We start from the raw sequence: 46,336 nt of genomic DNA, 5'->3' as shown, positions 1-46,336 counted from the left end.
GCGAATTAACCAAACGGCACACTTGCGGTTGAGCTGTGTCGTCGTTATTAGTATCAGTATAGTGTCGATCATTCGTCAATTGACCATACGATTCTGATTAAAAAGGAACTGTCCGTGGCAGAACTGCACCCTGACCTGAGAGAGAACGTCCGCCTGCTGGGCGAGTTGCTGGGCGATAACATCCGCAACTATCCCGGCGAGGAAATCTACGATCTGATCGAGGAAATCCGCGCCGCCGCCAAGGCCGACCGGCTTCAGGAAAGCGGTTCCGGGCAGCGCCTGGTGAGCCTGCTCAGCAACCTGCGGGACGACCAGCTGCTGCCGGTGACCCGGGCCTTCAACCAGTTCCTGAACCTGGCCAATCTGGCGGAACAATACCACGGCATCCGTCGCAAGCGTGGCCACGAGTCCGACCTGATGGTGGAATCCCTGGAGGAAGTCTTCGACCGTCTGAAGGCGGGCGGGGTGGATGCTGACACCCTGCATCGGAAGGTTTCGGATATGCGCCTGGAGTTCGTGCTCACCGCCCACCCCACAGAGGTGGCCCGGCGCACACTGATCATGAAGTATGACGAAATGTCCGGTTGCCTGGCAGCGCTGGACCACGATGACCTGCTGCCCACGGAGCGGGATGAAATCCTGGACCGCCTGCGGCTGCTGGTGGCTGAAGCCTGGCATACCGACGAGATCCGCCATGAGCGACCCACGGCGGTGGACGAGGCCAAGTGGGGCTTTGCGGTCATCGAGAACAGTCTGTGGGAGGCGCTGCCGAAGTTCCTGCGCAGCCTGGATCTGTCCCTGGAGGACGCCACCGGCAAGGGGTTGCCCCTGGACGCCACCCCCATCCGCATCGCGTCCTGGATGGGCGGTGACCGGGACGGCAACCCCAATGTCACCCACGAGGTCACCCGTACCGTGTTCCTGCTCGGTCGCTGGATGGCCGCGGACCTGTACCTGCGGGACATCCAGCAACTCCGGGCCGAGCTGTCCATGTGGCAGGCCAGCGACGAGCTGCGGGAACAGGCGGGGGACTGTCGCGAACCCTACCGGGAAATTCTCGGCCGTCTGCGGGAGCGGCTGATCCGTACCCGGGACTGGGCCGAGGCCAGGGTCAACGGCGAACCGGCGGACGACACCGACATCCTGTTCGAGAACGAGGACCTGACCGCGCCGCTGGAACTGTGCTACCGCTCGCTCATGGAATGTGGCCTGGACACCATCGCCAACGGCCCGTTGCTGGATACCCTGCGCCGGGCCCATACCTTCGGGTTGCCCCTGATCCGCCTGGATATCCGCCAGGAATCCACCCGTCATGCCGAGGCGGTGGCGGAAATGGTGGAGTACCTGGGCATGGGCAATTACCTGGAGTGGAGCGAAGAGGAGCGCCAGCAGTTCCTGGTGCGGGAACTCCAGGGCCGCCGCCCGCTGGTGCCCCGCAACTGGGAACCCTCGGACCCGGTCAGGGAGGTTCTGGACACCTGCGCGGTGGTGGCCGGCCAGACACCGGAGGCCCTGGGCTCCTACGTGATCTCCATGGCCAGCCAACCCTCGGATGTGCTTAGCGTCATCCTGCTGCTGCGGGAGGCAGGCATGAAGTTCCCCATGCGCATCGTGCCCCTGTTTGAGACCCTGGATGACCTGCGGGGCGCCCCGGCGGCCATGGAGGCACTCTATTCCGTGGACTGGTACCGGGAGTACTGCCACGGCGCCCAGGAAGTGATGATCGGCTATTCCGATTCCTCCAAGGATGCCGGCCAGATGATGGCCGCCTGGGCCCAGTACCAGGCCCAGGAGCAACTGACCGAGGTGGCCAACCGCTTCGACATGCACCTGACCCTGTTCCATGGTCGCGGCGGCACCGTGGGGCGGGGCGGCGGTCCCGCCAACCGGGCGATCCTGTCCCAGCCGCCGGGATCGGTGAATGGCAGCTTCCGCATCACCGAGCAGGGGGAGATGATCCGCTTCAAGTTCGGCCTTCCCCGGCTGGCGGAACAGAGCCTGACCCTGTACACCACGGCAGTGGTGGAGGCCACCCTGGCACCACCCCGGGCGCCGGAGCCGGAATGGCGGAAGGCCATGGACTGGCTCACGGAGCGCTCCCTGGAATCCTACCGTGCCGTGGTGCGGGAGAATCCGGATTTCGTGCCCTATTTCCGCCAAGCGACACCGGAACAGGCCCTGGGCAAGCTGGCCCTGGGCAGTCGCCCGGCCAAGCGCAAACCCAGTGGTGGCGTGGAGAGCCTCCGGGCGATCCCATGGATTTTCGCCTGGACCCAGATGCGGCTGATGCTGCCAAGCTGGCTGGGTAGCGACGTGGCCCTGAAGGAGGCCGAGAAGGCGGGCAAGATGCCGCTGCTGCAGGAGATGCGGCAACAGTGGCCGTTCTTCCGCACCTACATCGACATGCTGGAAATGGTGCTGGCCAAGTCGGACCTGCAGATTGCCAGCTACTACGACCAGACGCTGGTGGAAGCCGACCTGCGCCCGCTGGGGCAGGAGCTGCGTGAGCGACTGGCAGGCTGCATCGAGGAGGTCAAGGCCCTGAAGAACCAGCAGGTGCTGCTGGAGGAGGAGCCGGTCTTCGCCCACTCCATGAAGGTGCGCAGCCCCTATACCGACCCGCTCCACTACCTGCAGGCAGAACTGCTGCGGCGTAACCGGGAGGCCGAACAGAATGTGGCCGCCGAAGGTGCCGATGCCGAGGTGCAGCCCATGCCGCAACTGGTGGAACAGGCCCTCAAGGTGACCATGGCGGGCATCGCTGCCGGTATGCGGAACACCGGCTGACGGAGGCCATGATGACAGGGAGTATGATACTCTTTGTCGCCGGTTTATCGTGAACACCGGTTTATAGTGAACTTAAGGAGACGTCAGTGGCAGCGGCCGCCAGAGTCGAGCAGTTTCTCAATCGCAAGGGCCTGGCCTTTGAGTTGGTAACGGTGTCGGAAGATCCCCGTGGCGGGCTGGAGGCGGCCGTGCTCGGGGACGGCATCGACCGGCGCCAGGTGATCCGCAGTACGGCGCTGATCGACGTCAACGGTGTGCTGCTGGTGGTGCATCCCCTGGACAGCTCGCCGGACCTGGATGCCATTGCAGAGCGCACCGGTCGTCGCCTGCAACCACTGACCGTTACCCAGGCGGGCCGGCTGTTCAGCGATTGCGCGCCGGGCTTCGTGCCGCCCTTCGGGTCTGCCTACAACATTCCGGTGCTGGTGGAAGAATCCCTGTACCAGGCGGATCGCGTGGTCATGGCCTGCGGTTCCTCATCGCGTCTGATGATCATGGCAGGACGGGAGTTTCGACTCGCCATGGCCGGTTCGGAAAAGGGGCATGTCACCATCCGCCACAGCGGCCAGACCGCCAACAGCATCACCCTGGAAGAGGTCGCCGAGAAGCTGCAGAAACTGTACCGGCTGCCGCCCATGCCGGCCCTGGCCCTGAAGATCCTCAACCTCACCAGCAACCCGGAGGCCTCGGCCCGGGAACTGGCGGAGGTCATCGAGTACGACCCCAGTGTGACCGCCCAGATTATCCGCTACGCCCGCTCGGCCCTGTTCAACTACCCGGGCCAGATTGATTCAGTGCAGGAGGCCGTCACCCGGGTGCTGGGTTTCGAACGGGTTGCCCATATCGCCCTGGGCATCGCTTCGGTCCGCGCCTTCGACATTCCCCGCCAGGGCCCCCTGGGCATGGACCAGTTCTGGCGCCATTCTCTCTACTGCGCCTTCGTCAGCCAGCGCCTGGCGCCCCAATGCGGGGTGGATACGTCGCTGGCCTACCTGTGCGGCCTGCTCCACAACTTTGGCCTGTTGCTGGTGGGGCACCTGTTCCCCACCGAATTCGAGGAACTCAACCGGCTCCGGGCAGCCAACCCTGAGGTCAGCATGCGGGCCCTGGAGCAGCAGGTCTTTGGCGACTCCGACGAACAGCAGATGCTGACGGTGGGACACGGGGTGATCGGGGGCATCCTGCACAAGCTGTGGCAGATGCCGGAACCGGTGATCAAGGCCGCCGGTGTCCATCAGCAGATGGACTACCAGGGGGACCACAAGACCTATGTCACCATGGTGCAACTGGCCAACGCACTGCTCAAGGAGAAGGGCGTGGGGGACGAGTTCAACCCTGATGATGTCGGCTACCTGGCGGAACAGCTCGGGCTCGATACCGGCAACCTGGACCGCCTGCGGGAGGATGTGGAGCAGGTGGCCGATGATCTGGACAGTCTGGCTCACTCTCTGTCATCCTGACCAACCTTTGTCCGGTCGCCGTTCGTGCCGGCTGGGATGGACTGCGACGGACGTCGACTTTCTCTCACGGTCCCGACTTCGTATAATGCCCGCTTTTCGTGCGCCTGTGGCGGCTGCGAGAGGCTGTTGCCAAGCCTTGTGGCGATTGGGGAGAGTGTTGTAACCCTGGGTTTGGCAACCGCTTTTCAACGATTCAAGACTACACAATTAACCAGGAAATGGGAGCATAACGTATGCGTATTATCATGTTGGGGGCGCCGGGAGCCGGCAAGGGGACCCAGGCACAGTTCATTACGGAACGGTTCGACATTCCCCAGATCTCCACAGGTGACATGCTCCGTGCCGCCGTCAAATCCGGTTCCGAGCTGGGCAAAAAGGTCCAGGCGGTCATGGATTCCGGCTCGCTGGTCTCCGACGACATCATTATCGAGCTGATCGAGGAACGGGTCCAGCAGGATGACTGCCGCAACGGCTTCCTGCTGGATGGCTTCCCGCGTACCATTCCCCAGGCGGAAGCGCTGAAGACCCAGGGCATCAGCATTGACTATGTGGTGGAAATCGCCGTCGACGACGAGGAAATCGTCCAGCGTCTGGCGGGCCGCCGTGTGCACCCGGCCAGTGGTCGCATCTACCACGTCAAGTATGATCCGCCCAAGGTGGACGGCAAGGACGACCAGACCGGCGAACCTCTGGTGCAGCGCGAGGACGACCAGGAAGACACCGTCCGCAGGCGTCTCGAGGTCTACCATGAGCAGACTGAACCTCTTGTGGGCTACTACCAGGACTGGGCCGCCAGCGAGCCGGAACAGGCTCCGAAGTACGTGCGTGTTGAAGGTGTGGGTTCCCTCGACGATATCCGCGAGCAGATCCTCTCCAAACTGGGCTAGTTCACGACCTTGAACCTTCTTGCCATAGATACCTCCACCGATGCCTGCTCCGTGGCCCTGCTTTGTGGCGGGGAACTGAGCGGGCATTGTCGCGTTGAGCCCCGGGGCCATACCCGCCTGATCATGCCCATGGTCCGTCAGTTGCTGGCGGAACAGGGCGTGGCCATGGCTAACCTGGACGCGCTGGCATTCGCCGCCGGGCCTGGCTCGTTCACCGGACTGCGGATTGCCACCGGGGTGATCCAGGGTCTTGCCTGGGGGCTGGATATACCGGTAGTGCCGGTCTCCTCCCTGCAGGCAGTGGCGCTGGAACTGGCGGAGAGCCACGAAGCCGGCGAGGGCGACGGCATGGCGGTGGCCTTCGATGCCCGCATGGATGAGGTCTACTGGGGCTGTTTCCAACTGGTGGATGGCCTGCCGGAGCTACTGACACCTGAGCGGGTCTGCCCCCCGGAACAGGTCAGCCTGCCGGAGGGTTGCAGCCGCTGGTTGGCAGGAGGCAGTGGTTGGCGCTATGCTGACCGCATACCCGAAAGTGTCACGGGTTCGGTGAATCCACCGGATCCGACGCTTACCCCGGATGCCCGCTTCGTCGCCCGACTGGCGGTGGTGGCCTGGCAGCAGGGGAAAGCGGTACCGGCGGCCCGGGCGCAACCGGTGTATCTGCGGGATGAAGTCACCTGGAAGAAACTTCCGGGGCGTTAGGTGGTCTGGTTAGGTTCAGACTCCGTTTAAAGGTACGTGCGGATCAGTGGCCATGATTGGTGGTATCAACTCCAACAACCCCTACGTCGGTAACAACGGCATTGCCCGTGAGCGCAACGATGCGGCCCGCGCTCCCGCTGCACGCCCGGAGGTCCTGACCGATGATCGCCAGGACGCCCGCCCGTCACCGGCCGGTGGCGATGCCCCCGGTACCGGCATGGTGCCCGCCGAGGATAACCAGGGCTACCTGCGCCGGATCCAGGCCCGTTCCGCCGCCGAGGACAGTCGTCTCGAACCCTTCCGGGCGGACGATATTCCCATGGCCAATGCCCGCGCACTGGAGGCCTTTGCTGCTGTCGCCAGCCAGCGTGAGGGCATGGACGGGTACGACGCTGAACTCGCAGGCATCGACATCCGCGTCTGAGCCCCTTTCCCATGCCAACATCTCCGTTTACCGATCACGATGCCGATCACATGGGTATTCCGCCGGTGGCCTGTGACGTTGCCGACCGATACTCCGCTGCCGAAGCCCTGGCCACCCGGCTGGGCGCCAACTTCCTGGGCATCCGATCCGCCAGGGATATCGGGGATAGCCCACTGGTGCTGTTGCTGGACGAGCGTGGCCTTTCACTGCAGGCCACGGGGCGTAAGGCTCCGGGTCCGGTACGGGCGGAGTTTGTCTCCGGCAAGGCCGGCTACCGGCTGGCCCACGGCGGCGGCACCGGCCAGCTTATCGCCAAGGCCATCGGCCTCAAGCGCACCAACGACACCCTGCATATCCTGGATGCCACTGCTGGCCTGGGGCAGGATGCGTTCGTGCTGGCGGGCCTGGGGCACCAGGTCACCCTGCTGGAACGCTCGCCGGTGATCCACGCGCTCCTGGAGGATGGCCTGGCGCGGGCGGCGGCAAACGACAGTACGGCGGCGGTGGTGTCCCGCATGTCCCTGGTACTGGCGGACAGCATCACGTGGCTGAAGGCGCGGGCGGGGGGGCCGGTTGCGGACGTGATCTACCTGGACCCCATGTTCCCGCACCGGGACAAGTCGGCCCTGGTGAAGAAGGAGATGCAGCTGTTCCGGCCGGTGGTGGGGGATGACCCGGATGCCGCCACGCTGCTGGAGGCGGCCCTGGCCTGCGCCCGGTACCGGGTGGTGGTGAAGCGCTCACGCCGGGCACCGGCCATTGAGGGGGCATCGCCGGGCCTCACGCTGGAGGGCAAGAGCAGCCGTTACGATGTCTACCCCCTCAAGGCCCTGCCATCCAACTGATCAGAGCGCGCCGAGCCGGGTCACCTGGGCGATGGCCTGGCGTTTCTCCACATTCAGCACCAGGCGGGCATCCTCCGACACTTCTTCCAGCTCCCGGGTATAGCCCAGTCGCTCGTTGTCGCCAGCAATGATGACGTCGTTCCGGCGCAGGTTGTCGATAAAGTTCCGGAACAGGGCCTTGTCGAAGAATTCCGGGGCATTGAGGCCAAACAGGATCGACATCCGTTCCGCCATCAGCACGCTTTCCTCTTCCAGCTCCCTGGCGGTGAGCATCCCCGGGCCATGCTTGCGCAGGGTGGCGATAACAATGTAATAGCGCTCCAGGGTCTGGATGATAAACCGTGACAGGGTATGGAGCTGCAGGCGCTGGTCGGTGCCCTCGTCCGGGCCCATGACGCGGTCACCGTCGGTGCGCAGGATACCGTGTTCCACCAGGGTGTCGATCCAGCGGTCCACTTCGACCCCCACGGTGTCGGCGTCGTAACGCAGGAACAGCTCCGACTGCAGATAAGGGTAGATGGCGCTGGCCAGGAAGATCACCCGGTCCCGGGCCAGGGACGTACAGTTCTCGAACAGGCAGGCAATCAGCGCCGGCAGCGCGAACAGGTGCTGGATGTTGTTGCGGTAATAGGTCATCAGGGTGGCATTGACCCCGTCCAGGCCGATGATGTCCCCCAGCTTCTGGGGATGTCGGCCTACCATGCCCATCTTTTCGCAGTAGCGGATCCACTCGCGGCCATCGCCTTCGGGAAAGGTCACGGTGTCCGCATAGGGGTGGGACTTGAGGATTGCCAGGTACTGGTCCATCAGCCGTGCCAGTTGCCGCTCGTCCATGGCCATGCGCTCGGTGGCCAGGAGTACCGTCGCCACCAGGGTCACCGGGTTGACGGCCACCGCCGCGTTGATGCCGGTGGCCACCTGCAGGGCCAGGTGATTCACGGCATCGTTCAGCCAGGGCGGCCTGGCCTCCCGTCCGACGGCTTCGTTCTGCCAGCCGGGCCGGGCCTGTTCAAGGGCCGTGGCCAGGTCAATGCCGGTGCCGAAATTGACCGACACCTTGCCGAAGGAGTTGCGCAGTTTGCGGGCCGATTTCGCCAGCCCCACCACGCTTTCCTGTTTCTTCTTCTTGCCCCGCAGTTCGCCCAGGTAGGAACGGCCCTCCATGACCTTCTCATAGCCGATGTAGACGGGCACCAGCACGATGGGCTTCTGGTGGTCCCGCAGGAAACTCCGTACCGTCATGGAAAGCATGCCCGGCCGCGGTTGCAGGGTGCGTCCGGTGCGGCTGCGGCCCCCTTCCACGAAGTATTCCACCGAGTAGCCCCGGGTGAACATGACATGCATGTACTCGTTGAACACCGTGGCGTAGAGGGGGTTGTCGCGGAAACTGCGACGCATGAAGAAGGCACCGCCACGGCGGAGGATGGGGCCCACCACCGGCATGTTCAGGTTGATGCCGGCGGCAATATGGGGCGGCATCAGCCCGTTGCGGTAAAGCACATAGGACAGCAACAGGTAGTCGATATGGGAACGGTGACAGGGCACATAGACCACCGCGTTCTTTTCCGCCAGTTCCTGCACCTCGCGGATGTTGTTGATGCGAACGCCGTTGTAGATCCGGTTCCACAGCCACCCCAGGATGATCTCCAGGATGCGGATGGTGGCGATGGACATACTGGAGGCGATTTCGTTGGCATAGCCCCAGGCCCGGTTGCGGACCTTGTCCGGGTGGACTTCCTCCCGGCGGGAGGTCTCGCGGATGGCGTCCCGCACCGCGGGGGTGCGGATCAGGTCCGCCACCAGGGTGCGACGGTGTGACAGATCCGGCCCCAGCACCGCCTGGCGTACCCGACGGAAGTGGGTGCGCAGCAGCCGGGCGGTCTTGCGGCTGGCCCTGGCCTTGCTGCGATGGTGTTCCCGGACCATGTCGGCCAGGGACATGGGCTCGCCGAAGCGGACCAGGGTATTGCGACCGTGCACCAGGATGATCAGCAGTTTCTGGAAGCGGCCAGCCACCGACCAGGTATCCGACAGCAACAGCTTGAGGAACGACTTCTCCTTGTCCGGCGACCGTCCCCAGAACAGCGAGACCGGCACCAACTGGATGTCCAGGGTGGGGTCTTCCACGGACATGGCCACCAGGTGTTCCATGCGCTGGGTCATCACTGGTGTCGGTCGGGGGCTGAAGGTGCCGCGGGCCCGGCGGTAGAGGAAGCAGAAGGAGTGGCGGGGCCCGTTATGGATCTTCATGGGGCTACGAGCCGGGGGCAGGCCGGCCCTTTCCACCTCCTGCTCCAACACCAGCCGGGCCGACAGGGAACTGTATTGTATGACGTAACAGACCGGGCGCTTGGGATCGAGGTTCAGTTCCTGCTTGCCGGCGCCGAGGACATCCGTGCGCACCCAAAGGAACAGGATCTTTCTCAGCAGGGTGGTCAGAGCGCCGGAAATGGCAGGCAGTAATCGCATTCAGTCAGACTCCGGACAGAGAGGAGCCACAAGTGTACTTTGTCGCCGGTTCCGGACAAAGTGGTGAGTGCGTTCCCCTTTAACAGATATGATACATTTCAGCCTTTGTAACCTGGTGGAGTAGTTGATGGAGAACTGGAGTGCAGGCTGGTCCCGCAAGGCGCCCGCCGCCGACGACCTGGTCGTGGCCATGAATGGCCCGGAAATCTGGTGTCCCGAGGATGGCTGGACCCATCGCTGGGCAGCGGTGGACGGTGCCCTGGATGAGGGGACGGACCCCGTCTACGTGGGTGACCTGGATGGTCGGGCGGTCTACGTGGCCAGCGTCGACCCGGGCATGCTGCTCTACGCCACCCGGCCGATTCACCTGCGGGAGGCACTGCTCACCATGCCGGATGCGCCCGCTGAGATGCTGGGCACCGCCTCCCAGGTGCAGCAGTGGTTCCTGGACCATCGCTTCTGTGGCCGTTGCGGGGGTGAGACCGGGTTCCACCCCGCCGAACGGGCCCGTTGGTGCGGCCGGTGCGATATTCCCTTCTATCCCCGGCTGGCCCCCTGCGTGATCGTGGTGATCCGCCGGGGGGGCCGCTTCCTGCTGGCTCGTTCCTCACGGGCTCGCAGCCATTTCTTCAGCCTGATCGCCGGCTTCGTGGAGCCCGGGGAAAGCGCGGAAGAGGCGGTGGCCCGGGAAACGCTGGAGGAAACCGGCCTGACGGTGACCAACGTGCGTTACTGGACATCCCAGCCCTGGCCGTTCCCTCACCAGCTGATGCTGGGCTTCTTTGCCGACTATGAGTCCGGCGACCTGGTGTTGCAGGAGGACGAACTGGCCGAGGCGGACTGGTTTACCCCGGATGATCATCCCCCCGTGCCCCCGGAAACCACCATTGCCGGTCGCCTGATCCGGCAACTGAAGCGGGAGATGGCCGGGTGAGCACGGCACGACCTGACCGGGTGCCGGAAATCCTGGTGTTCGATTCCGGCGTGGGCGGGCTGAGCATTGCCGCCTGTATTCACCAGCATATCCCGGCGGCCCGCCTGACCCACCTGGCGGACAATGCCGGGTTTCCCTATGGCGACCAGCCGGAGGGAGTCGTGGTGGACCGTACCGTCGGCCTGGTACAGGATCAGCTTCGCCAGCGCCCATTCGATGTGGTGGTGGTGGCCTGTAACACCGCCAGCACCGTGGCGCTGCCGGCGCTACGCTCGGCGGTGAGTGTTCCGGTGGTGGGGGTCGTGCCGGCCATCAAGCCCGCCGCCGCCCTGTCGGAAAACCGTCGTATTGGCCTGCTGGCGACCCCCGCCACGGTACGGCGTCCCTACCTGGAACAACTGGTCCGTGACTTTGCTCCGGATTGTCTGCTGGAACGGGTAGGGCACCCGGAGCTGGTCACCTGGATCGAGGACTGGGCCCGTGGCCGGCCATTACCGGAACCGGCCCTGTCGGTGGCCCTGCAGCCATTCCGCGAGGCGCGGGTCGATACACTGGTACTGGGCTGTACCCATTACCCGCTGATCCGTGACGTGCTCCAGCGCCTGCTGCCGGACGTGCGCCACTGGGTGGATTCCGGTGACGCCATTGCCCGCCGCACCGGGGCCCTGCTGGAAGAAGCGGGATTTTCCCCCCGGGACCTCGTGCGCTACCAGTCCTCCGGTCATCGCTGCCTGTTTTCCGCACCGGCGACGGCGGACATTGATCCCTTCCTGGCCCGGCTCGGATATCGCCGGGACATCGTCCAGGCCTGACCCAGGGCCTGTTCAGAGGCTCTCCAGAAGCGGGAACGGGCTGCGGTCGAGCACCTTGCGCACCTCCGGACCGGGCTGCGGGCGACCGAACAGGAAACCCTGGACATGGTCGCAGTTGCTGGCGGTCAGGTACTCAAGCTGATCCTGGTTCTCCACCCCCTCGGCGACAATTTCCAGCTTCAGCCCCCGAGCCATGGCGATGATGGCATTAACGATACAGGCCCCGTCGTTGCCGGCACGAATTCCCTGGATAAAACTGCGGTCCACCTTGAGGATGTGTATCGGCAGGTGGTGCAGGTAGCTCAGGGACGAATAGCCGGTGCCGAAATCATCGATGGCAATGCGGATGCCCTGATCGGCCAGCTCCCGCAGCGTCTGGCTCACTTTCTCCAGGTCGTTCATGATCACATTCTCGGTGATCTCGATCTCCAGGTTGCCCGGGGGGAAGCCCACCTGGCGCAGTTGCGCCATCAGGCGCTCGGTGAACATGGGATGCTCCACCTGGACCGGCGACAGGTTGACTGCCAGTCGCAGGTCGGGGTGTCCCGAGGCGATCCACTGGCCCACTTCGCGGCAGGCGTTGGCCAGCACCTGATGGCTGACGTCGGCAATCAGGTTGGTTTCCGACGCCAGGGGCAGGAACTCCGATGGCGGTAACAGGCCGCGGTGTGGGTGTCGCCAGCGAACCAGCGCCTCCAGCCCGGCCACCTTGCCGGTGCGCAGGCAGACCTGGGGCTGGTAGTGGACTTCCAGTTCGCCACCTGTGATGGCCCGCCGCAGGTCCCGTTCCAGGGTCAGGCGCTGGCTGGAGTCCACGGTCATGCTGCTGTCAAAGAAGCAGTAGTTGTCCTTGCCCCGGGATTTGACGTGGTACATGGCCAGGTCGGCATTGCGTATCAGTTGTTCGATGCGCTTGCCCGCTTCCGGGTACATGGCGATCCCGATACTGACCCCCACAAAGATATCCTGGTTGTCGAGCCGGAACGGTGCCTTGAGGGCATCGATCAGCTTGCGCGCGATCACGGCGGCGTGATCCCGGTCCGGAACCATCGGCAGCAGCAGAGTGAATTCGTCGCCACCGAATCGTGACAGGGTATCGCCCTTGCGCAGGCATTTTTCCAGGCGCTGGGTTACCGCCTGCAGCAACCGGTCACCCATGGAATGGCCCAGGGTGTCGTTGATGATCTTGAAACGGTCCAGGTCCAGGAACATCACCGCCAGCGGATGACGGTGCCGGTTGGCCTGGTTGATCGCCATGTTGAGCCGGTCCCGGAACAGGGCCCGGTTGGGCAGGCGGGTCAGCAGATCGTGATAGGCCTGGAAACTGATGAAGGCCTCGGCCTCCTTGCGCTCGGTGATATCCCGGGCGATGCCATAGTAGCGTGCGCGTTCGTTGAGCTCGCGCTCGTCGGGATTCCCCGCGCTGCTCCAGCTACCCGGGGCGATGGGGAACGCGGTGATCTCGAAATGCCGGGTTGCCTGGAGGCGGCCCTCGGCCTTCAGGCGAACCTCGAAGGTGGCGGGCCGGTCCGTGCTGATGCCCGGGTCATTGAGAGAGGGGGCGCTCAGTGAGGCGTCCTCGTCATGCAGCAGCAAGCGGAAGTGCTGGCCGATCAGATCGGAGGGCTGGTAGCCGAGCAGGTTGGACACCTTGGGGTTGAGGAAGCAGAAGCGCCCCTGGTCGTCGAGCATGAAGACGATGTCGGGGGAGTTGTTGACGATATAGCGGTGCAGGGACTCGGACTTCTCCAGCCGTTGCTGGACGTCCTCGTGGGCGCGCAGCAGTGACTGCCTGCCGAGCACGTTTTCCAGGGTCGCCAGTACCTCCTCCGGGTCGAAGGGCTTGCGGATATAGTCGCTGGCCCCCCGCCGCAGGGCGCGACTGACCGACAGGAAGGAGGTTTCGCCGCTGACCACCACCAGTGCGCACCGGGGTTGCAGGCGACAGGCTTCCTCCATCACCTGGAAACCGTCGCGCCCGGGCATGTTGAGGTCCAGGAAGGCGAGGGTGAACGGGTGTTGCTGCAACAGGCGGCAGGCTTCATTGCCGTCGGCGGCCATGGAAACCTGGTAGCCATGGTCACAGAGCAGGTCCGACAGGCTTTTCAGCAGGCGCGGATTGTCATCGGCCACCAGTATTCGCTGGCGTTCCCGGTAAGGTTCTGGATCTGATTCGGCTTTATGGATCATCACACGCTACTCGTCGACCTTTGCCGGTTTTCAGCGAGTTCCCTTGCCGCAGTTGCCCCGGGACGATAGCCTCCGGGCCCTGCTGTGCTGTTACCGGTCTTCGGTACTGGTCCCCGCGGGGAATAGCAGCCGGAACAGGGTTCCCGAAGGGCTGCTCTGGCAACTGATGATGGCGTCCATGTCATCCATTAACTGTTTGACGATACTCAGGCCCAGGCCACTGTGGGCCCCGCCCTTGCCGGTGGTGACCGGTTCGAACAGGTGTTGGCTGACGGTATCCGGCAGGCCGGGGCCGTCATCCTCCACGGTCAGTTCCACCCATTGCCGGTTCTGTTGCCAGACCGGAGCCATGGACCGAATGACAATCCGTACCGGGCCATCCGGCCGGCTTTCCGCGGCATTGCGAAGCAGGTTAAGCACCACCTGCCGGACCTGGGCTGCGGGGGCCGCAATGGCGGAACTCGTATCACAGAGTTCCAGCGCACAGGTGACCTGCAACTCCTGGAACAGGCCATCCGCCAACAGGTCCCGCAGTGTGCGGACCTCATGGTTGAGGATGGCCTGGCCTTCGGTTTCCCGCTGTCCCGCCGCCCCGTCAGCGTTGTTGCTGGCCAGTTCCCCAAGCAATTCGCTGGCCCGGGCAAGCTCTTCCTCGATGATATCGATGTCCCCCTCGCTGCCGGTTTCCGCCAGGCGCTTGCGCAACTGGTAGAGGTACTGCCGGACCACCGTGAGGGGGTTGTTGATCTCGTGGACCTGCCGGCGTATCTGGTCCGCCGATACCGGTGGGGCCGACTGTTCCATCAGGTCCCGGGCCAGCAGTTCCCGGACGGCGGCGATGGTCAGTCGCCGCGTGGCCTGGTCGCCGTCGTAGTGGACAAAGGCGGGTACGCCCATTTCCCGGGCCAGGTCCCCGGTTTCCAGCCGGATACGGCGCAGGATTTCCGCCGTCAGTTCATCCTCCAGCCCGAACAGTGCCTTTGCCATGGTCAGGCCATGGCCCTCCCGGACAACCAGTTGCACCGCCACCGCAGTGATGCGGGCCAGATGACCGGTGGTGCCGAGGGCGCCGGTATCATCCTGCTGGTGGGCCAGGGCCTCGAGAATCGCCGGGTCCAGTTGCCAGTGGCGGGCTAGGGTGGTGCTCAGTACCACGTAGCCGGTTTCCGGCGGCCGATGGGGGGCGTCGAGTTCCTGTCGTAGCAGGAGCAGTCTGCCGGCATTGTGCAGCATGCCGGTGAGAAAGGCGGTGTCCGTGGCCGGGTAGCGGGTCAGGCGGGCCAGCGCCCGGGCCATCAGGGCAACGGACAGGGCGTCATGCCAGAAACCGTGGAGCTGCTGCCAGTGTCCTTTACCCAGGTCAAACAGCAGTTGTTGCAGGGCCGCGGTCAGTACCAGGTTCTGCACCCGGTTGGTCCCCAGGCGCAGCAGGGCCTGCTCCAGGCTGTCCATCGGTTGGCTGGGGTGCGAGCCGGCGGCGTTGGCCAGGGCAAGGATGCGCGCAGACAGCGCCGTGTCGAGCTGTATGATATCGGTAATTCGCCGGTAGCTTCGCTGCTGTCGACAGGCTTCCAGGGCCCGTAAATGGGGCTCCGGAAGGGTGGGGAGCTGCTCAGTGGCCGACGGCGGTGTCATTGTCTTTGTGTAACGGTCCGTAACGTAATGTTAATGAACAATACGTTAGGATAGTCATTGGAGAATACATATCAAGAGATTTTGTTGAGAAATTGACCGATCGTTCTTTCCATTCCCGGAATGGCCTGAATCAGGGTATCATTCAGGTTTGTTTATTCGCCTGATGATGTTATGGCCGGCTGACGGATAGCGACCATTAGTACAGGGTTATGGATGTGAGCGATTCCCAGAATGACGGGGCACAGGGCAGTGGTGGTGTGCCTGACCGAATGGCGCGCCCCGATATTGTCGCCCTGACGGGCGGCAAGGGCGGCGTCGGCAAGACCTCGGTGGCCGTTAACCTGGCCCTGACCCTGGCGCGTAGGGGCAGGCGCGTGCTGCTACTGGATGCGGACACCGACCTTGCCAATGTCAGTATCCTCCTCGGCCTCTATCCCACACGGACCCTCGAACACGCCATGGCGGGCGAGTGCCGGCTTGCCGATGTCATCCAGGAAGGGCCTTTCGGTCTGCATATCATTGCCGGCGCCTCCGGTGTGCAGCGGTGCATGGATCTGGACATCGGCGATGCCGAGGGCGTCCTCCGCGAACTGGCGGGCATGGAGCGGGCCTACGACGCCATCCTTATCGATACCGCCTCCGGGCTGCGGCCGGCGGCGCTGCACATGATCGCCGCGTCGTCCCTGGCCTGCGTGGTGATCACGCCGGAGCCAGCCTCTCTCACCGATGCCTTCTCCCTGCTCCGGGTGTTGCAGCGTCGGGGCTATCGTCGCACACCGGGGGTCGTGGTCAACATGGCGTCTGGGGCCTCCCAGGCGCGGGCGGTCTACCGTCGTTTTGCCGGTGCCACCCGGCGTCACCTGGGCATGGACGTGGACTACATCGGCGCCATCTGGCGGGATGAATCCATACGCCAGTCGGTGGAGCTGCAGCGACCGGTGGCCACTCTGTCGGAGTCAGACCCGTCAAGCCGGCAGTTTATTACCCTGTCCGACCAGTTGCTGGGGCATCTGTCACGGCTGCCTGCCCGGAAGGTGGGGCTGGCGGCCTATTGGTATCACCGCAGCCGACGGCAACAGGAAGCGTCCGACCAGGCACTGCCGGCACCAGCCTCTGGATCTGCCGTTGCTCGGCCTGATGGCAATGTACCCACAGGCCATGGTGCGCCGGTGGCACAGGACGCGCGCCCTGACGCCCGTTGCCGGGCACTGTTTGCCGACCTGGAGCAGTTGCTGTCGGAACAGTCCGGGGATGCCCGGCTCAGGCAGGAAGCATTGCGCGGTGTCTCTGCGTTGTTATCTCGGATGGCGTCGTCGGAACCGGAGGTGTCGTCACCTCCCCCGGGTGCAGGTTACAGCCGGGCCGATTTTGGTTCCCAGGATGCTCTGCTGGCTCGTTTGAGATCCCAGCCGGATTCCGTGCGTGTCGATGGATTCCTCGCAGCCCTCTCCAATACCGCTGACCAGTAACGGAACACACCCGGATCCCTCTCCTCTCCGCGCCCCTGAGCCTTGTTATCGGGTGGTCCGGATATGGTATGACGCCTCAAAATCGCCCGTCGCAGGTTTGTCATGCACCTCATTGAGGCGGCCCGGGCCGAATAGGGAGAACTGACGATTGTCGTCAGGCTCCCCCTGGTGAACAATTGAAAACCTCTTGAACACCTTTTGTTATTGAAAACAGTGACGTGATTTTCGTCATGGGCGTCATAAGGTTACGTTCAGGAAATAGGCAGTTTAATTTCCGTGATTTGTCTCTATATTGTCACGATGCCATGCCAGACTCACGGCGTCTCAACTTGAGGGAACGCAGGCTGGCGCGATTTCTGCAAATTCCCCGACAAGGTAGTGCATAGACAGTCGTGACACTGATGTCCAGACGCACATCGGGTATGGCTGAGGCGATGCTTTCCCGGCGAGCCGACAGGTTCAGGGACAACCGGGTTTGACCACCAGGGACGCCATTGGGGTCCGGAACCAACCCCCACTCCGGATCCGCGATATTAACGAGAAGGAGTTCAACTGAAATGACCCATCTGTTTCCGGATATCGACGACACAAGCTCCTCTGTGCGCCGCGCCCTGGAGGGCAAGCATATCCTGATCACCGGCACCACCGGTTTCCTTGGCAAGGCCGTGCTGGAGAAGCTGATACGTACGGTGCCCGAGATCGGCAGCATTCACCTGCTGGTCCGTGGCAATGCCCGCCACCCGGATGCCCGTGAACGCTTCTACAGTGAGATCGCCAGCGCCAGCGTATTCGAACTCCTGCGCAGTGAGGACCAGGAAGGCTTCGAGGCCTTCCTGGAGGATAAGGTGCATTGCGTAAAGGGCGAACTTACCCGCCCCCGTTTCGGCCTGTCCGATGCCGAGTATGAACGCCTGACCTCGCGCATTGACCTGGTGATCAACTCCGCGGCCAGCGTCAACTTCCGTGAGGAGCTGGACAAGGCCCTCACCATCAACACCCTGTGCCTGGATAACGTGGCCCACTTTGCCCGCCACGGTGGTGGCATCCCGGTGGTGCAGGTGTCCACCTGCTACGTGAATGGCATGAACAGCGGCCAGGTGGCCGAAGACGTTATCAAGCCTGCCGGTGCGCCCATTCCCCAGAGTGAGGATGGCTATTTCCAGACCGATGCGCTGGTGCGGCTGCTCCATGACAAGATCACCGATGTGCGGTCCCGGTACTCCGGCAAGCAACTGGAGAAAAAGCTGGTGGAGCTGGGCATCCGCGAGGCCAACCACTATGGCTGGAGTGATACCTATACCTTCACCAAGTGGCTGGGCGAACAGCGGCTGATGGAGGCGCTGGCGGACCAGAGCCTGACCATCGTGCGGCCCTCCATTATCGAGAGCGCCCTCAAGGAGCCCATGCCGGGCTGGATAGAGGGGGTCAAGGTGGCCGACGCCATTATCCTGGCCTACGCCCGTGAGAAGGTGACCCTGTTCCCGGGCGACCGCGAGGGCGTGATTGACGTCATCCCGGTGGACCTGGTGGCCAACAGTATCCTGCTGGCCGGTGCGGAGGCGGTAAACGCCGAACAGGGCCGCCGTATCTACCAGTGCTGCAGTGGTTCCATGAACCCCATCTCCCTGGGGGAATTCATCGACCACCTGATGGACGAGGCGCGGGAAAACCACGAGGCCTACGACAAGCTGTTCAGCCGCCAGCCCACCAAACCCTTCATGGCGGTCAACCGCACCCTGTTTGACGCCGCCGTCACCGGCATCCGGGTGCCCCTGTCCCTGGCCAGCAAGGCCATGAAGATGGCGGGCCATAGCCGAGAGCTGAAGCTGTTGCGCAACCTGGACACCACCCGTGCCCTGGCGACCATCTTCGGCTTCTACACCGCGCCGGATTACGTGTTCCATAACGAGAAGCTGATGGATCTGGCCGAACGCATGGGGGATACCGACCGTGAGCTGTTCTCGGTGGATCCGCGCCGTATTGGCTGGGAAACCTACCTCCGCAAGACCCACCTGGGCGGTCTCAACCGCTACGCCCTGGCCGAGCGCCGGGTGTACAGCCTGAGAGCCCGCCGCGAGCGTCGCGCTGCCGCCGCTGCCTGATATCGACAACCGTCGTCCTCTCCCCGGGGCTGCTTTTCAGCCGCCCCGGGGAGAACTATCCTTCCTGTATACGACACTTACCCTGACACCGTCAGAACACTTTGGTAGTACGTTGGTCTAATTCAATGGTCAGGTCTGACATGGTCAGATAGGGCAATCCACTTATCAGGGATCCGATAGGTCGACCGACTGACGGCCACGATCCCTGTCCGCTGCCTGAAAACCGACTGCCTGGCAGGGGCTGACAAGTTCTGTTCCAACAATTCCGACAACTCAGCAACAGACTCTGAAAAAGGGGGAGATAATGACCGACAAGAAGCTATACCCGGTACCCGACAGCTTCGCGAAACGAGCCATCGTCAATCGCGAGCAGTACGAACAGATGTACAAACAGTCCATCGAGGACCCGGAGACCTTCTGGGGTGAGCACGGCAAGCGCCTGGACTGGATCAAGCCCTACAGCAAGGTCAAGAATTCCACCTACGACTACGACAACCTCTCCATCAAGTGGTTTGAGGACGGCGTTCTCAATGCCTCCGCCAACTGCCTCGACCGGCACCTGGAAACGCGGGGCGACAAGACTGCAATCATCTTCGAGGGGGACGACCCGGCCGATTCCCGCCATGTGACCTACCGCGAGCTGCACGCCGAGACCGCCAAGTTCGCCAACGTGCTCAAGACCCTGGGCGTGAAGAAGGGCGACGTGGTCACCATCTACATGCCCATGATCGTGGAAACCGCCGTCGCCATGCTGGCCTGTGCCCGCATCGGTGCCATCCACTCCGTGGTATTCGGCGGCTTCTCGCCGGAAGCATTGGGTGCCCGCATCGAGAACGGTAAGTCCCGGTTCGTGGTGACGGCGGATGAGGGTGTGCGCGGCGGCCGCAAGATTCCGTTGAAGAAGAACGTGGACGCCGCCCTCAAGGGCAAGAACGTGCCGGACGTCGAGAAGGTGGTGGTGGTCAGGCGCACCGGCGGGGATGTGCCCTGGGACGCCAGCCGCGATGTACACTACGAGGACCTGATGAAGGACGCCTCAGCCGAGTGCCCGCCGGAGCCCATGGGCGCGGAGGACCCACTGTTCATGCTGTATACCTCCGGCTCCACCGGCGCCCCCAAGGGTGTACTGCACACCACCGGTGGCTACCTGACATACGTGTCCATGACCCACGAGTATGTCTTTGACTACCAGGAGGGTGATGTCTACTGGTGCACCGCCGACTTCGGTTGGGTGACCGGCCACAGCTATATTCTTTATGGCCCGCTGGCCAATGGCGCGATCACCGTGCTGTTCGAAGGAGTGCCCAACTACCCGGATACTTCCCGCATGGGGCAGGTGGTGGACAAGCACAAGGTCAACGTGCTGTACACCGCGCCCACCGCTATTCGCGCCCTGATGGCCGAAGGCGAGGACTGCATGAAGGGCACCACCCGGGAGAGTCTGCACCTGCTGGGTTCCGTGGGTGAGCCCATCAACCCGGAAGCCTGGGAGTGGTATCACCGGGTGATCGGCAACAGCCAGTGCCCGATTGTGGACACCTGGTGGCAGACCGAGACCGGCGGCATCCTGATTTCCCCGCTGCCCGGGGCCGTGGACCTGAAGCCAGGTTCCGCCACTCTGCCGTTCTTCGGCGTCAAGCCGGCTCTGGTGGACAACGATGGCAATATCCTGGACGGCAAGGCCGAGGGTAACCTGGTGATCCTCGACAGCTGGCCCGGGCAGATGCGCACCATCTACGGGGATCATGAGCGGTTCAAGCAGACCTACTTCAGCACCTATGCCGGCATGTACTTCACCGGTGACGGCGCCCGCCGTGACGAGGACGGCTACTACTGGATCACCGGTCGCGTGGACGACGTGCTGAACGTGTCCGGCCATCGCCTGGGCACCGCCGAGGTGGAAAGCGCCCTGGTGGCCCACGACAAGGTGGCCGAAGCCGCTGTGGTGGGTTATCCCCACGACATCAAGGGGCAGGGCATCTACGTGTATGTCACCGTGGTGCACGGCGTGGAGCCCACCGAGGAGCTGCGCAAGGAGCTGGTCCAGTGGGTGCGCAAGGAGATCGGCCCGATCGCCTCGCCGGATGTTATCCAGTGGGCGCCGGGGCTGCCGAAGACCCGCTCTGGCAAGATCATGCGCCGCATCCTGCGTAAGATCGCCGCCAACGAGCACGACCAGTTGGGGGATACCTCCACCCTGGCGGATCCGAGCGTGGTGGACGAACTTATCAGCGAGCGCGCTTTCAAGTAGACTCCCGACCATAACGACGGAAGACGATGCCCGCAGGGATCATGCCCTGCGGGCATCGTTGTGTTTGGGGTAGAATAACCCTGTTTCCCTCTCGGGTTTTTCGCTGATCGAACGGGTCAGCGTTGAGAGATAGCCCGCTGCTAGGGCACAAACACCGGTTTAACAAGAGGATGTCCGTGGATGGCCCAACACATAATCATCGCCGATGACCACCCGCTGTTCCGCGCCGCACTGCGCCAGGCGGTCAGCCAGGCCGTGCCCGATGCGGAGGTGGCCGAGGTTGAGAGCATCAAGGCCCTGCAGGCGGAGGTGGAGCGGAAGCCGGATGCGGACCTGGTGCTGCTGGATCTGAACATGCCGGGGGCCCACGGCTTCTCGGGCCTGGTGTTCATGCGGGGCCAGTACCCGGGCCTGCCGGTGGTGGTGGTGTCCGGTTCCGAAGACCTGCAGGTGATGCGCCGTTCCATCGACTATGGCGCCTCGGGCTTCATTCCCAAATCCGCCCCCCTGCCGGAAATCACCGAGGCCATCCAGGCAGTGCTGGAAGGGGATATGTGGCTGCCGGAAGGCGTCGCGGAAAAGCTGGAACAGATGCAGGCGGAGAGCACAGACTTCTCGGATCGCCTGGCCTCCCTCACACCGCAACAGTTCCGGGTACTCGGGATGCTGGCGGAAGGCATGCTCAACAAGCAGATCGCCTATGACCTGGACGTCTCAGAAGCCACCATCAAGGCCCACATCACCGCGGTCTTCCGCAAACTGGGCGTGCGCAACCGCACCCAGGCAGTAATCGCCATCCAGCAGATGGAGCTGGATCCGTCCGATACCTCCTTGTCAGGCGACTAGTAAAGCAGGACTAAAGCCGACGCCGGCCACCAACGCTTGCGCCTTGATCTCCCTCTCCCCTTGCGGGAGAGGGTCTAATGCCGACCTCTGCCACCATCGCTCGCGCCTTGGTCCCCCTCTCCCCTGGAGGAAGAGGGGGAGAGCGGCCCGGCTGCGGTGTTGATATCTCCACCCTCTCCCCAGCCCCTCTCCCGTCAAGGGAGAGGGGCTAAGGCTGGCGCCCGCCACCATTGCTCGCGCCCTGGACCCCCTCTCCCCTGGAGGGAGAGGGTCGGGGAGAGGGGGAGGCGCGCAGCGCCCGATAAATCTCTTCCAGAACCACGTCAGTTTGCCCAAGGATATCGTGGTTCCAGAATCTCAGAACGCGAAATCCTTTCCGGGTCAGCCAGTCGTCCCGTTCAGAGTCATTGTCGCACCCGTTATGCTGACCACCATCCGCTTCCACAATTATTTGGTGCTTCAGCTCAACGAAGTCAACCACATAGGGGCCAATAGGATGTTGCCTTCTGAACTTGGCACCTTCGATCCTTTTGGCACGTAAGTGACGCCAGAGCAGGTGCTCCGCATCAGTCATGTTGCTACGCAGGTTTTTGGCGAACTTCCTTTGTTCCATCTATTGCCTTCCTTGATCGGAGGTGGAGTCTCCACCCTCTCCCCAACCCCTCTCCCGTCGAGGGAGAGGGGCTAAAGCCGGCGCCCGCACCAACGCTCGCTCCTTGGTCTCCCTCTCCCCTTGGGGGAGAGGGCCGGGGAGAGGGAGAGGGGGAGGGCGGTCCGGCTGCGGAGTCGGCATTTCCAGCCTCTCCCCATGCGGGAGTGGGGCTATCAGCGCTTCACGAATTCCAGCCTGCCCGGCGCCACGCGAAGGTCCATATCCGTCATCCCCATCACCCGGGCGCCAAGGCTGGTGTCATCCAGCCGGTACACGGGCACGGTCTCCAGCAGTTGGGCCACCACCCGCATAACGTTCTCGGTGACCGGGGCCAGTTCGCCGCTGCTGAAGTAGGGCGTATCCACGCTGCTTTCCAGTAGCTTCAGACGGCGGATGTAGATGGCCTGTTCCTCGCTGTCGTACACCGGCGAACCTTCCACCTTGAGGGCGATATCCGCGGGTATCTTCGCCATCAGGGCGTTCAGGGCCACCTGGCCGGACAGGTCGATCACCGCCACATCGCGACCATCGGGCCCCAGAGTGATGTCCGCGTTGTCCAGTGACAGGCTCAGGGGCGAGCCGGCCTGGAGTTGCTGCCGGTCATAATTGCTTACGGCATCCTGCAGGTGTCGCTCCAGGGTGGATTCGCTGATGGTCAGGGGGGAGAAGCCGGCGCAGCCAGTGATCAGTACACTGGTGAGAATCAGGGCCAGTACAGCACGAACAGTCATGACATTTCCTGTGGACAGTGATAGGTGTTCATAGGGTCTCCGAGGCGGGTTCCGGAGGCAAGCGGAGATGCCGCCAAAAGCGTTACACCTTAGTCATTCTCCGGGGTCGCGGTGAGGTGCAGCTCTTCGCCTTCATCGAACCATGCGTGGATCAGGATCGGCTGGCAGCAGACCTGGCAGTCCTCCACGTATTCCTGGTCCCGGACACTCGGGTCCACGAAGACTTCCAACTGTTCCCAGCAATAGGGACATTGCAGGGCGGCAGGTTCCAGCATAATGCTCGGTCACCCTGCCGTGGGCTGCTGTGTGTCAGCCCACGGCGCTGTCAGTGATGTATCAGAACTGCTGTTTGGCCATCCATGGGATAATGCGGTCGAAGGCCTCCTCCAGCTTCTCACAGGTGGTGGAGAAGCTCAGACGCAGGGCATTCTGGGTGTGTTCGCCGAAGGCATCGCCGGGCACCGTACACACGCCGGTTTCCTTGAGCATCCGCAGGGCCAGGTCCGACCCGTCCACGTGGGGGGGCAGGTTGGGGAAGGCGAAGAAGGCCCCGCCGGGCTTGTAGCCGGTCAGGTGTGGTGTCTGGTCGATCAGCTCGACGATCTTGTCACGGCGCTCCCGGTAGATGCCCACCATATCCCGGATGCATTGCTGGTCACCGGTCAGGGCCGCAACCCCGGCAAACTGGGCCGGCGTGTTGGCCACCGATGTGGTGAACATGTGATACCGGCGCAGGCTCTTGATAGTGGCCTGGCTGGATATCACCCAGCCTACCCGCAGCCCCGCCATGCTGTAGGTCTTGGAGAAGCTGCTGATGCACATGATGTTGTCCAGGTCTACTGCGCAGTTGAGGACGCTGGCGTAATCATCGTCGTCGAAGATCAGGTGGTCGTAGACCTCATCGGAAAAGATCTGGATCCCCCGATAGGCGCATTCCTCCACGATAGTCTCGATGGTGGAGCGCGGGTAGACCGCCCCGGTGGGGTTGTTGGGGGAGTTCAGGACCAGGGCGAAGGTGCGGGACCCCATGGCCCGGATCACCTCGTCCGGGTCGAGCTGGTGGTCATTCTCCGCCCGGGTAGGAATGTACTTCACCTCGCCGCCGTTCATGCGGATCAGCGGCGCGTACAGCAGGAAGGTGGGGTCGGTGATAATGAACTGCCGCCCCGGCTGGGCCGTGGAGGTGATGGCCAGGTACATGGCCTCAGTGGCACCGCTGGTGATCAGGATATTGTCCCGGGTCAGCTTGCGACCGTAGCGCTTGCCGTAATAGTCCCGCAGGGCTACCAGCAGTTCCGGCAGGCCGGCGTCCATGGTGTAGCCGGTCTGGCCCGCGTTGAGGGCATCCACGTAGGCATCGATCACGTGCTTGGGGGTTGGCAGGTCCGGCTGCCCGATGGACAGGTGGATGACGTCCTTCATGGTGGCCGCCATATTCACCATCCGACGGATACCAGGCACCGGAATCGCCTGCATGGCGGGGTTCCAGGACGCTTTCGCCTTGCGATACTTCACCTTGCGCGGCTGGGTTTGCCCGGTATCTCTTGCAGCCTCTGCCATAAGCACCTCTCACTGCCATGGGTTGTATTGCGGCAAGGCCCTGGGCCGGGCCCGCCAGCGAATCTGTAGCGCCTTTCTTTCTTCTGGCAGAGTAGTCCACGACACAATCCGGGTACAAGAGGCATCAGACCTTTTTCTGATCATTGTCTGACGATCCCTCAGACAGGTTTGACCCCGCATGGTCCAGCGGCCAAACTCATTTCAGGTTATACCCCGTCGTCAGGAGGATCCGACACCCATGAGCCAAAAGCAGAAGCCGATCATCACCGTACTCACCGCCCCGGGTGAAGACGCCCCCCCGGGCATCGACGCCGTGAAGGCCCGGGGCGAGGTTCGCTTCGCGTGGGATGAGGCGACATTGCGGGAGGCCCTGCCGGGCAGCCAGGTGATGATGGTGACGGACTTCCGCACGGAAGCCCTGGAGGCCGCATGGCCCTGTGCCGATAAGCTGGAGTGGATCCACGCCACCAGCGCGGGGGTGGATGCACTGATGTTCCCGGCGCTGATCGACAGCGACGTGACCGTCACCAATGCCCGTGGCATCTTCGACCGCAGTATCGCCGAGTATGTCCTGTGCACCATGCTGATGTTCGCCAAGGACTTTCCCCGATCCATGCGGCTACAGGCCGGCCACAAGTGGAAGCACCGGGATACCGAGCGGGCAGAGGGGAGTGAGGTGCTGGTGGTGGGGGCCGGTTCCATCGGCCGTCAGATCGCACGCCTGGCCCGGGGCATCGGCATGAACCCCCACGGCATTGCCCGCCGGGCCCGGGGCGACGACGAGGATTTCATCGCGGTGCACGCCAACGAACAACTCTTCGACCAGCTGGCAGTGGCGGATTTCGTGGTGATCGCCGCGCCCCTGACGCCGCAGACGGAGGGCCTGTTCGACCAGAAAGCCTTCAAGGCCATGAAGAGCAGCGCCCGACTGATCAACATCGGCCGCGGGCCTATCGTCAACACCAAAGACCTGATCGACGCCCTCAACAAGGGGGATATCGCCGGCGCTGCCCTGGACGTGTTCGAGGAGGAGCCCCTGCCGGAAGGCCATCCCCTCTGGGAAATGGGCAACGTCATCCTCACACCCCATATGTCAGGCGACTTCATCGGCTGGCGCCGCGCCCTGACGGACCAGTTCCTGGAGAACTTTGATCGCTGGCATCAGGGAGGGGAGTTGTTCAATAACGTGGACAAGAAGTTGGGGTACGCGGGGAGTTAAACTCCCCTCAGGCCACTCCCAACCAAACATACCACCCAGCCAGAATCTCATCCCCAAACCACAACGCCAGCAAACCAGCCGCCGCCAGGTAAGGCCCAAAGGGAATGGGCACGTCCCGACCATGACGATGGAACACCATCAGGCTGATACCGACCATGGCCCCCACCAGGGAGGACAGCAGGATCACCGCCGGCAGCAGTTGCCACCCGAGCCAGGCCCCAATGGCGGCCAGCAACTTGAAATCGCCATGGCCCATGCCTTCCTTGCCGGTCACCAGCTTGAACAGCCAGTACACGGACCACAGCGACAGGTAGCCAGCCACAGCGCCCCAGAAGGCACTGGTGAAGTCCGTCAGGTAACCAAAATAGTTCAGCACCAGCCCCAGCCACATCAGGGGCAGGGTGATGTTGTCCGGCAGCAGTTGGGTGTCAAAGTCGATCATGGTCAGGGCAATCAGCGCCCAGACCAGCACCAGCGCCCATAGCGTGCCCACGGAAGGTCCCAGCAGCCATACCGTCAGCAGAGAGAAAATGGCCGTAACGGCCTCGATCAGCGGGTAGCGAACCGAAATGCCGGCACTACAGTTGCTGCACTTGCCCCTCAGGAACAGGTAGCTGACCACCGGAATATTCTCCCAGGGCCGTATCCGGTGCCCGCAGGAAGGGCAGGTGGACGCCGGGCGGGAGAGGGTGATGGCCTCCTCGGGCTTACGGTCGCCTTCCGGGACCGACAGAAACTCCTCACACTGGCAGCGCCAATCCTGGTGCATCATCTTCGGCAGACGGAGGATGACGACGTTGAGGAAGCTGCCGATGCAGAGGGAGACAAAAAGAACAACCAGTGACAGAAGCCACTGGTTGCTGAGTAGGGTATCGAGAAACTGCTGTAGGATCATTTAGCCGACGACCTGGCCCATCTGGAAGATCGGCAGGTACATGGCTACGATCAGGCCGCCTACCAGAACGCCGAGGACCGACATGATCATCGGTTCCATCAGTGCGGTCAGGTTATCCACCATGTCATCGACCACGGATTCATAGTGGTCGGCCACCTTGGCCAGCATTTCGTCAAGGTTACCGGATTCTTCACCGATCGCAGTTAACTGGACTGCCATCACGGGGAATACGTCGGTCTGGCGCATGGCGGCCTGGAGCTGGACGCCCGATGATACCTCGTTTTTGATGCGCATGATGGCATCTCGATATACGGCGTTGCCCGTGGCTCCGGCAACAGAATCCAACGCATCAACCAGCGGGACACCAGAGGCAAACGTCGTTGAGAGTACGCGGCCAAACTTGGCGACGGCGGACTTATCAATGATCTCTCCCACCACGGGTAGTTTCAGAACGTACTTATCTACCAAGTCGGAAAACTTACGGGATCGTCGTTTGGCCTGACCAAAACCTACGATAAACGCCACAATCCCCAGCAGCACCACAAACCACCATGTCTGCATCCACTCCGACAGGTTGATAACCATTTGTGTAAAGACAGGCAGGTCGGCGCCGAATCCCTGGAACAGGGACTCGAACTGAGGAACAACCTTTACCAGCAAGATCGCCGTTACAATAATTGCGACCACAATAACCGCAATAGGGTATGTCATCGCTTTTTTTACTTTTTTCTTGAGAAGTTCCGTCTTCTCAAGGTATGTGGCAATCCGGTCCAGCATCTGCTCCAGCGCACCTGCTTTTTCACCGGAGTCCACCAGGTTGCAATAAAGGTCATCAAAATGCTTTGGGTGGCGGCGCAGGGCCCCGGCAAAACTGGTGCCTGAGGCAACATCATTGCGAATAGCCACCACCAGGTCCTGCAACCCCTTATGGTCCAGGCCATCCGCAACAATGTCGAAGCTTTGTACCAGTGGTACGCCTGCCTTCATCATTGTCGCGAGCTGTCGGGTAAACATTGCGACATCGAATGCCGTGACTTTCTTGCTGCCACCAAACAGTGGTTTGGGCTTGCGCTTGACTTTACTGGGCATGATGCCCTGCTTGCGTAGCTGCGCCTTCACCAATGCCAGGTTAGTACCGGAAACCTCGCCCTTGGTCTTGTTGCCCTTGCGGTCTTTACCTTCCCAGACGTACGCCTGAAGTTTTTCTGCCTTTTGTGCCTGTGCCATGCTTAATCCTTCGTTACGCGGTTGGCTTCCTCAAGACTGGTCACGCCTTCGATCACCTTGCGAAGGGCCGCTTGACGCAGGTTGCGGAAACCCTCTTTCTGTGCCTCGCGGGCAATAGCCAGTGAGCTGGCCTCCTCCATGATCATGTTTGCCAGAGGGTCAGTAATTTTCACGACCTCATAGATCCCTACGCGGCCCTTATAACCTCCATTGCATTTATCACAGCCCTTGGGTGTGTACAACGTAAAGCCAGTTTCGATTTGTTCTTCTGTGAACCCTTCCTTCAAAAGGGTTTCCTTCGGCACGTCCAGTGGTTGTTTGCAACTGCTACAGAGGCGTCGGCCCAGTCGCTGGGCAATGATCAGGCTGACTGAAGTGGCGATATTGAACGAGGGAACGCCCATGTTCATCATCCGGGTGAGGGTTTCCGCCGCGCTATTGGTATGCAGGGTGGAGAGTACCAGGTGACCGGTCTGTGCGGCCTTGATGGCGATGTTGGCGGTCTCAAGATCCCGGATCTCGCCCACCATGATCACGTCCGGATCCTGCCGCAGGAACGCACGTAATGCTTCCGCAAAGCCAAGCCCGACCTTGTTGTTGACATTGACCTGGTTGATGCCCTCCAGGTTGATTTCCGCCGGGTCTTCGGCCGTGGAGATGTTGATCTCCGGTGTGTTAAGGATATTAAGGCCCGTATAAAGCGAAACGGTCTTACCCGAGCCGGTCGGGCCAGTTACCAGTATCATGCCCTGAGGCTGCTTCAGGGCCTCCATGTAGAGCTCTTTCTGATCCTCTTCATACCCCAGAACATCGATCCCCATCTGTGCCTGACTGGGATCGAGTATCCGTAATACGATCTTTTCACCCCAAAGCGTAGGCAGGGTGTTAACCCGGAAATCGATGGCCTTGGTTTTGGAAAGCTTCATCTTGATCCGGCCATCTTGAGGAACACGTCGTTCGGAGATATCCAACTGGGCCATGATCTTTACGCGGGCAGAGATCTTCGGGGCGAGTTTGATGGAGGGCTTTGAGATCTCCTTGAGCATGCCGTCGGTCCGATACCTCACTCGGTAGGCCTTTTCATAGGGCTCGAAGTGGATGTCGGAAGCACCGCCCCGGATAGCATCAAGCAGAACCTTGTTGACATACTTTACGATTGGGGCGTCATCGACATCGGTGGTGGAAACTGCTCCGTCATCCTCGTCGTGATCTCCGCCCTCGGTTTCTACGCCCTCCAGGTCGGCATCTTCCAGGTCGCCCATAGAGTCGTCCTGGGACTCCAGGTACTTGTCTATAGCCGCTCTCAGCGCTGCGTCGTCTACCAGGATGGCATCGGTACTGAGCCCTGTGTTGAACTTGATCTCATCCAGGGCCTGTATATTGGTGGGGTCCGAAACTGCGATAAAGAGGCGGTTTCCCCTCTTGTAGAGCGGTAGGGCGCTATGCTTGCGAACCAGTTTTTCGTCCACCAGCTTTTCCGGCAGCATTTCCGGTAAAAAGCTGCTCAGGTCCAGAACGCTGACGCCAAACTCCATCGCAGCGGCAAAGGCCAGCTTGCGGCTATCCGCCAGTTGGTTCTGCACCAGGTAAGTGATCAGAGGGATGCGGTTATTGGCTGCCTGTAGGTAGGCATCTTTGGCGACAGCTTCTTCCAGGAGGCCGTCCTCCACGAATCGCCGGGCGAGGCCAGTGAGCGTTACGTTACTCTTGTCGGTTGCCATAGATCCTGAGCTTTTGTCGGTAAGGCACTGACAGATCAGTCAACTGCCTGTAGTCATCAGATGACAGAGAGTTTAGATGGCTCAAGTATGATTGGAAAGGCCACTGGATGACCATTTGTGTCACTCAGGCGTGTGAGGCTCTTCTCAGTATGACGCAACACGTCACTCATCGACGGAGTAGGGCATATCGTGTCATCGGCAATCATATAAGCTTGGACAAGAAGTTTTCTTTGCAGGCCTATGAAAAATATGAATTTTAGTGTTTTGTGTCTGTGTTGGCACGGCACATGCTCTCCTTCAGGCAGGCTCACACCGGTTCGGGGGCAAAGCTCCGCCGGCCCCGGGGCCATTGTAAGGAAAACGTAAAACTCAGAGGCTTTACATATGAAAAACGTTCAAATGAATCATGGTCAAAAGGGTTTCACCCTGATCGAACTGATGATCGTTGTGGCGATCATCGGCATCCTGGCCGCTGTGGCCATTCCCCAGTACCAGAACTACATCGGTAGCTCCCAGGTTAGCCGTGTAATGGGTGAGACCGGTGCCATCCGTACTGCCATTGAGAACTGCATGATGAATGGCGTTGACGAAGCGGATTGTGAACTGGGCTGGTCTGAAAGCAACCTGCTGGGTGACGGCGGCGTAGATGTGAACGATCAGGAAGGTCTGTCTGTTACTTATGACAATTCTGATGGCACCGCTGAAATTGAAGCCACTTTCGGTGCTAACGCTTCATCTGCTATCCAGGAAGACACGCTGACTTGGACTCGTGCTGGTAACGATGATGAAGAAAATGCACCTGGTTCCTGGTCTTGTGAGACCACCGTTGAGCAGAAGTATGCTCCTGCTGGCTGTGAAGTAGCTGAAGGTGGTGAAGCCTAATTAGGTTTACCCTGAAGCATCGTTGTTAGCTTGGTGGGTAATAGATCCATTATTGCTGATGACTGAAGAACCCCGGAACCTTTGGAACCGGGGTTCTTTCTATTTGGGAGAAGGTATTTGTGAGCTCCACCAGACTTCTTTCGAGAATCCGCGACGGTCTAGTTGTTTTGGTACTGGTTGGTATGGTCGCTGGGGCAGCGCATTTTGTCATCACCAATCCGTTAGGCCCTTCCCGGATCCTATACCAAATAGAGGCACCCATAATCGCCTGGAACACCCATTGCAGTGATGACGCTCCCCACTGGATGAACGATCTGCAGCGGTACGCAACCCGGCAACAGGGTGCCCCCGCCAGCCAGTTGGCTTACATCGAAACGGATGGCAGCCTGTATCATTGTGAAACCGGCTGGAAGGATGGTGTATGGGGCGATCAGCCGCTTCAGGCCGATACGCGTTTCCGGTTCGCCAGCGTGACCAAAACCGTGACGGCGGCGACGGTGGTGGATCTTGTTAACCAGGGGAAGCTGTCACTGAACGATCGCCTGGTGGACGTGATTGGTCTGGAGGTTGAGTTGAAGGACCCCAGGGTCGCCGACATCACGATCGAACACCTTCTGTCCCACCGGGGCGGCTGGGACCGAGAGGCAACCCAGGATGCCATGTTCCTTCGTGGCGTGAAGCCTTGGTGCCCGGAGCAATATCAGGAACTGGCCGGAACGACATTGCAATATCCTCCGGGGAAGCACTACTCCTATTCCAACCTGGGCTATTGTCTGTTAGGGGTGGTGATTGAGAAGGTGTCAGGGCAATCCTACCGTGAGCATGTTGGCGAACGGTTCGGCTTCAATCAAAGCACGTTGAGGTTTGTGGATGGCCCCTATCGACCGGATGAGGTGGTCTACGACACCCGCCATGAGAATTTTTACGACGAGACGTATTACAAGTACTTCGACTTCCAGGCGATAGCCTCTTCTGCCGGGCTCTCCGGTAGCGCCTCCGACCTGGCGCGGCTGGTTCGTCGTCAGATTCAGTCCGAAGACTTGTCCATTACGGATGCTAGCGATAGCAATGCGATCTGCAACCCTGCCGAGTACCGGTCGTGCTATGGGTACGGTCTTTACCGATACCAGCCAGGGCCTGAAGCAGGGCATGTACATTTGCATGGCGGCAAGTTTCCAGGCAATACCTCGGTAGTCATGGTGGACGACCAGGGGGCCGTTCTCGTGTGGGTGGGAGCCGGTTCGAAACCCGGGGCAGGCCGCACGGAAGTATTCTATGACCAGCTCTATCAGTCCATGGTCGGCCACGGTTCCAGATGACGGGAGAAGGAAGTGTCTATAACGGTAAGGTCAATCTCTGCTCCCGACTGCCCGGATCAAGTCGCCTGTAATGATGTTGTGGGGATGAAATATATCCCTGAACTGGACGGCATCCGGGCGCTGTCTGCCCTCCTGATCGTGCTTTTCCATTCGAAGGTTCCGGGCATGACCGGTGGTTTCTTCGCCGTGGATATTTTCTTCGTGCTATCGGGTTTTCTGGTGACTCAGCTGTTATGCAACCGCTATGCGCGGAGCGGGCGTATCGGCTGGGGCAGCTTCATGCGGCGCAGATTGTCGCGCCTGATGCCTGCTCTTGCGGTCATGCTTGTGGCTTATCTGGGCATGGCACCGCTGATGTGGGGCGATGCGGTTCCACTGGAAAAGCACTACCGGGACGCGTTACTGACCATTACATATTCCGTCAATTGGTTACGGTCCTGGGGGGAGCAGGTGGCAGTGCTGGGCCATGTGTGGAGTCTGGCCATTGAGATGCAGTTCTACCTGCTATGGCCGTTGCTGATGTTTCTGGTGCTGAGGCGGAATCGCGTCCATGGGATTGTCATTCTTTGCGTGCTCTATGTCTCAATGACCCTATGGCGGGGTATCGGGGCCATGGGGTTGGACGCCGTCTGGGATGTGTACCCGCGCACGGATATGCACGCCACCGGTCTGATCCTGGGTGCCATCCTGGCATTGCTGCCTCCAAAGCGACTCGGCTATCTGACGGTTCCCGGCATACTGGTTCTTGCTTTCTGCTTTACGTTTTTCAGCACCCACTGGGAGCCAACGGTACGTTACGGGTTTACACTGGCTGAACTGGGGGCCGCCCTACTGATACTGGGCCGCCCTGCCTGGCTTGGCCACCCGGCTCTGGGCTGGTTGGGTCAAGTGTCCTACGGGGTCTACCTCTGGCATTTTCCCATCATGCTGTATATGCGGACGGAAGATCTGCCATGGCAGCAGGTTTTCCTATACGGCCTGTCCTTGGCACTTCTGTTTGCTTCCCTTAGCTATTACCTGGTGGAACTGAGATTCCACAGGCCAATACGAAAAAGGCGCCTGGAATCAAGTGCTGGTTGAGTACGTCCAATAGCACAAATGCATGATTGGCCCCTGGTTTGCACAGCAGGCACTGTAAATAAAAATCCAAGGCAATAAAGGGAGTGCCACATGCGCCGGGGTAGTAACGGCTTTACGCTGATTGAGTTAATGATTGTCGTCGCCATCATTGGTATTTTGGCGGCCGTGTCTATTCCCTTGTATCAGGGATATGTTGCTAAAACGCACGTATCACGGGCCGTTGGTGAGCTCAGTCACTACCGGGCATCCATTGAAGAAGCCCTGGGATCCAATGAACCGGTTACAAACGCGGCGATTGAATATACCCCTTCCAATGTCACAACCGGCGACCTGGCTACCGATATCGCAACGTTTAACCCTGACGGTTCTGGTCACCTGCAGGTGACCCTGGGGGGCAATGCCCACCCCAATGTGACAGGTGTGGTTATCCAGTTCCAGAGAACAACATCCGGTCAGTGGACATGCGTCATCGATAATTCAGCCAACCCATCCGGCTGGAGCGACATGTACCTGCCTTCAGGCTGCACACTTTGATCTCATGGTATCGAGGAAGCTCGATTGTCGAGTGAGTGTATTTTCCGAAGCTGATAGACTTCGGCAGTAACCTTTATAGTCCTTGCTGCAAGCCTATCAGATAGACCCACTCGCAATCAGGAATCCCGATGAACGACGCCTCACTACTGGACAACCTCCTCCAAATCGCCGACACCGCCAGCGAAAAGGTCATGGCAATCTACCAGACCGATTTCGAGGTGAACACCAAGGAAGACGACAGCCCCATCACCGCCGCCGACATCGCCAGCCATCACGTTATCGTGGATGGCCTGAAGGCGCTGACCCCGGATATCCCCATCCTCTCGGAAGAATCCGCCAACGCCCCCTGGGACGAGCGCAAGCACTGGACCCGTTTCTGGCTGGTGGATCCGATTGACGGCACCAAGGATTTCACCAATCGTACCGGGGAGTTCACCGTCAACATTGCGTTGATCGAGGATGGCGAGCCGGTGATGGGCGTGGTCACCGCCCCGGCCCTGAATGAAGCCTACTGGGGCATCAAGGGGCAGGGCGCCTGGAAACGAGAGGCGGATGGCAGTACCCGTAAACTGCAGGTGGTGGAGCCACCGGAAGCGGTGCGTACCGTCGCCAGCAAGAACCACCTGAACCAGGAAACCCGTGACTTCATTGAGCAGTTGGGTAAGCATGAACTGGTCCAGGCCGGCAGCAGCCTGAAGTTCTGCCGTATCGCCGAGGGCAAGGCCGATATCTATCCGCGCCTTGGGCCAACCTGCGAATGGGATACCGGGGCGGCCCATGCGGTGCTGGCCGCCGCCGGTGGAAAGGTCAACAAGCTGGATGGGACGCCGTTGCTCTATGGCAAGGAAGACGTGCTGAATCCATACTTCGTAGCCTCCGGTGCCTGGTACTGATTCCATAGGGGGCTTTGTAACCAGAAATTTCCCACTATTACAGTGCGTTACAATGCCAAAAAACCGACGAAAACAGCGCTCGCAAACGGCAACCGGGTAACAGTATCAAACGGCCAAGGGCCCTAGGATAACACCTCGACGTTTCTCCGGAGGTGCCCCATGGTTGTCGCCCGACTCACTGCCGCTTTACTGATCGCCACCCTTTCACTGTTGCTGGGTGCCTGTGGAGGCGGTGGTAGTGGTGCCGGGAGTTCTTCCTCGGGCACCTCGGCTTCATCCAACACCCCGGAGCCGGAGGAAGACCGCTCCGTGACGATATCCGGCTACGCCGTCAAGGGCGTTATTTCGGAGGGTATTGTCACTGCCTGGGTACTGGATTCCGAAGGCGCCTTCGTCCGGGTAGGGGAGCCGGTTCGCAGCGATGAACGCGGGTATTATGACCTGGCCGTCCCGGCTGGCCAAGATCTTATCAAGCTTGAACTGACCAGCGACGGCAACACCCGCATGCGCTGTGATGCTGTCGACGGCTGCCAGGGGTATGGCGGCTCAGGCGCGGCCGCCTTCGGTGAAGACTTCTGGCCCGGCCCTAACCTTCAACTGGAAACCATCGTCGCCATTGATGACAGTGAAGGTCCCACCAGTGGGCACCTGACACCCCTCACTACCCTTAGCACCACCCTGTTCGAGGTAACCGGTGCCGGCAATGGATGGCAGGGAGTCGAGCAGGCGCAACGCCGGGTAGAGGCCTGGTTCGGCCTGCAGGCAGGCGCTGTGGCGGTCACCCCCGTGGACATCACCCGAGAGCTGCCCGCTGACCTTGCCGTAACCGATCTGGAAGCCGCGCTGGTTAACTCCGCCTTCCTGGGGCTGGCTGAGGAATTTCCGGTCGAAGGGGTGCAGGGGGTGATCGATGCTTTTCGACACCAGCTTATGAGCACCGGCGAGATTGCCCCTGATGACGCAGACGGACAACCAGGCAGCGACCGCATCAGGGCGCGTGCGGCAATTCACGCCTACACCCTGGCAGACGGCGAAACCAATACCGATACTCTGTTGTCAGCGGCGGAACGCCTGGTCGGAACCATGGACGATCCGGTTAACGCAGGCACACAACCGGACGATCATCCGGCATCCGGCGACGAAGATGCAACAACCGAAGGCGAGCCCGAAACCGCACCGGAATCCGAGCAGGACCTGGTCCAGCAGCCCGCGCCGGAGCCCACGCCAGAACCTGCACCGGAAACCGCCGTGGCCAGACTCTCCTGGCAGGCGCCACTGACCCGTGAAAACGGCAACGCCCTGTCCATGGGCGAAATCGACCGGTACATCGTCCGCTATGGTACCCAGCCCGACGTGGACCAGATGACCAACGAAGTCATCGTGGAAGACGGTCAGGCGATGGAATATGAGGTCACCGATCTGCAACAAGGCACTTGGTACTTCGCCATGCGCACCGTTGACCAGAATGGGTTGGAGAGTGCCTGGTCAGAAGTTGCCAGCAAGACAGTGGTCCGGTAAACCCGGAAACTGAAGCAGTCGCCGTTGCATGAAATTGTCTCGGGCGAAGCGGAGATTCATCCAACGGGTGAAGTCCTTGTTTCACAAATCCCCAAGCCGAACTCTGACCTCCTGCTGCTTCTGCATAAACGAAATCAACACAATGGCCCGCTCCTCGCCATCATAGGCCTGGAAGATCCCCTCCACGCCCCGGAAGGGCCCGTCCTGGATCTGAACCTTCTCTCCCTTCTTCAGGCCGCCTTGTTCCTCAACCGCTGTCAGGCCATCGTGGATATACTCGATCACCTCATCCGGCACCGGTATGGGCCTGCCACCAAAGCCCACCACCCGCAGTACACCGCGGGTCGAGCGCAGCTTGCCCCACAACGGGTCCGACTCATCTATATTGATAAACAGGTATCCGGGGAACAGGGGCTCCAGCCGGGTAGTGCGCTTGCCGGCACGGATGCGTTCCACGGTAACCTTGGGGTGGAAGCACCGGGCATCCTGATTCTGCAGGTTCTCCAGCGCCCGGTCCCCCTGGGCGGGTTTGTGTTGGATGGCATACCAGGGCATGGAACCTTCCTTGTGCTTAAAACGTCAGGGTAAACGGTGCGACTCAATCAGTGAAGCCGTCGGCTTGTCGAGGGGGCGCAAGGGTACCCGGCATGGCCGGAAAAATAAATGCAAAGCGGAACCTTTGACAGGGCTTAACCAAAAGACACGTCAAAACTCCGGGTTTCGACCAAGGTGCTCTTGTTGTTTCTGTTCCGTGACGTAGAATTGCATCACATTTTTCGGGCCCCGTAGCCGGGGGTGAAATAACAATCAATGCTATTGCCAGAACGCACTGTGAACGGGTCGGTGGGGCGGTAGCGTGGGTACAAGCCAATTCAGGAAGACGGATGAATCAGACAGACCAATACCCCCAGCGATACGACGACGAAATCAGCCTGGTTGACCTGGCCACCACCTTTATCCGTCGCCGGAGGGTGTTCTATGCGGTGTTTGGCGGCGTGGTTCTGTTGGCCTTGCTTTATGTATTTTTCCTGGCAACTGAGGTGCGGGAGTACTCAACGCTGGTGCAACTGGGTGAGGATAATGGCAAGGCTCTGGAAGCTCCCGAATCAGTCATCGCCAGTATCGAAAGCCACTGGTACCCGGAACTGTTGGGCGAATACCGGGCAAAGCACGACGAAAAGCTGCCCTTCGAGATCAAGGCCGTTAACCCCGAGAATACAACCCTGATAAAACTGTCTTCGGAAGCCTCCCCAGAACAGGAAAGCGAGGTTAAATCCCATCATCAGATGCTGGTCGACAGCATTACTGAGCGCCAGTCCGACCTGCTCAACCGGCAAAAGCAGGAGCTTGAGCAAAGGGTTAGCTCATTGCGCGAATATCTTGAGGAGCTGTCGGGAATGGAAGCCACCGGCGAGGCTCAGGCACAGTTGATTCAACAACGTGCCAGCATGTTGTCGGAAATCGAGTCGATGACCACCAGGATTGACAAGCTCGAACCTTCTGAAACGTTAGTGGTAGCCCGTGAGGGCCTGGATAACAAGGGTACATCCAAGGCGCTTATCCTTTCTTTGGCTATTGCCCTGGGGGGCATGGTGGGCATCTTCGCTGCTTTCATGGCGGAGTTTATCAGCCAGGTGCGGAAGGTCATGGCTGACGAGAACACGTGAACGAACTGCATCAGAAAGAGGATGGACCAACCCAAAATCCAATAAAAACATCATAGCGCCTGAACTGGCGTCACAGAAAACTTCCACCACTTGATTTGGCTCGCAGTGCCATGTGCAAGATCAAAGTATCATTACCAGCTATAAGGGTAGCGGAGGAGCATAGTGTATTTGTTTTCGGATGACCAAGCTGAAGATGCTCTAGAGTTAGATATACATTACTACGACTTTCGAAATGACTATTTGGCGTTGAACTGTTAATAACATGAATCCCACGCCAATACAGGGGCTACTGTCAATGATATTGCCTATGCAGATCAGCAGGGGGGGGGCAGAGTGAGAATAAAGCAAAGACTAAAGGATATTTGGCAAGAATTAGAGCGAGCTAATGACTAGAAAAATATGGATTAGTATCGTCGCGAATGCGACCGAAAATAGTCAACGCTGATACTCAGATCATGTAATATTCTGTAAATCCCAATAGGAAACGCGCTGATTTGAACTTTGCGTATAAATGAAACCATAGTGCAAATATTAGGAAGTTTTAAGATTCGTCTAATTATACAAAGGTATTGGAGCGTAGTACGTTCAGGTGTAGCATCGATTCTTAGGAAAGATAAAAAATTAACAAGAGATGTGGTTTCGACGTTTATATGTCGGGCGATTACGGCATTTTCATCGGTAATACTAGTCGTATTGTTGGGGCGTCGATATGGGTTGGATGCCGTTGGTTTTTTTGCAACGGTTCAAAGCTTGTATCTTGGTTTTTCGGTTTTAACTCGTTTTGGTGTTAATAACTCTTTAATATACTATGTTGGTAGAAACAAGAACTCTAAAAACATAAGTTACTATTTATTTTTGTCAGTTGTCACCGCGTGCATCTTTAGTCTGGTTCTATCTGGAATTATTTTTAGCTTCGGCGAGCTATTGGTCGAAAAAATACTTGTTTTTGCAGATCTTGAGCTTGCACTAAATTTAGCACTATTTGCGCCATTATTTACAATGACATTTGTGTTGTCTGGCTTTCTTAAAGCGGTGCGCAAGCCGGTATCCGCGGTGTTTCTTGAAAACGGTGGCATTGCCATTGTTATGATAATTTTTACACTTGCGAATCTTGAGTTAGGCTTGTTGCTCGAAATCGAGTGGTTGTATGCTTTAAGTGTGTTACTGATTTTTATGGTGGGGATGGTCCAAGTTGGGCTTTATCTGAGGACTGAAAAGTTTGAAAAAGCTACTACTGATGAAGCCAAGTCTGGGGTCGGCGCGTATCTAAGAACATCGAGTTCATATTTTGTGATAAGCTTGGCCAACTTTTGTCAAAATTCAGCGGTTTTCATTATTGCCGCATATCTTTTGTCTGAATCTGAAGTTGGTTTATTTAAGGTTGCCCATCAAATTGCGTTAACTCTGAGTTTTATCTTGGTGGTGACCAATGCCGTGTTTCCTCCCAAATTCGCTGAGCTTTTCAGGAAAGGGGACTTTGGTAACTTAATTAGTTTGGCCAAGATGAGCTGTGTAATAGGATTTGTTTTTGCTCTTCCCGTATTATTGATGATCATAATGTTCCCAGATTACATTTTAGGCATGATTGGCGAAGAGTTTAAAGACGCTCAGATTCTGTTAATAGTCCTTGTTGGTGCTCAATCGGTAAATGTTATTACAGGTAATGTAAATTTTCTTTTGAGCATGACAGGGCATGAAAGAATAATGAGAAACATCGTATTAACAACTAGTTCGATTGGAATAATATGTTTTTCATTTTTAACATTATTTGTTGGAGTCGTGGGAGCAGCAATAGGTCTATCGATGATGATAGTTGCGCAGAATTTAATAGCAGTGATTTTCGTAAGGAAGATACTTTCCAAAAAGATTATGATTGATCGGTTTGTATTAGATAGAAGAGGATAATTAATGAGAGTTGATGTTTTTCATGTTGGTCCACAAAAAACAGCGACTACCTGGGCCTATCATTGTTTGCAAGAGCATCCGGAGATCGTTGTCCCTAGTAAAGATGCGATACATTATTTCGATATGAACTTTCCCGAAGGGCTAGCTTGGTTTGAAAACAAGTATCCCAAGGGCCGGACGGGTATACATGTCGAAACCACACCCTCCTATATTAGATCTAATGCCGCGTTGAGGCGCATTAAAAGATATAATAAAAATGCCAAGATAATTATATGTGTGCGGAATCCTTTAGAGCGAATGGTTTCGCATTATTGGCATGAAAAAAAGAAAGGCGCTATAAATTATGAGATCGAGGAAGTCTTCGAAAACTATGACCTATTTAATTCATGGATAGAGACGTCGCTATATGGCGACAGAGTAAGTGATTTATTTGAATTGTTCGGTAAGGAAAATGTGTTGGTTCAGGTATATGATGACCTTAAAGTCAACTCTAGTGAATTCTTAAAAGAGATGTACAAGTTTATTGGGGTTGATGATTTCAACTTTGAGCCGCCTTCTGCGCGTCTGAAAATAAACAAGGCGACGGTGAAGAGAGGGAAAGGAAAGTCAATGTTGATCAGCATTCTGAAACGAATGTCTTTATTGGATCTGTCGATCAGGCTAAAGAATAAAGTGCTTGGAAAGGGATCTAAACGAACTGTAGATACATCATCGATTATTGATGGGCTGACTGACGACTTTAAGAGGAAGGTCTATGACGTTACCAGGGATGATGTTCGAGAACTATCTGACCTGTTGGATAGAGATATGTGTAAAGAATGGGGATACGAGCGTTGAGAGTGCTTGTTATAACGCTACAATCGGGAGAGAACGAATTAGAAGAGTGCAAGCAGTCAGTAGTTAATGCCGCAGAAAATTTTAGTGGCTCTGTTGAGCATATCATCCTTTCAGGAGTAAATCGATTTGAGGCTGATAGTGCGGTTTTTCGTAAAATAATGGAAAATCGTTTTCAGTTTACTCACTTTATAAAGTTAGATGCCGATATGAAAGTGTCAGCATATTTCTTTCTTAAGCTACAGGAGTATTTTAGTAGCAAAAACTATCTTTCACATCTGGTGATTCCGGTATACGATGCACTTTCCCGAACATACATCATCGGCATGCATGTATTTACCGATAAAGTCAAGTGGAATGATCTAGATGGAAAAAGCAAAATATATGTTGATCCTGACCCTGAATTGACTCAAGGGAAAAAGGTAATTGAAAGGCTTTATTTTAGGGAAGATATCGATCATTGCTTTGATCCTAGTGACTCACAAGCTTTCTATTACGGTTTACACCGAGGGCTTAAGTTTTTTAGCGATGAAGGAGGGATTAGGAAACTTCCTGGTCGATTCTTGCAGTTTGACCTATTAAATAATGTTAGGAAAGCTTTAGTAAGAAATGATGAACTTTTTTTGCAGAGACGATTGTTTATTTTAGGTTTTTATGCGGCAAAAAAAGCTAACGAGACTGATTTACTATCTACACTTGATAACAAGCACCAGTTCAGTACCGCTGATCAGTTAACTAATAAAGATCTGGAAGAGTTTCTTGCTGATCGCCGGTTTTGGGCTACCGGCCACCTCGTTAGTTCGCTATTTATGTGCATAAGATGGATTTTAAGTAAAAAAATATGATTTTATACTTTCATAGACTGGTCGAAAGCAAGGCCCAATGTGTTGCCGATGATGTTGCCATTTCTGAGTTCATCGATATGATTAGCCATCTTCGCTCGGAGCGAATTGAGATTTTGCCATTAATGGACTACATGTCGACGGACGATGACTCTTCATGCATATCTATTACATTTGATGATGCAGATTATTCGATATTCCATTGGTCCAAAGAGCTAGCAGCCTTAAATATCCCTATTACGATATTTTCTTCATCTGAGTCGCTCTTAAGGGGATATTATACTGATGAGGTGAGAATGCATGGGAAGCACAGGAAGCTTCGCCTATTGTATAAGAACTCTGGCTACTTATTTCGATGGTTAATTGAGATTGCTCTTAAAGACAGATATCGCTGCAGGAGCATAATAGAAAAGGAAATGGATCTCTTATATAACCGCCTTAACGGTAATTTAAGATTGGGGGCGCATGGGGCTAAGCATATAAAGCACACTACATTTAACTTACTTTCTGTGATTTTGGAGGTGCTACTTTCTCAACGTAATTTAAGGATTAAGAAATACTTTATTAATATGTATGCATACCCCTATGGACATAGCTCAGGCATTAGTAGAAGAGTGGTTGAGCTTGGAGGGTATGAGTGTGCTTTTGCGACCGATAGCCGCATTTTCAACAGAATGGCAATGCCTAGGATTAGTGGTAGAGATTTTGTTGATGAGATAATGAGGTAATCTTTGTATTTCTATTTTTTCTTGCTTACGTTTTTGTCAACTGGTCTTTATCTGATTCTTAAAAAGCGTAGGGTGGACTCCTATACTTTTTTCTACTTTTCCTCTTTCTTGTATCTGGCTACGGTCATGTTAGGTTTTGCGACTGTTCCAGTCATTAACGGTAAGGGTAAGTTAATTGTCGATGTGCCTGAGTCGCAATATCAAATATATTTTCTTTTTAGTATAGCGTTTGCGTCCGCACTTATGTTGAATGAGCTGCTATTCAAGCCTCGGTATTCCAGGAGAGCCAGTGTTGCACAGTCAGTGCAGAGAACGTTTCAGCAAGAAAGACTTTTGTTGCTTGCTTCGATATTCTTCGTATCAGCAACGGCTTGGTTTATAGTCTTGCTATTCATGACGCCAGAGTTGTTTAGTTTCTCTAGCAGATCGGATTTCGTTGATAGTAAACCTTTTTTATATAGTTTTTATTTGATTTCAGCTATTTTTTCAAGTGTCCTGCTTGTTTTAGCCAAAAAATACCGGTGGATTGTTCTCCCGGCCGGCTTTGTTTTTTTTGATTTGTCATTAGGTAGTAGAGAGTTTTTTGCGCTTTTTTTGTTCTCGAATGTTTTGGCATTTATGTTTAATTTAGGTGATTTAAGGTTGGTGCGGAAGCTTGGTTATTTTGTTCTTGGTTTGTTTTTGTTGTATTTTGTTCTCGTTTACAAATATTCATATGTGCATCTTCATGCTGGCGATTATTATGAATTTTTTTATCGGTTTATAAATTTTGAGTTTGTTAGGAAAGTGTTTGCGTTATCTGAGTCGGCTATTGTTCAAGGCAACCTTTTTCTGATACTTGAACACAATTTCTCGTTAAGTTTATCGCACTTGTTGCCAGGGCTGATCTTTGTTACGCCAATTCACCGGAGCTGGGTAGGGATAGAGCTTAATCCACTAGGTAGAAAGTTAGAGTCCCAGGTATTTGGTGACTTGGATTACGGAATTGCAGGAAATCTACTTGGTGAACTTTATGCTATATTCGGTATGTTCTCCATTGTTATTTTGTTTTTATATTTCATCTTGTTTTTTTGGTTCATTAACCAGCTATTATCATCTCGGGATATAATATTTCGAGTCTTTGGTTTTGTCTTTTCATTTTATGCTTTGTTTTATATCCATAGGATGGAGTTCTACGAGCTCGCTGGAATGTTCAGGATTTTGGTCTTTGTGTGTTTGATTCCTTATCTAGTCTACCTTTTTGTCTGGTCTTTTAGAAAAGGCGGAGGCTGAGAATCTTAGCCGGATTGGTGTAGGTTCGATGGTCGTGTAAGTCTAAATGTAGGTTGAGGTCTAGGTTTTTTTATGTCTGGCTGGTTTTATCTATGAAAATTTTCTATGTTATCTCAAGATCTGATGAGGTTGGAGGTGCTCATGTCCATGTTAGAGATATGGCTGTTTGGATGGGCCAGCAAGGGCATGAGGTTAAAGTTTTGGTTGGAGGGAATGGACTTTACATAGATTGGCTTAACGAAGCGGAGGTTAATGTTTTGCCAATTTATGGGTTGGGTAGGAATATTAGTGTTATAAAAGACCTTGTGGCCTTTATTCATTTACTGTTTGTTTTTGTGAGATATAAGCCTGATCTTATATCTATACATTCGGCAAAAGCCGGGGTGTTAGCGCGCATTGCTGCTTTTTTTTCGCGGACGACCTGCATTTTTACGGCCCATGGCTGGTCTTTTACGGATGGTGTTGGTAAGCATAAATCGAAAATATACGCTTTTATTGAGCGGATCTTAGAAAAAATTTCAAACTTGGTTATAACGGTATGCGAATCTGATAAAGAGCTGGCTCTTGAAAGAGGTATTGGCACGGATCGTACCATCGTAGCAGTTCATAATGGGATGCCGAATCTGCCATATGTTGAACCAAGACAAAATAAAATTGTTCGGTTTATTATGATCGCTCGTTTCGAGGAGCAAAAAGATCATCGATCGTTAATCTATGCTCTTTCCGGGTTGGAAAAAGACCTTCCTTGGACGTTGACTTTGGTAGGAAGTGGTCCTCTTCAGCCGAATATTGAAAGTTTAGCTAAGAAGTTGAATATTTCTGACAGAGTTGAGTTTTTAGGTAGGCGAAAAGATGTTCCAGAGTTACTTTCAGGCTCGGATGTATTCGTGCTATCTACTAATTGGGAGGGATTTCCCAGGAGTATTCTTGAGGCCATGAGGGCCGGCTTGCCCGTTTTGGCATCCGATGTTGCGGGCATTCCAGAAGCGGTTAAAGATGGTGTTAACGGGTTCCTTATCCCGAAGGGGGATGCTGAGTACCTTAGGTCCCGACTCCGGTGTACTATTTTAGATCCTTCTCTCAGGTCTAAAATGGGTAAAGAGGGGCGACGGCTATTCGAGTCAAATTTTACGTTTGAGAGGATGGCTAGCCAAACTTTGGTTCAGTATCAAAGACTGCTCCAGTAATAGGGGAAATCATTAAAGTTTAATGTTTTTTCGCTGCTAACAGGTTACAGGTAGAAGGATTTATGGTTCAAAGAACTAAAGTTCTTTTGACCGGCGCAAATGGCTTTATTGGTCGGTTCATGCTTAATGCAATAATTTGCGACAGTCGGTTTGAGGTGATTGTTGCATGTAGAGGCAGCTTTGAAATATCAGAAGGGGAAGATGTCAAAGTATGCACGGTTGGGAATATTGATGGAAACACTGATTGGAGTGAGGCTCTTTTCGGCGTTGATGTAATAGTGCATCTAGCTGGTATTGCTCACGGGAAAAGCGGTCGCAGCTCGAATCCAGATATTTTTCGAGAAGTTAATGTTCGAGGCACAGAACAGCTGGCGAAACAGGCGTTAGAGGCTGGTGTTCGCCATTTCGTATTTCTGAGTTCGATTGGGGTGAATGGGGCATCAAGCTGTGATCCTTTTTCAGTGGAGGATGTCCCTGCCCCTCAAGATTTATATGCGGAGTCTAAGTTTGAAGCAGAAAACTGCTTGAAATTCCTGTGTAGGGGAACAGCTATGTCCTTTACTATTGTTCGTCCTCCGTTAGTTTATGGGCCCAAAGCGCCAGGAAGTTTTGGCTTTCTGAATTCAGTTGTCAGTAAGGGTGTTCCGCTGCCTTTAAAAAATATTTCAAATAATCGTTCATTTATTTCGGTATGGAACTTGGTCGATTTTTTAAAGCAATGCCTGCTAAATAATGATTCGAGAGGCGGGGTTTTCATTGTTAGTGATGGCGAAGATGTGTCTACTTCGGAATTTCTCGCCATGATAGGCGAGATGTCTGGACAGAGCGTTCGCTTGTTCTATTTTCCTCGTTTCCTACTAATGATAGGATCCATCGTTATTGGTAAGAAAGGTATGTATAATAAGCTTTTTGACTCACTGACAGTAGATGATGAGTACGCGCGCAAGGAGCTTAATTGGAGGCCGCCATATACCTTACGGGAATCTCTCAGGATGTGTTATCAGAATGAACCGTTTATTTGATATTGCTTTGTCGTTATTTGGTTTGATTATTACTTCACCGATATTGTTGGTGTTGATGTTTATTGGTTTTCTTGATACGAGGTCACCCATTTTTCGACAGGAAAGGGTTGGGAAGAATAAGAAGGCTTTTACGCTAATTAAATTTCGCACTATGCGCAAGGATACCGCTTCCGTCGCCAGCCACCTGGCAAGCGCCGATTCGATTACACCATTCGGTCACTTTCTCCGCCGCACCAAGCTGGACGAACTGCCCCAGCTTTGGAATGTCCTGAAGGGTGAGATGAGCCTGGTTGGCCCCAGGCCCTGTTTGTTCAATCAGCAAGAGTTGATTGACGAACGTGAACTGAGGGGCGTTTTGTCCGCAAGGCCTGGCATTACAGGTTTGGCGCAGGTGAATGATATCGATATGTCCACCCCTAGGTTATTGGCTGAAACCGACCAGAAGATGCTCGAGAACCTGACTATTGGCGCCTATTTCCGGTACATTTTTATGACCGTTGCCGGAAAGGGGAGCGGAGACCGGGTGCCGGGACGAGATTGATCCAGTGTGGCTATAGAAGAATAAGCCTGATACCCAGAGCGGTAGGCGGCAGTATGTTAGAACGCGGGATAATGTAACAGGTTACATAAATTCAACGACTAACCCCGCCAGATTGATCTAGACTTTCCACAACCACTTCCTATTGGCATAGGGATATCAATGCTCCAGGCATTCCTGAACCTCTCCCGTAACAAAAAACGTCTGATCTCTGTCCTGTCGGACACGGTTTTCCTTTCTTTTGCGCTGTGGGCGTCTTTTGCCTTGCGGCTGGAGGAAAGCACCTGGTTGCCC

39 protein-coding genes (1 of these 39 only partly in view) are annotated in these 46,336 nt (G+C 57.3%); 28 read left to right on the top strand and 11 right to left on the bottom strand.

All coding sequences use genetic code 11. The annotated features are described in order from the left end of the window. Window positions 1–114: 114 nt before the first annotated feature. The 6 genes from ppc (at window position 115) to ACJO3T_RS10285 (ending at window position 7,108) form a co-directional block, all read left to right on the top strand. Window positions 115–2,787, top strand: coding sequence for a phosphoenolpyruvate carboxylase (gene ppc / locus ACJO3T_RS10310; RefSeq protein WP_406964182.1), 2,673 nt, complete (start codon window positions 115–117; stop codon window positions 2,785–2,787). Between the two features lie 86 nt (window positions 2,788–2,873). Next, window positions 2,874–4,247 carry an HDOD domain-containing protein gene (locus ACJO3T_RS10305; RefSeq protein ID WP_406978435.1) on the top strand — a complete coding sequence of 458 codons (1,374 nt, stop codon included), beginning with the start codon at window positions 2,874–2,876 and terminating at the stop codon, window positions 4,245–4,247. Between the two features lie 233 nt (window positions 4,248–4,480). Continuing rightward, complete coding sequence (gene adk / locus ACJO3T_RS10300; RefSeq protein ID WP_406964184.1) at window positions 4,481–5,134, top strand: adenylate kinase; 654 nt, start codon at window positions 4,481–4,483, stop codon at window positions 5,132–5,134. Window positions 5,135–5,143: 9 nt separating this feature from the next. Then, on the top strand, window positions 5,144–5,839 hold the full coding sequence (gene tsaB, locus ACJO3T_RS10295) for a tRNA (adenosine(37)-N6)-threonylcarbamoyltransferase complex dimerization subunit type 1 TsaB (RefSeq protein ID WP_406964185.1): 696 nt from the start codon (window positions 5,144–5,146) through the stop codon (window positions 5,837–5,839). Between the two features lie 52 nt (window positions 5,840–5,891). Beyond that, on the top strand, window positions 5,892–6,263 hold the full coding sequence (locus ACJO3T_RS10290; protein WP_406964186.1) for a UDP pyrophosphate phosphatase: 372 nt from the start codon (window positions 5,892–5,894) through the stop codon (window positions 6,261–6,263). A gap of 11 nt (window positions 6,264–6,274) precedes the next feature. Continuing rightward, window positions 6,275–7,108 (top strand): class I SAM-dependent methyltransferase, encoded by an 834-nt coding sequence (locus ACJO3T_RS10285; RefSeq protein ID WP_406978434.1) that lies wholly within the window; start codon window positions 6,275–6,277, stop codon window positions 7,106–7,108. On the opposite strand, the gene plsB is transcribed toward ACJO3T_RS10285, so the two are convergent. Beyond that, window positions 7,109–9,577, bottom strand: coding sequence for a glycerol-3-phosphate 1-O-acyltransferase PlsB (plsB, locus tag ACJO3T_RS10280; RefSeq protein WP_406978433.1), 2,469 nt, complete (start codon window positions 9,575–9,577; stop codon window positions 7,109–7,111). A 127-nt stretch (window positions 9,578–9,704) separates the two neighbouring features. On the opposite strand from plsB, the gene nudC reads away from it, so the two are divergent. Next, a complete protein-coding gene (nudC, locus tag ACJO3T_RS10275) occupies window positions 9,705–10,511 on the top strand; it encodes an NAD(+) diphosphatase (protein ID WP_406978432.1) in 807 nt (268 codons plus the stop codon). Beyond that, on the top strand, window positions 10,508–11,323 hold the full coding sequence (gene murI / locus ACJO3T_RS10270; protein WP_406978431.1) for a glutamate racemase: 816 nt from the start codon (window positions 10,508–10,510) through the stop codon (window positions 11,321–11,323). The genes nudC and murI overlap by 4 nt, the downstream gene beginning before the upstream one ends. Window positions 11,324–11,335: 12 nt before the next feature. Here the strand turns inward: murI and ACJO3T_RS10265 are convergent, their stop codons facing one another. Further along, entirely contained in the window at window positions 11,336–13,513 is a 2,178-nt protein-coding gene (locus ACJO3T_RS10265; RefSeq protein WP_406964193.1) for an EAL domain-containing protein, read from the bottom strand. A 90-nt stretch (window positions 13,514–13,603) separates the two neighbouring features. Continuing rightward, a complete protein-coding gene (locus ACJO3T_RS10260; RefSeq protein WP_406978430.1) occupies window positions 13,604–15,148 on the bottom strand; it encodes an HDOD domain-containing protein in 1,545 nt (514 codons plus the stop codon). A gap of 215 nt (window positions 15,149–15,363) precedes the next feature. On the opposite strand from ACJO3T_RS10260, the gene ACJO3T_RS10255 reads away from it, so the two are divergent. From ACJO3T_RS10255 to ACJO3T_RS10240, 4 genes are all read left to right on the top strand, one after another. After that, entirely contained in the window at window positions 15,364–16,617 is a 1,254-nt protein-coding gene (locus tag ACJO3T_RS10255) for a MinD/ParA family ATP-binding protein (RefSeq protein WP_406978429.1), read from the top strand. Window positions 16,618–17,174: 557 nt separating this feature from the next. Beyond that, on the top strand, window positions 17,175–18,719 hold the full coding sequence (locus ACJO3T_RS10250; protein ID WP_406964197.1) for a fatty acyl-CoA reductase: 1,545 nt from the start codon (window positions 17,175–17,177) through the stop codon (window positions 18,717–18,719). A gap of 304 nt (window positions 18,720–19,023) precedes the next feature. After that, entirely contained in the window at window positions 19,024–20,970 is a 1,947-nt protein-coding gene (acs, locus tag ACJO3T_RS10245; RefSeq protein ID WP_406978428.1) for an acetate--CoA ligase, read from the top strand. A gap of 180 nt (window positions 20,971–21,150) precedes the next feature. Then, complete coding sequence (locus ACJO3T_RS10240; protein WP_406964200.1) at window positions 21,151–21,816, top strand: response regulator; 666 nt, start codon at window positions 21,151–21,153, stop codon at window positions 21,814–21,816. A gap of 208 nt (window positions 21,817–22,024) precedes the next feature. On the opposite strand, the gene ACJO3T_RS10235 is transcribed toward ACJO3T_RS10240, so the two are convergent. The 4 genes from ACJO3T_RS10235 to ACJO3T_RS10220 all read right to left on the bottom strand — a co-directional run bounded on the left by ACJO3T_RS10235 (window position 22,025) and on the right by ACJO3T_RS10220 (window position 24,759). After that, window positions 22,025–22,429 carry an endonuclease domain-containing protein gene (locus ACJO3T_RS10235; RefSeq protein WP_406964202.1) on the bottom strand — a complete coding sequence of 135 codons (405 nt, stop codon included), beginning with the start codon at window positions 22,427–22,429 and terminating at the stop codon, window positions 22,025–22,027. Between the two features lie 212 nt (window positions 22,430–22,641). Then, window positions 22,642–23,199 carry a YceB family lipoprotein gene (locus ACJO3T_RS10230; protein ID WP_406978427.1) on the bottom strand — a complete coding sequence of 186 codons (558 nt, stop codon included), beginning with the start codon at window positions 23,197–23,199 and terminating at the stop codon, window positions 22,642–22,644. 89 nt (window positions 23,200–23,288) lie between these two features. Beyond that, a complete protein-coding gene (locus ACJO3T_RS10225) occupies window positions 23,289–23,474 on the bottom strand; it encodes a CPXCG motif-containing cysteine-rich protein (RefSeq protein WP_406964206.1) in 186 nt (61 codons plus the stop codon). Between the two features lie 61 nt (window positions 23,475–23,535). Continuing rightward, a complete protein-coding gene (locus ACJO3T_RS10220; protein ID WP_406964208.1) occupies window positions 23,536–24,759 on the bottom strand; it encodes a pyridoxal phosphate-dependent aminotransferase in 1,224 nt (407 codons plus the stop codon). A gap of 238 nt (window positions 24,760–24,997) precedes the next feature. On the opposite strand from ACJO3T_RS10220, the gene ACJO3T_RS10215 reads away from it, so the two are divergent. Next, the gene (locus ACJO3T_RS10215) at window positions 24,998–25,978 is read left to right on the top strand and encodes a D-2-hydroxyacid dehydrogenase (protein ID WP_406978426.1); all 981 of its coding nucleotides are present in this window, start codon (window positions 24,998–25,000) and stop codon (window positions 25,976–25,978) included. Between the two features lie 7 nt (window positions 25,979–25,985). Here the strand turns inward: ACJO3T_RS10215 and ACJO3T_RS10210 are convergent, their stop codons facing one another. The 3 genes from ACJO3T_RS10210 to pilB are packed head-to-tail and all read right to left on the bottom strand — an operon-like array spanning window position 25,986 to window position 29,821. Next, entirely contained in the window at window positions 25,986–26,873 is an 888-nt protein-coding gene (locus ACJO3T_RS10210; RefSeq protein WP_406978425.1) for a prepilin peptidase, read from the bottom strand. Next, on the bottom strand, window positions 26,874–28,100 hold the full coding sequence (locus tag ACJO3T_RS10205; protein WP_406964211.1) for a type II secretion system F family protein: 1,227 nt from the start codon (window positions 28,098–28,100) through the stop codon (window positions 26,874–26,876). It abuts the gene before it with no gap. Window positions 28,101–28,102: 2 nt separating this feature from the next. Continuing rightward, window positions 28,103–29,821: a type IV-A pilus assembly ATPase PilB gene (gene pilB / locus ACJO3T_RS10200; RefSeq protein WP_406978424.1), complete on the bottom strand. Its 1,719-nt coding sequence runs from the start codon at window positions 29,819–29,821 to the stop codon at window positions 28,103–28,105. A gap of 384 nt (window positions 29,822–30,205) precedes the next feature. On the opposite strand from pilB, the gene ACJO3T_RS10195 reads away from it, so the two are divergent. From ACJO3T_RS10195 to ACJO3T_RS10170, 6 genes are all read left to right on the top strand, one after another. Next, window positions 30,206–30,703, top strand: coding sequence for a pilin (locus tag ACJO3T_RS10195; RefSeq protein ID WP_406964214.1), 498 nt, complete (start codon window positions 30,206–30,208; stop codon window positions 30,701–30,703). 119 nt (window positions 30,704–30,822) lie between these two features. Next, a complete protein-coding gene (locus tag ACJO3T_RS10190) occupies window positions 30,823–32,022 on the top strand; it encodes a serine hydrolase domain-containing protein (RefSeq protein WP_406964215.1) in 1,200 nt (399 codons plus the stop codon). A gap of 84 nt (window positions 32,023–32,106) precedes the next feature. Next, on the top strand, window positions 32,107–33,102 hold the full coding sequence (locus ACJO3T_RS10185; protein ID WP_406964216.1) for an acyltransferase family protein: 996 nt from the start codon (window positions 32,107–32,109) through the stop codon (window positions 33,100–33,102). Between the two features lie 90 nt (window positions 33,103–33,192). Then, entirely contained in the window at window positions 33,193–33,636 is a 444-nt protein-coding gene (locus ACJO3T_RS10180) for a pilin (RefSeq protein WP_406964217.1), read from the top strand. Window positions 33,637–33,764: 128 nt separating this feature from the next. Further along, on the top strand, window positions 33,765–34,529 hold the full coding sequence (cysQ, locus tag ACJO3T_RS10175) for a 3'(2'),5'-bisphosphate nucleotidase CysQ (RefSeq protein ID WP_406964219.1): 765 nt from the start codon (window positions 33,765–33,767) through the stop codon (window positions 34,527–34,529). A gap of 159 nt (window positions 34,530–34,688) precedes the next feature. Then, entirely contained in the window at window positions 34,689–36,047 is a 1,359-nt protein-coding gene (locus ACJO3T_RS10170) for a fibronectin type III domain-containing protein (RefSeq protein WP_406978423.1), read from the top strand. A gap of 81 nt (window positions 36,048–36,128) precedes the next feature. Here the strand turns inward: ACJO3T_RS10170 and rfaH are convergent, their stop codons facing one another. Continuing rightward, window positions 36,129–36,602 (bottom strand): transcription/translation regulatory transformer protein RfaH, encoded by a 474-nt coding sequence (gene rfaH / locus ACJO3T_RS10165; protein WP_406964221.1) that lies wholly within the window; start codon window positions 36,600–36,602, stop codon window positions 36,129–36,131. Window positions 36,603–36,931: 329 nt separating this feature from the next. Between rfaH and ACJO3T_RS10160 the strand changes: the two genes are divergently transcribed. The 9 genes from ACJO3T_RS10160 to ACJO3T_RS10120 all read left to right on the top strand — a co-directional run. After that, window positions 36,932–37,714, top strand: coding sequence for a Wzz/FepE/Etk N-terminal domain-containing protein (locus ACJO3T_RS10160; RefSeq protein WP_406978422.1), 783 nt, complete (start codon window positions 36,932–36,934; stop codon window positions 37,712–37,714). Window positions 37,715–38,236: 522 nt separating this feature from the next. Then, window positions 38,237–39,619 carry a lipopolysaccharide biosynthesis protein gene (locus ACJO3T_RS10155; protein ID WP_406978421.1) on the top strand — a complete coding sequence of 461 codons (1,383 nt, stop codon included), beginning with the start codon at window positions 38,237–38,239 and terminating at the stop codon, window positions 39,617–39,619. Between the two features lie 3 nt (window positions 39,620–39,622). Continuing rightward, a complete protein-coding gene (locus ACJO3T_RS10150; protein WP_406978420.1) occupies window positions 39,623–40,456 on the top strand; it encodes a sulfotransferase domain-containing protein in 834 nt (277 codons plus the stop codon). After that, window positions 40,438–41,298: a hypothetical protein gene (locus tag ACJO3T_RS10145; protein WP_406978419.1), complete on the top strand. Its 861-nt coding sequence runs from the start codon at window positions 40,438–40,440 to the stop codon at window positions 41,296–41,298. The genes ACJO3T_RS10150 and ACJO3T_RS10145 overlap by 19 nt, the downstream gene beginning before the upstream one ends. A gap of 851 nt (window positions 41,299–42,149) precedes the next feature. After that, window positions 42,150–43,295, top strand: a complete 1,146-nt coding sequence (locus ACJO3T_RS10140; protein WP_406978418.1) for a hypothetical protein — start codon at window positions 42,150–42,152, stop codon at window positions 43,293–43,295. Window positions 43,296–43,387: 92 nt separating this feature from the next. Next, on the top strand, window positions 43,388–44,482 hold the full coding sequence (locus ACJO3T_RS10135; protein WP_406978417.1) for a glycosyltransferase family 4 protein: 1,095 nt from the start codon (window positions 43,388–43,390) through the stop codon (window positions 44,480–44,482). Between the two features lie 62 nt (window positions 44,483–44,544). After that, window positions 44,545–45,504, top strand: coding sequence for an NAD-dependent epimerase/dehydratase family protein (locus ACJO3T_RS10130; protein WP_406978416.1), 960 nt, complete (start codon window positions 44,545–44,547; stop codon window positions 45,502–45,504). Continuing rightward, window positions 45,488–46,045, top strand: coding sequence for a sugar transferase (locus tag ACJO3T_RS10125; RefSeq protein WP_406978415.1), 558 nt, complete (start codon window positions 45,488–45,490; stop codon window positions 46,043–46,045). Before ACJO3T_RS10130 ends, ACJO3T_RS10125 begins: the two co-directional genes overlap by 17 nt. Window positions 46,046–46,204: 159 nt before the next feature. Then, window positions 46,205–46,336, top strand: the beginning of a protein-coding gene (locus ACJO3T_RS10120; RefSeq protein WP_406978414.1) for a polysaccharide biosynthesis protein. It continues 1,800 nt past the right edge of the window; the window shows 132 of its 1,932 coding nt (coding positions 1–132); its start codon is at window positions 46,205–46,207; its stop codon lies beyond the right edge, outside the window.

The sequence above is a fragment of the Marinobacter shunpengi genome (genome assembly GCF_045449715.1).
Lineage (GTDB): Bacteria > Pseudomonadota > Gammaproteobacteria > Pseudomonadales > Oleiphilaceae > Marinobacter.
The sequence above is the reverse complement of the archived record's forward strand: the minus strand, read 5'-3'. Positions and strand labels throughout refer to the sequence as shown.

Coding starts and splice junctions, on each gene's coding strand:
- ACJO3T_RS10140 (WP_406978418.1), top strand. CDS start 42,150: ATGTTAGGTTTTGCGACTGTTCCAGTCATTAACGGTAAGGGTAAGTTA.
- nudC (WP_406978432.1), top strand. CDS start 9,705: ATGGAGAACTGGAGTGCAGGCTGGTCCCGCAAGGCGCCCGCCGCCGAC.
- ACJO3T_RS10290 (WP_406964186.1), top strand. CDS start 5,892: ATGATTGGTGGTATCAACTCCAACAACCCCTACGTCGGTAACAACGGC.
- rfaH (WP_406964221.1), bottom strand. CDS start 36,602: ATGCCCTGGTATGCCATCCAACACAAACCCGCCCAGGGGGACCGGGCG.
- ACJO3T_RS10215 (WP_406978426.1), top strand. CDS start 24,998: ATGAGCCAAAAGCAGAAGCCGATCATCACCGTACTCACCGCCCCGGGT.
- ACJO3T_RS10130 (WP_406978416.1), top strand. CDS start 44,545: ATGGTTCAAAGAACTAAAGTTCTTTTGACCGGCGCAAATGGCTTTATT.
- cysQ (WP_406964219.1), top strand. CDS start 33,765: ATGAACGACGCCTCACTACTGGACAACCTCCTCCAAATCGCCGACACC.
- acs (WP_406978428.1), top strand. CDS start 19,024: ATGACCGACAAGAAGCTATACCCGGTACCCGACAGCTTCGCGAAACGA.
- ACJO3T_RS10135 (WP_406978417.1), top strand. CDS start 43,388: ATGAAAATTTTCTATGTTATCTCAAGATCTGATGAGGTTGGAGGTGCT.
- ACJO3T_RS10235 (WP_406964202.1), bottom strand. CDS start 22,429: ATGGAACAAAGGAAGTTCGCCAAAAACCTGCGTAGCAACATGACTGAT.
- ACJO3T_RS10180 (WP_406964217.1), top strand. CDS start 33,193: ATGCGCCGGGGTAGTAACGGCTTTACGCTGATTGAGTTAATGATTGTC.
- ACJO3T_RS10285 (WP_406978434.1), top strand. CDS start 6,275: ATGCCAACATCTCCGTTTACCGATCACGATGCCGATCACATGGGTATT.
- ACJO3T_RS10260 (WP_406978430.1), bottom strand. CDS start 15,148: ATGACACCGCCGTCGGCCACTGAGCAGCTCCCCACCCTTCCGGAGCCC.
- ACJO3T_RS10240 (WP_406964200.1), top strand. CDS start 21,151: ATGGCCCAACACATAATCATCGCCGATGACCACCCGCTGTTCCGCGCC.
- ACJO3T_RS10125 (WP_406978415.1), top strand. CDS start 45,488: ATGAACCGTTTATTTGATATTGCTTTGTCGTTATTTGGTTTGATTATT.
- ACJO3T_RS10145 (WP_406978419.1), top strand. CDS start 40,438: ATGGGGATACGAGCGTTGAGAGTGCTTGTTATAACGCTACAATCGGGA.
- ACJO3T_RS10265 (WP_406964193.1), bottom strand. CDS start 13,513: ATGATCCATAAAGCCGAATCAGATCCAGAACCTTACCGGGAACGCCAG.
- ACJO3T_RS10250 (WP_406964197.1), top strand. CDS start 17,175: ATGACCCATCTGTTTCCGGATATCGACGACACAAGCTCCTCTGTGCGC.
- plsB (WP_406978433.1), bottom strand. CDS start 9,577: ATGCGATTACTGCCTGCCATTTCCGGCGCTCTGACCACCCTGCTGAGA.
- ACJO3T_RS10205 (WP_406964211.1), bottom strand. CDS start 28,100: ATGGCACAGGCACAAAAGGCAGAAAAACTTCAGGCGTACGTCTGGGAA.
- ACJO3T_RS10225 (WP_406964206.1), bottom strand. CDS start 23,474: ATGCTGGAACCTGCCGCCCTGCAATGTCCCTATTGCTGGGAACAGTTG.
- ACJO3T_RS10185 (WP_406964216.1), top strand. CDS start 32,107: ATGAAATATATCCCTGAACTGGACGGCATCCGGGCGCTGTCTGCCCTC.
- ACJO3T_RS10220 (WP_406964208.1), bottom strand. CDS start 24,759: ATGGCAGAGGCTGCAAGAGATACCGGGCAAACCCAGCCGCGCAAGGTG.
- ACJO3T_RS10170 (WP_406978423.1), top strand. CDS start 34,689: ATGGTTGTCGCCCGACTCACTGCCGCTTTACTGATCGCCACCCTTTCA.
- ACJO3T_RS10230 (WP_406978427.1), bottom strand. CDS start 23,199: ATGACTGTTCGTGCTGTACTGGCCCTGATTCTCACCAGTGTACTGATC.
- ACJO3T_RS10160 (WP_406978422.1), top strand. CDS start 36,932: ATGAATCAGACAGACCAATACCCCCAGCGATACGACGACGAAATCAGC.
- adk (WP_406964184.1), top strand. CDS start 4,481: ATGCGTATTATCATGTTGGGGGCGCCGGGAGCCGGCAAGGGGACCCAG.
- pilB (WP_406978424.1), bottom strand. CDS start 29,821: ATGGCAACCGACAAGAGTAACGTAACGCTCACTGGCCTCGCCCGGCGA.
- ACJO3T_RS10195 (WP_406964214.1), top strand. CDS start 30,206: ATGAAAAACGTTCAAATGAATCATGGTCAAAAGGGTTTCACCCTGATC.
- ACJO3T_RS10150 (WP_406978420.1), top strand. CDS start 39,623: ATGAGAGTTGATGTTTTTCATGTTGGTCCACAAAAAACAGCGACTACC.
- ACJO3T_RS10210 (WP_406978425.1), bottom strand. CDS start 26,873: ATGATCCTACAGCAGTTTCTCGATACCCTACTCAGCAACCAGTGGCTT.